This window comes from Oerskovia flava (assembly GCF_026163685.1).
GTDB classification, from domain to species: domain Bacteria; phylum Actinomycetota; class Actinomycetes; order Actinomycetales; family Cellulomonadaceae; genus Oerskovia_A; species Oerskovia_A flava.
Genome location: NZ_JAOXSR010000012.1, coordinates 1 through 56,525, shown reverse-complemented (window position 1 = coordinate 56,525; position 56,525 = coordinate 1). Strand labels below are relative to the sequence as shown.

General features: G+C 70.4%; 55 protein-coding genes and 1 pseudogene (1 of these 56 running past the window's edge). 29 read left to right on the top strand and 27 right to left on the bottom strand.

What is annotated here, in order from left to right; translation table 11 throughout:
* Both OHL10_RS17105 and OHL10_RS17100 read right to left on the bottom strand, forming a co-directional pair.
* Positions 1–579 carry the 5' portion of a hypothetical protein gene (locus OHL10_RS17105; RefSeq protein ID WP_265523454.1) on the bottom strand. The gene continues 87 nt to the left of window position 1, outside the view, so the window shows 579 of its 666 coding nt (coding positions 1–579); the start codon lies at positions 577–579; the stop codon falls past the left edge of the window.
* A 29-nt stretch (positions 580–608) separates the two neighbouring features.
* On the bottom strand, positions 609–899 hold the full coding sequence (locus OHL10_RS17100) for a DUF1905 domain-containing protein (RefSeq protein WP_265523453.1): 291 nt from the start codon (positions 897–899) through the stop codon (positions 609–611).
* Between the two features lie 57 nt (positions 900–956).
* Here OHL10_RS17100 and arfB point away from each other — a divergent pair, with 57 nt between their 5' ends.
* Positions 957–1,412, top strand: a complete 456-nt coding sequence (gene arfB, locus OHL10_RS17095; RefSeq protein ID WP_265523452.1) for an alternative ribosome rescue aminoacyl-tRNA hydrolase ArfB — start codon at positions 957–959, stop codon at positions 1,410–1,412.
* Positions 1,413–1,426: 14 nt separating this feature from the next.
* Here the strand turns inward: arfB and OHL10_RS17090 are convergent, their stop codons facing one another.
* Entirely contained in the window at positions 1,427–1,852 is a 426-nt protein-coding gene (locus OHL10_RS17090; RefSeq protein WP_265523451.1) for a PPOX class F420-dependent oxidoreductase, read from the bottom strand.
* A 108-nt stretch (positions 1,853–1,960) separates the two neighbouring features.
* On the opposite strand from OHL10_RS17090, the gene OHL10_RS17085 reads away from it, so the two are divergent.
* The 5 genes from OHL10_RS17085 to OHL10_RS17065 all read left to right on the top strand — a co-directional run bounded on the left by OHL10_RS17085 (position 1,961) and on the right by OHL10_RS17065 (position 6,895).
* Entirely contained in the window at positions 1,961–2,659 is a 699-nt protein-coding gene (locus tag OHL10_RS17085) for a TetR/AcrR family transcriptional regulator (RefSeq protein ID WP_265523450.1), read from the top strand.
* On the top strand, positions 2,652–5,267 hold the full coding sequence (locus OHL10_RS17080) for an MMPL family transporter (RefSeq protein ID WP_265523449.1): 2,616 nt from the start codon (positions 2,652–2,654) through the stop codon (positions 5,265–5,267). The genes OHL10_RS17085 and OHL10_RS17080 overlap by 8 nt, the downstream gene beginning before the upstream one ends.
* A gap of 226 nt (positions 5,268–5,493) precedes the next feature.
* Entirely contained in the window at positions 5,494–5,850 is a 357-nt protein-coding gene (locus OHL10_RS17075; RefSeq protein WP_322645583.1) for a DoxX family protein, read from the top strand.
* 25 nt (positions 5,851–5,875) lie between these two features.
* Positions 5,876–6,238: a hypothetical protein gene (locus OHL10_RS17070; protein ID WP_265523448.1), complete on the top strand. Its 363-nt coding sequence runs from the start codon at positions 5,876–5,878 to the stop codon at positions 6,236–6,238.
* 132 nt (positions 6,239–6,370) lie between these two features.
* Positions 6,371–6,895, top strand: a complete 525-nt coding sequence (locus tag OHL10_RS17065; protein WP_265523447.1) for a VOC family protein — start codon at positions 6,371–6,373, stop codon at positions 6,893–6,895.
* A gap of 12 nt (positions 6,896–6,907) precedes the next feature.
* On the opposite strand, the gene OHL10_RS17060 is transcribed toward OHL10_RS17065, so the two are convergent.
* The 3 genes from OHL10_RS17060 to OHL10_RS17050 form a co-directional block, all read right to left on the bottom strand.
* Complete coding sequence (locus tag OHL10_RS17060; protein ID WP_265523446.1) at positions 6,908–7,585, bottom strand: hypothetical protein; 678 nt, start codon at positions 7,583–7,585, stop codon at positions 6,908–6,910.
* A 78-nt stretch (positions 7,586–7,663) separates the two neighbouring features.
* Entirely contained in the window at positions 7,664–8,599 is a 936-nt protein-coding gene (locus OHL10_RS17055) for an aldo/keto reductase (RefSeq protein ID WP_265523445.1), read from the bottom strand.
* 55 nt (positions 8,600–8,654) lie between these two features.
* Positions 8,655–9,515, bottom strand: a complete 861-nt coding sequence (locus OHL10_RS17050) for an aldo/keto reductase (RefSeq protein ID WP_265523444.1) — start codon at positions 9,513–9,515, stop codon at positions 8,655–8,657.
* Positions 9,516–9,648: 133 nt separating this feature from the next.
* On the opposite strand from OHL10_RS17050, the gene OHL10_RS17045 reads away from it, so the two are divergent.
* The 4 genes from OHL10_RS17045 (at position 9,649) to OHL10_RS17030 (ending at position 12,360) form a co-directional block, all read left to right on the top strand.
* Complete coding sequence (locus tag OHL10_RS17045; protein ID WP_265523443.1) at positions 9,649–10,539, top strand: LysR family transcriptional regulator; 891 nt, start codon at positions 9,649–9,651, stop codon at positions 10,537–10,539.
* Between the two features lie 19 nt (positions 10,540–10,558).
* Complete coding sequence (locus tag OHL10_RS17040) at positions 10,559–11,656, top strand: CobW family GTP-binding protein (protein WP_265523442.1); 1,098 nt, start codon at positions 10,559–10,561, stop codon at positions 11,654–11,656.
* Positions 11,657–11,734: 78 nt separating this feature from the next.
* Positions 11,735–12,070: an ArsR/SmtB family transcription factor gene (locus tag OHL10_RS17035; protein ID WP_265523441.1), complete on the top strand. Its 336-nt coding sequence runs from the start codon at positions 11,735–11,737 to the stop codon at positions 12,068–12,070.
* Entirely contained in the window at positions 12,067–12,360 is a 294-nt protein-coding gene (locus tag OHL10_RS17030) for a hypothetical protein (protein ID WP_265523440.1), read from the top strand. Before OHL10_RS17035 ends, OHL10_RS17030 begins: the two co-directional genes overlap by 4 nt.
* A gap of 12 nt (positions 12,361–12,372) precedes the next feature.
* On the opposite strand, the gene OHL10_RS17025 is transcribed toward OHL10_RS17030, so the two are convergent.
* The 6 genes from OHL10_RS17025 to OHL10_RS17000 all read right to left on the bottom strand — a co-directional run bounded on the left by OHL10_RS17025 (position 12,373) and on the right by OHL10_RS17000 (position 21,199).
* Entirely contained in the window at positions 12,373–13,125 is a 753-nt protein-coding gene (locus tag OHL10_RS17025) for a YqeB family protein (RefSeq protein WP_265523439.1), read from the bottom strand.
* 125 nt (positions 13,126–13,250) lie between these two features.
* A complete protein-coding gene (locus OHL10_RS17020) occupies positions 13,251–14,192 on the bottom strand; it encodes an anchored repeat-type ABC transporter permease subunit (RefSeq protein ID WP_265523438.1) in 942 nt (313 codons plus the stop codon).
* The gene (locus OHL10_RS17015) at positions 14,189–15,031 is read right to left on the bottom strand and encodes an anchored repeat-type ABC transporter ATP-binding subunit (protein WP_265523437.1); all 843 of its coding nucleotides are present in this window, start codon (positions 15,029–15,031) and stop codon (positions 14,189–14,191) included. Before OHL10_RS17015 ends, OHL10_RS17020 begins: the two co-directional genes overlap by 4 nt.
* The gene (locus OHL10_RS17010; protein WP_265523436.1) at positions 15,028–16,047 is read right to left on the bottom strand and encodes a choice-of-anchor M domain-containing protein; all 1,020 of its coding nucleotides are present in this window, start codon (positions 16,045–16,047) and stop codon (positions 15,028–15,030) included. The genes OHL10_RS17015 and OHL10_RS17010 overlap by 4 nt, the downstream gene beginning before the upstream one ends.
* A 23-nt stretch (positions 16,048–16,070) precedes the next feature.
* Complete coding sequence (locus OHL10_RS17005) at positions 16,071–17,642, bottom strand: anchored repeat ABC transporter, substrate-binding protein (protein WP_265523435.1); 1,572 nt, start codon at positions 17,640–17,642, stop codon at positions 16,071–16,073.
* Between the two features lie 2 nt (positions 17,643–17,644).
* A complete protein-coding gene (locus OHL10_RS17000) occupies positions 17,645–21,199 on the bottom strand; it encodes a TIGR03773 family transporter-associated surface protein (RefSeq protein WP_265523434.1) in 3,555 nt (1,184 codons plus the stop codon).
* Between the two features lie 128 nt (positions 21,200–21,327).
* On the opposite strand from OHL10_RS17000, the gene OHL10_RS16995 reads away from it, so the two are divergent.
* Positions 21,328–22,149 carry a class I SAM-dependent methyltransferase gene (locus OHL10_RS16995; RefSeq protein ID WP_265523433.1) on the top strand — a complete coding sequence of 274 codons (822 nt, stop codon included), beginning with the start codon at positions 21,328–21,330 and terminating at the stop codon, positions 22,147–22,149.
* Positions 22,146–22,595 (top strand): hypothetical protein, encoded by a 450-nt coding sequence (locus tag OHL10_RS16990; protein WP_265523432.1) that lies wholly within the window; start codon positions 22,146–22,148, stop codon positions 22,593–22,595. Before OHL10_RS16995 ends, OHL10_RS16990 begins: the two co-directional genes overlap by 4 nt.
* An 8-nt stretch (positions 22,596–22,603) precedes the next feature.
* On the opposite strand, the gene OHL10_RS16985 is transcribed toward OHL10_RS16990, so the two are convergent.
* From OHL10_RS16985 to OHL10_RS16970, 4 genes are read right to left on the bottom strand one after another with little or no spacing between them, the layout of a single operon-like run.
* Positions 22,604–23,383, bottom strand: coding sequence for a MerR family transcriptional regulator (locus OHL10_RS16985; RefSeq protein ID WP_265523431.1), 780 nt, complete (start codon positions 23,381–23,383; stop codon positions 22,604–22,606).
* Positions 23,376–24,653 (bottom strand): MFS transporter, encoded by a 1,278-nt coding sequence (locus OHL10_RS16980; RefSeq protein ID WP_265523430.1) that lies wholly within the window; start codon positions 24,651–24,653, stop codon positions 23,376–23,378. The genes OHL10_RS16985 and OHL10_RS16980 overlap by 8 nt, the downstream gene beginning before the upstream one ends.
* A 33-nt stretch (positions 24,654–24,686) precedes the next feature.
* Positions 24,687–25,382: a cation diffusion facilitator family transporter gene (locus tag OHL10_RS16975; RefSeq protein WP_265523429.1), complete on the bottom strand. Its 696-nt coding sequence runs from the start codon at positions 25,380–25,382 to the stop codon at positions 24,687–24,689.
* Positions 25,379–25,711, bottom strand: coding sequence for an ArsR/SmtB family transcription factor (locus tag OHL10_RS16970; protein WP_265523428.1), 333 nt, complete (start codon positions 25,709–25,711; stop codon positions 25,379–25,381). Before OHL10_RS16970 ends, OHL10_RS16975 begins: the two co-directional genes overlap by 4 nt.
* A 192-nt stretch (positions 25,712–25,903) precedes the next feature.
* Here OHL10_RS16970 and OHL10_RS16965 point away from each other — a divergent pair, with 192 nt between their 5' ends.
* The 5 genes from OHL10_RS16965 (at position 25,904) to OHL10_RS16945 (ending at position 30,692) form a co-directional block, all read left to right on the top strand.
* The gene (locus tag OHL10_RS16965; protein ID WP_265523427.1) at positions 25,904–26,503 is read left to right on the top strand and encodes a helix-turn-helix domain-containing protein; all 600 of its coding nucleotides are present in this window, start codon (positions 25,904–25,906) and stop codon (positions 26,501–26,503) included.
* 133 nt (positions 26,504–26,636) lie between these two features.
* The gene (locus OHL10_RS16960) at positions 26,637–27,752 is read left to right on the top strand and encodes an ABC transporter substrate-binding protein (protein ID WP_265523426.1); all 1,116 of its coding nucleotides are present in this window, start codon (positions 26,637–26,639) and stop codon (positions 27,750–27,752) included.
* Positions 27,749–29,110, top strand: coding sequence for an amidohydrolase family protein (locus OHL10_RS16955; protein ID WP_265523425.1), 1,362 nt, complete (start codon positions 27,749–27,751; stop codon positions 29,108–29,110). The genes OHL10_RS16960 and OHL10_RS16955 overlap by 4 nt, the downstream gene beginning before the upstream one ends.
* Positions 29,107–29,874, top strand: a complete 768-nt coding sequence (locus OHL10_RS16950) for an ABC transporter ATP-binding protein (RefSeq protein WP_265523424.1) — start codon at positions 29,107–29,109, stop codon at positions 29,872–29,874. Before OHL10_RS16955 ends, OHL10_RS16950 begins: the two co-directional genes overlap by 4 nt.
* A complete protein-coding gene (locus tag OHL10_RS16945) occupies positions 29,871–30,692 on the top strand; it encodes an ABC transporter permease (RefSeq protein ID WP_265523423.1) in 822 nt (273 codons plus the stop codon). Before OHL10_RS16950 ends, OHL10_RS16945 begins: the two co-directional genes overlap by 4 nt.
* Positions 30,693–30,731: 39 nt before the next feature.
* Here the strand turns inward: OHL10_RS16945 and OHL10_RS16940 are convergent, their stop codons facing one another.
* Genes OHL10_RS16940 through OHL10_RS16930 form a run of 3 tightly spaced genes read right to left on the bottom strand, consistent with a single transcriptional unit; the run spans position 30,732 to position 33,669 of the window.
* A complete protein-coding gene (locus OHL10_RS16940) occupies positions 30,732–32,138 on the bottom strand; it encodes a zinc-binding metallopeptidase family protein (RefSeq protein ID WP_265523422.1) in 1,407 nt (468 codons plus the stop codon).
* A gap of 35 nt (positions 32,139–32,173) precedes the next feature.
* Entirely contained in the window at positions 32,174–32,770 is a 597-nt protein-coding gene (locus OHL10_RS16935; protein ID WP_265523421.1) for a dihydrofolate reductase family protein, read from the bottom strand.
* Positions 32,767–33,669, bottom strand: coding sequence for a metalloregulator ArsR/SmtB family transcription factor (locus OHL10_RS16930; protein ID WP_265523420.1), 903 nt, complete (start codon positions 33,667–33,669; stop codon positions 32,767–32,769). The genes OHL10_RS16935 and OHL10_RS16930 overlap by 4 nt, the downstream gene beginning before the upstream one ends.
* A gap of 109 nt (positions 33,670–33,778) precedes the next feature.
* Between OHL10_RS16930 and OHL10_RS16925 the strand changes: the two genes are divergently transcribed.
* The 4 genes from OHL10_RS16925 to OHL10_RS16910 all read left to right on the top strand — a co-directional run bounded on the left by OHL10_RS16925 (position 33,779) and on the right by OHL10_RS16910 (position 36,751).
* A complete protein-coding gene (locus OHL10_RS16925) occupies positions 33,779–34,288 on the top strand; it encodes a pyridoxamine 5'-phosphate oxidase family protein (RefSeq protein WP_265523419.1) in 510 nt (169 codons plus the stop codon).
* Positions 34,289–34,412: 124 nt separating this feature from the next.
* Positions 34,413–35,363: an ABC transporter ATP-binding protein gene (locus tag OHL10_RS16920; protein WP_265523418.1), complete on the top strand. Its 951-nt coding sequence runs from the start codon at positions 34,413–34,415 to the stop codon at positions 35,361–35,363.
* The gene (locus tag OHL10_RS16915; protein ID WP_265523417.1) at positions 35,360–36,157 is read left to right on the top strand and encodes a hypothetical protein; all 798 of its coding nucleotides are present in this window, start codon (positions 35,360–35,362) and stop codon (positions 36,155–36,157) included. The genes OHL10_RS16920 and OHL10_RS16915 overlap by 4 nt, the downstream gene beginning before the upstream one ends.
* A 9-nt stretch (positions 36,158–36,166) precedes the next feature.
* Positions 36,167–36,751: a TetR/AcrR family transcriptional regulator gene (locus tag OHL10_RS16910; protein ID WP_265523416.1), complete on the top strand. Its 585-nt coding sequence runs from the start codon at positions 36,167–36,169 to the stop codon at positions 36,749–36,751.
* A gap of 70 nt (positions 36,752–36,821) precedes the next feature.
* Here the strand turns inward: OHL10_RS16910 and OHL10_RS16905 are convergent, their stop codons facing one another.
* On the bottom strand, positions 36,822–37,487 hold the full coding sequence (locus OHL10_RS16905) for a TetR/AcrR family transcriptional regulator (protein WP_265523415.1): 666 nt from the start codon (positions 37,485–37,487) through the stop codon (positions 36,822–36,824).
* 99 nt (positions 37,488–37,586) lie between these two features.
* Here OHL10_RS16905 and OHL10_RS16900 point away from each other — a divergent pair, with 99 nt between their 5' ends.
* Positions 37,587–38,510 (top strand): SDR family NAD(P)-dependent oxidoreductase, encoded by a 924-nt coding sequence (locus OHL10_RS16900; protein ID WP_265523414.1) that lies wholly within the window; start codon positions 37,587–37,589, stop codon positions 38,508–38,510.
* Positions 38,511–38,676: 166 nt separating this feature from the next.
* Here the strand turns inward: OHL10_RS16900 and OHL10_RS16895 are convergent, their stop codons facing one another.
* Positions 38,677–39,096, bottom strand: a complete 420-nt coding sequence (locus OHL10_RS16895; protein ID WP_265523413.1) for a hypothetical protein — start codon at positions 39,094–39,096, stop codon at positions 38,677–38,679.
* Positions 39,097–39,360: 264 nt separating this feature from the next.
* On the opposite strand from OHL10_RS16895, the gene OHL10_RS16890 reads away from it, so the two are divergent.
* On the top strand, positions 39,361–40,368 hold the full coding sequence (locus OHL10_RS16890) for a zinc-dependent alcohol dehydrogenase family protein (RefSeq protein ID WP_265523412.1): 1,008 nt from the start codon (positions 39,361–39,363) through the stop codon (positions 40,366–40,368).
* Between the two features lie 82 nt (positions 40,369–40,450).
* Positions 40,451–40,750, top strand: a complete 300-nt coding sequence (locus OHL10_RS16885; RefSeq protein ID WP_265523411.1) for a DUF1330 domain-containing protein — start codon at positions 40,451–40,453, stop codon at positions 40,748–40,750.
* 55 nt (positions 40,751–40,805) lie between these two features.
* On the opposite strand, the gene OHL10_RS16880 is transcribed toward OHL10_RS16885, so the two are convergent.
* The 6 genes and pseudogenes from OHL10_RS16880 to OHL10_RS16855 all read right to left on the bottom strand — a co-directional run bounded on the left by OHL10_RS16880 (position 40,806) and on the right by OHL10_RS16855 (position 47,395).
* Entirely contained in the window at positions 40,806–41,756 is a 951-nt protein-coding gene (locus OHL10_RS16880) for a helix-turn-helix domain-containing protein (RefSeq protein ID WP_265523410.1), read from the bottom strand.
* A 287-nt stretch (positions 41,757–42,043) separates the two neighbouring features.
* Positions 42,044–42,250: pseudogene (locus OHL10_RS16875) on the bottom strand (DUF7677 family protein); the annotation flags it as partial.
* A gap of 80 nt (positions 42,251–42,330) precedes the next feature.
* Positions 42,331–44,067: a glycoside hydrolase family 13 protein gene (locus tag OHL10_RS16870; RefSeq protein ID WP_265523408.1), complete on the bottom strand. Its 1,737-nt coding sequence runs from the start codon at positions 44,065–44,067 to the stop codon at positions 42,331–42,333.
* 110 nt (positions 44,068–44,177) lie between these two features.
* On the bottom strand, positions 44,178–45,101 hold the full coding sequence (locus OHL10_RS16865) for a carbohydrate ABC transporter permease (protein ID WP_265523407.1): 924 nt from the start codon (positions 45,099–45,101) through the stop codon (positions 44,178–44,180).
* Positions 45,088–46,038 carry a carbohydrate ABC transporter permease gene (locus tag OHL10_RS16860; protein ID WP_265523406.1) on the bottom strand — a complete coding sequence of 317 codons (951 nt, stop codon included), beginning with the start codon at positions 46,036–46,038 and terminating at the stop codon, positions 45,088–45,090. The genes OHL10_RS16865 and OHL10_RS16860 overlap by 14 nt, the downstream gene beginning before the upstream one ends.
* 67 nt (positions 46,039–46,105) lie before the next feature.
* Entirely contained in the window at positions 46,106–47,395 is a 1,290-nt protein-coding gene (locus tag OHL10_RS16855; protein ID WP_265523405.1) for an ABC transporter substrate-binding protein, read from the bottom strand.
* A gap of 235 nt (positions 47,396–47,630) precedes the next feature.
* On the opposite strand from OHL10_RS16855, the gene OHL10_RS16850 reads away from it, so the two are divergent.
* The 5 genes from OHL10_RS16850 to OHL10_RS16830 all read left to right on the top strand — a co-directional run.
* Positions 47,631–48,782: an ROK family transcriptional regulator gene (locus OHL10_RS16850; RefSeq protein WP_265523404.1), complete on the top strand. Its 1,152-nt coding sequence runs from the start codon at positions 47,631–47,633 to the stop codon at positions 48,780–48,782.
* 247 nt (positions 48,783–49,029) lie between these two features.
* A complete protein-coding gene (locus OHL10_RS16845) occupies positions 49,030–52,254 on the top strand; it encodes a glucodextranase DOMON-like domain-containing protein (protein ID WP_265523403.1) in 3,225 nt (1,074 codons plus the stop codon).
* 247 nt (positions 52,255–52,501) lie between these two features.
* The gene (locus OHL10_RS16840; protein ID WP_265523402.1) at positions 52,502–54,847 is read left to right on the top strand and encodes a family 49 glycosyl hydrolase; all 2,346 of its coding nucleotides are present in this window, start codon (positions 52,502–52,504) and stop codon (positions 54,845–54,847) included.
* Between the two features lie 96 nt (positions 54,848–54,943).
* Positions 54,944–55,390 carry a DoxX family protein gene (locus OHL10_RS16835; RefSeq protein ID WP_265523401.1) on the top strand — a complete coding sequence of 149 codons (447 nt, stop codon included), beginning with the start codon at positions 54,944–54,946 and terminating at the stop codon, positions 55,388–55,390.
* Positions 55,391–55,469: 79 nt separating this feature from the next.
* Positions 55,470–56,525: lytic polysaccharide monooxygenase (locus tag OHL10_RS16830; RefSeq protein ID WP_265523400.1), on the top strand; the 1,056-nt coding region annotated here is incomplete at its 3' end.

Sequence of the window (56,525 nt, the reverse complement as noted above, 5' to 3'; positions counted from 1 at the left end):
GGCCTCGGTGTCCGTCACGAGCACCCACGCGTGGTCGTCAGGCCACAGGAGGCTCGGCGTCTCCGGGGAGTGCCGCCCGACCGCGTCCAGCCACGGGGCGTCGTCGACCCACCGCGGGTCGACGAAACGCTTCGCCCCGGCGCGGAAGAGGATGTAGTCGCCGCCGGGCGGCAGTCGGAACCGCGGTCCGGCGGCGACCTCCGGTGGCAGGATCCCGGGGTCCGGCGCCGGCTCGCCGCGGCGGCGCCACCGCTCGCTCAGCCCCCCGGCGATCCCCGCGAAGAAGCCCACCCGGCCGGGGTCGACCAGGGGCGCGCGGCCGGACGCCGAGACGAGGCCGCCCCAGCCCTCCCAGATCGCCGCCACACCGTCCTGCGGGGTGGACGTGTGCGCGGCGAGGTGCCGGGCCACGCCCGCGAGCAGCTCGACGTCGAGACGTCCGCGCTCGCGGGTTCCGTCCTCGTCCGCCGGGTGGAGCGCCGCGACCGCCGCGTCGAAGCCGCGCGGCACGGGCCACACGTCCTCGAACGGCCCCGCGAGCCAGGCCCCGCGCCCGACGTCGGGCTCCCAGGTCATCATCGGCCGCTCCACATCATCGGACCTCCGCATCATCGGACGCTCACCGTCAGGCGGACGGTCACCGTGTCGCCGTCGTCGATCTGCTCGGACCGACGCACCCGCGCCTTCAGCGGGACGACGTAGAGGTCGTCGCGCGGGAACAGCGAGGTCTCCCACTCGGTCGACCCGATGCGCGCGACGACGGGGATCATCCCCCACCCGTAGGTGACCGACGACGCGACGTCGTGCAGCCGGGCGCTCTCGTCCGGTGGCACCGTGACGAAGTAGAACGGGGCGGGACCTCGCCAGTACCAGATCTCTCCGCTGAGCTCGAGCTCCATCGGCCCAGCATCTCGCACGCGCCCCCGCGCCAGCCAGCCGTGGGGCACGATGGTCGTGTGCCTTCCCCGACCCGCTCCGGCCTGCCGGTGACGCCTGCGCTGACGATCCCGCAGGCCGAGCTGACCTGGCGCTTCTCCCGCTCGTCGGGCCCGGGCGGGCAGGGCGTCAACACGACCGACTCCCGGGTGGAGCTCTCGTGGGACGTGACCGGGTCCGCCGTCCTCACTGCGACCCAGCGCGCCCGGCTCACGGAGCGCCTCGGTCCCCGCCTGGTCGACGGCGTCCTCACGGTCGCCGCGTCGGAGCACCGCGAACAGCTCCGCAACCGGGCCGCGGCGTCCCGGCGGCTCGTCTCGCTCGTCGCCGAGGGCATCGCCCCGCCGGCGAAGGGCCGCCGCGCCACCCGCCCGACGCGCGGCTCCCAGGAGCGCCGTCTGGCCGCGAAGAAGCAGCGCGGTCAGACCAAGCAGCTGCGCGGCGGCCCTCGCTCCACGCGTCGCGACGACGGCTGAGAGCCGCCTGACGGTCAGGTCGAGGCCTGGTCGCTGTCCTTCGCCGCGCCCCACCCGTGCCACCGGTCGACGGTGATCCACGCGTTCACGCGTGGTCGCGAGCGCTCGGGGTACGACCGCCCGGTGTAGTGCTGCGAGAGGCGGTCGATGCCGACGAGGTCGTCGTCGCCGCGCAGCTCGGTGGCGCGGCCGATGACGGTGACGTGCGTGTACCAGTCGTCGCCCGCGAGCGCGGTGAGCGTCACCCGGGGGTCGCGGCGCAGGTGCCCCAGGCGCACGCGCTGCGCGTCGAGGTTGACGAGGACGCGACCGTCGTCCTCCCACAGGTACCAGGTGGCGGCGGAGACGGGGGTGCCGTCGGAGCGCAGGGTGGCCATGACGGCCGGGTTGGGGCGGCGGAGCAGCTCGATGGTGTCGGGCGGCAGCGGCGGTCGGGACATGAGGCCTCCTCGGTGGTCCGGTCTCGACCGTACGGCAGGAGGCGGAGCGGCACCTCGGCAACCGACCGGAGGTTGCACTCAGTGCATCCGTGCACCTAGTGTAAGTAAGTGCCCGAGCCCTCCCCCGATCGCCGTGCGGCCCTCCGGTCGCGCTACCGCAACGCCATCGTCACGGCGGCGGCGGCGCTCATGGACGAGCGGGACGGCGCCCACTTCACGGTCGACGAGCTCGCCGATCGGGCCGACGTCTCACGGCGCACCGTGTTCAACCACTTCGCGTCGGTCGACGACGTCGTGACCGCGGTGTGCAGCGACCGGCTCGGTGCGGTGGTCGACGCGCTGGAGAGTGCGACGAGCGCCTCGGTCGCCGCGAGCACGGCCGACGACGACGCGTCGTCCGCGATGTTCGAGGAGGTCGCCGACGCGCTCCGGTCCACCGACCTCGTCGCCCCGATGTCGTACCTCACGCGAGTGCTCGGTGCGGAGGGCTCCGCGCCGTCCGCGCACCAGGCCGTGCTGCTGCTGCACTCGTTCACCCTGCTGAGCGAGCGTCTGGCCGCGGCGATGCTGCGCCGCCACCCCGGCGCCGACGAGCTGACCGTCCACCTCCTCGTCGGAGGCCTGGTGAGCGGTCTGATCGTCATCCACCGCCACTGGTGGGCACTGACCGGCGGAGGCGACGACCCTGCGTCGCGCCGCACCTGGGACCAGCTCCTGGAGCAGCTCCTGGAGACCTCACGCCACGGCCACGGGTCAGCCCGCACCACTCCACCGACCCGCCCTCGTCCGAAGGACCCCCATGGCTGAGCTCCTCTACCGCGTCGGGCGCGCCGCCGCGCGCCGCGCCCGTACCGTCGTCGCCGCATGGTTCGCACTCCTCGTCGCCGTCGGCGTCGCGTTCGCGCTGGGCGGCGGCACGCTCGCCAACAGCTTCTCCATCCCGGACACCCCGACGGCGGAGATCACCGAGCAGCTCGCCACCGAGTTCCCCGCGGCATCGGGCGGTACCGGCACCGTCGTGCTGCAGACCGACGACGGCTCCGCGTTCACCGAGGAACAGCAGACCGCGCTGGGCGAGGTCATCGAGGCGGCCTCCGGCGTCGACGGCGTCGAGGCCGTGATCAACCCGTTCGCGACCGAGGCCGACCGTGCGGAGCAGCAGGCCCAGCTCGAGAGCGGGCGCGCGCAGATCGACGACGGCGCCGCCCAGATCGAGGCCGGCCGCACCGAGATCGACGACGCCCGGGCAGAGCTCGAGGCTGGGCAGGTGGCCCTCGACGAGGCCCGCGCCCAGGCGGAGGCGGCCGGGCTGCTCGCCCAGGCGGAGGCCGAACTGGACGCCCAGCAGACGCGGATCGACCAGGGCCTGGCCACGCTCGAGGAGCAGTCCACCGCGCTCGAGACGCAGACGGCCGAGCTCGAGCGGCGTGGCGCGCAGCTCGAGCAGGGCACGGCCCTGCTCGACATGGCGGCAGAGATCCGCACCGTGTCCGAGGACGGCGGCGCCGCGGTCGCCCCGGTCTCGTTCACCGACGCCCAGATGGACATCACCCAGGAGACCAAGGACGCCGTCGTCGCGGCCTTCGAGGAGCGTCCCGTCGAGGGTGTGCAGGTCGACTTCTCCTCGGACATCGCGGCCGGGGTGCCCGACCTGCTCGGCGTCGGCGAGATCGTCGGCGTCGCGGTCGCCGCGATCGTGCTCCTCGTGATGCTCGGCACGCTGATCGGTGCCGGCCTGCCGATCCTCACGGCGTTCATCGGCGTCGGCATCGGCGCGCTCGGGGCCATGTCGCTGTCCGGCGTGGTGGACATGGCGTCCGTGACGCCCATGCTCGGGCTGATGCTCGGCCTCGCCGTCGGGATCGACTACTCCCTGTTCATCGTCAACCGCCACCGGCGGCAGCTCAAGGAGGGCTACGGCGTCCAGGAGTCGATCGCGCTCGCGAACGGCACCTCGGGCAACGCCGTGGTGTTCGCCGGAGCGACCGTGCTCATCGCCCTGCTCGCCCTCAACGTCACCGGGATCCCGTTCCTCGGGCTCATGGGCACGGTCGGCGCGATGTGCGTCGCCATCGCCGTGCTCGTCGCGATCACCCTCACCCCGGCCCTCCTGAGCCTCGTGGGCGAGCGCATCCTCAGCCGCAAGGAACGGGCCGCGCTCGCCGCGACGCACCCTGCGCCGTCGGGCCGGACCGACGCCGCCCCGGACGCCGCACCTGCGGGGACCGCACCGGCCACCCCGGCGTTGCGACCCCTGTCGACCGGGCGGGCCGTGGGTCGCGTGCTCATCGGCGTCGTCGGGCTGCTCGTCATCGCGATCCCCGCCCTCGACCTGCGGCTCAACCTCCCGGACGGCTCCACCGAGTCGCACGACTCCACCCAGTACCGGGCGTACGACACGATCGCCACCGAGTTCGGGGAGGGTGTCAACGGCGCGCTCCTCGTGGTCGCGGAGGTCCCCGTGGCGTCCGGGGACGAGGACGTGCTCGCTACCCAGGTCGACGTCGCGCAGGCCCTGTTCGCGCAGGACGACGTGGTCGCCGTCGCACCGATCGGGAGCTCCGAGGACGGGTCGCTCGCCGCGTTCCAGGTGATCCCGGCCGAGGGACCCACGAGCGAGTCCACCGAGGAGCTCGTCCACTCGCTGCGCGGACTCTCACCCCTCGACGGCGACCAGGGCACCTACCCGATCGGTGTCGCCGGTGCCGCGAGCGGCAACATCGACATCTCGGAGAAGCTGGCCGGCGCGCTGCCGTTCTACCTCGCCGTGGTCGTCGGGCTGTCGCTCATCATCCTCATCCTGGTCTTCCGGTCGATCTTCGTGCCCGTCATCGCGACCCTCGGCTTCATCCTGTCCTACTTCGCGGCGCTCGGCGGCGTCGTCGCGATCTACCAGTGGGGCTGGCTCTCCGGCGTCTTCGGCGTCGAGAGCCCCGGCCCGGTCCTGAACTTCCTGCCCACGATCCTCGTCGGCATCCTGTTCGGGCTCGCCATGGACTACATGCTGTTCCTCGGCACCGGCATGCGGGAGGCGTACGCCCACGGCACCCCGGCGCGCCTCGCCGTCGTGCAGGGCCTGCGAGCCGGCCGGGCCGTCGTGACCGCCGCCGCGATCATCATGATCTCCGTCTTCGGCGGTTTCGTCTTCTCGCACAGCGCGATGATCCGCCCCATCGGGTTCGCGCTCGCGTTCGGCGTCCTCGTCGACGCGTTCGTCGTCCGGATGCTGCTCGTCCCCGCCCTCATGCACCTCGCGGGTGACAAGGCGTGGTGGCTGCCGCGGTGGCTCGACCGCATCCTGCCCGACGTCGACGTCGAAGGGTCCGCCCTCGAACGACGTCACCCGCACACCGACACGGCGGGCACGGCAGGCGAATCGTCCGACCGGGCGACGGTTGATCCCGCGAAGATCTGACGAGACAGGGCGAAAGGCCCGAAACGACCCTGTCTGATACCGTCGCAATCGTTGACTCTTCAACTATTGCCGTCCGACAGCGCCTCCCGGAGGATCATCCGATGCCCACGAGCTCTGCCACCTCGTCGACCACCCAGACCACTCGCGCGCACAGCGTGCTCGTCTCCACCACCCGTCGGCCACCGCCGCAGGGCTTCTCGTCCTGCGGGTCGTGCTCGCGATCGTGATGATCGCGCACGGCGCCCAGAAGGTCTTCACGTTCACGCTGAGCGGGACGGGCGCCGCGTTCGGCGACATGGGCATCCCGGCCGCCGGCGTGGCCGGTCCGGCGGTGGCACTCTTCGAGCTCGTCGGCGGCGTCGCCCTGCTGCTCGGCCTCGGCACGCGCGTCGTCGCGGCGCTCTACGCCGTCACCATGCTCGGCGCGCTGTTCCTCGTCCACCTCTCGGCCGGGTTCTTCGCGGGCGACGGCGGGTACGAGCTCGTCCTCGTCCTCGCAGCCGCCGCCGCGGCCCTGGCGCTCACCGGGCCCGGCGTGTGGTCGGTCGACGCGTGGGCCACCCGCCGGTCCACCCGGCGCTGAGCTCACGATCGGGCATGATCGGGTCATGAGACCCGGAGCCCTCGACCGACGGGAGCGAGCGCGCCGTGGCGCGCTCGCTCTCTCCATGCCGCTGGCCCTTCTCGTCACGCTCACCGCGTGCGGCGGCCCGATCCCGGGCGGGGAGCCCACCGTCGTCGGGGTGGTCGCGGACGGGCCCGCGCTCGCGGAGCCCTCGGACGAGTACTTCGAGGGCATGTCACTGCTGACCGAGGACACCGTCGTCGTCGGGCCTGACGACGAGAGCCTGCCCCGGGACGCCCTCGTCACCGGTGCGCGGGTCGAGGTCTGGACCGGCGAGGCGTGCGCCGAGTCCTACCCCGTGCAGTGTGACGTACTCGTCGTGCGCGTCCTCGAGACGACCGACTAGCGCCGTCGGCCGCGGGTCAGGGATCGCGGCTTCCTCGGAACCCGCACGCGGTGCAGAGTCTAGGACAGCATCTGACCTCTACCCTCTCTATCGTCGTCGATGACAGCGAGAAGCAGCCCGAGAGGAATCGTCATGACCGCACTGCAGAACAGTGCCCCTGCCGGCTACACCAGCATCGCCCCGTGGGCCGTCACCGACGACACAGGTGCCTTCCTCGACTTCGTGGCCGAGGTGTTCGACGGCGAGGAGGTGGCCCGCGTCATGACCGAGGACGGCTCCGTCGGGCACGGCGAGATCCGGGTCGGCGACACCGTCGTGCTGGCGTTCGACCGCCGCCCGGAGTGGCCCGTCATGCCCAGCCTGCTACGCGTGTTCGTGCCGGACGCGGACGAGACCTTCGCCAAGGCGTCGGCGGCCGGAGCCGACGTGGTGACCGAGCTGGGAGACAGCGCGTTCGGGCAGAGAGGTGGGCGCGTCAAGGACCCGTTCGGCAATATCTGGTGGGTCGTCAGCCACGTCGAGGACGTGCCCGAGGACCTCATGTGGCAGCGGATGCAGGACCCGGTCTACATCGAGCAGATGCGGGTCGCGCAGGCGACGCTCGACGCGGAGCTGAGCGGCCGGGCAGAGGGTCGCAGCAGCGTACCGGTGCGCTGAGCAGGACTCCGCTCAGTTGTGGGTGTCGTGGATCAGCTCGGTGTCGAGGAAGTAGTCGGAGAGCTGCCACAGCAGGACGGTGCCGTAGCCGACGCCCTCGGTGCTGGCCATCGGTTCCCACTCACAGCTCTCGTGGCTGACGAACGCCACTGCGTGCTCGCCGCCGGTGGTCGCGCGCAGGGGGTCGAAGAGGATCCAGTTCTGGCCCGAGCCGAACGCCTCCTGCAGGTCCGCAGGCGACAGACCCGCGGCACCGAGGCGGGCGAGGAACTCCTCGTTGTCGCCCTCCTCGAGCGCGTCGTGCTCCCAGACCCCGACGCTGTCGGGCAGTCCGTCCGCGCCCAGGCCGGGGTGGCCGAGCGGCCCCCCACCGTAGGACTCCCACGAGATCCCGTTGTGCGTGCGCGCGACGTCGACGTAGCTTGCCGGGACCCCCGGAGCGGGCCTGCCGACGAACGGCGGCCCGCAGCGGACGTCGTGCGGCTCGCCGACCCACCCCAGGACGGCGTGCGCCGAGCCGTCGTCCGCGACCTCGAAGCTCCGCACCGTCGCGGCCAGCCCGCGCAGGAGCCCGCGGTCGTCCTCCCCCGCGCACAGGAAGGCGAAGTGCTCGACGAACGCGGCTCCCGGTCCGCCGCCTGCCGGGGGTCCGGTCGTGGGATCGTCCGCAGGCGCGGGGGTGGTGGGCATCGTCGTCCTCCTCGATCGTGGGTCACGTACAGGTGACCGCACGCCGAGAGTACAGGTGGCCTCCGACATCCCCGCAGGTCAGGGAACCGTGTACCCGGCGGCGCGGCTCAGCTCGTACCACTCGGCCCGGGTCAGGAGGATCTCGGAGCCCTGCGCGGCACCGGCCACCCGCTCCGGGCTCGTCGTGCCGAGCACGACCTGCATCCGCGCCGGGTGCCGGGTGATCCACGCCGTCGCGATGGCGATCGCGGGGACGTCGTAGGCGGCCGCGAGCCGGTCGATCACCGCGTTGAGCTCCGGGAACCGCGGCGAGCCGAGGAAGACCCCGTCGAAGAACCCTGCCTGGAAAGGCGACCAGGCCTGGACGGTGATGTCGTTCAGGCGGCAGTAGTCGAGCAGGCCGCCGCCGTCGCGGACCACGGACTGGTCCAGCGCCTGCATGTTCGCGGCGACGCCCTGGGTCACGAGCGGCGCATGCGTCACGGACAGCTGGAGCTGGTTCACGACGATCGGCTGCTGCACGTGCTTGCGCAGCAGGTCGATCTGGCGCGGGGTGTGGTTCGAGACGCCGAACGCCCGGACCTTGCCCGCCGCGGCGAGCTCGTCGAACGCGCGGGCGACCTCCTCGGGCTCGACGAGGGCGTCGGGCCGGTGCAGCAGGAGGATGTCGATGTAGTCGGTCCGCAGCGCCTCGAGCGACCCGTGCACCGACTCGATGATGTGCTCGTACGAGAAGTCGAAGTACGGGCCCTCGCGCACGATCCCGCACTTGGTCTGGATGACGGTCGCCTCGCGCTCGGCGGGCGTGAGGTCCAGCGCCTCGGCGAACCGGCGCTCGCACCCGTGCAGGTCGCTGCCGTACACGTCGGCGTGGTCGACGAACGAGATGCCGGCGTCACGGGCGGTGCGCACGAGCGTACGGACCTCCTCGTCCGACTTCTCCTGGATGCGCATGAGGCCGAGGACGACGTTGGGGACGGTGATGTCCGTCCCGGGAAGGGTGAAGGTCTTCACGAGTGCTCCTGTGGACTGGTGGGATGGGTGCCGGCCGGACGGGTCGTCGGCAGGCTCACGCGGCGGAGAGGCGGGCGACCTCGTCCGCGCTCAGGTGGAGGTCGACGGCACGCGCCGAGTCCTGGATGCTCGCCGGGCGCGAGGCGCCGGGGATGGGGACGACGACGGGCGCGAGCGCGAGCTCCCACGCGAGCGTCACCTGGTAGACGCTCACCCCGTGGGCGTCGGCGACCTCCCGGAAGGCGGCGTGCCGCGCGCCGAGCTCCCCGGCGTTCGCGATGCCGCCGAGCGGGCTCCACGGGAGGAACGCGATCCCGAGCTGCGCACAGTGCTCGAGCTCGCCCTGGCTCGAGCGGAAGCGCGGCGAGAACTGGTTCTGCACGGAGACGAGCCGCCCGTCGAGGACCTCGTTCGCGAGGTCGATCTGCGCGACGTCGGCGTTCGAGATCCCGGCCATCCGGATCACGCCCTCGTCGAGGAGCTCGCCCAGCGCGCCGACGGAGTCGGCGTAGGGCACCTCGGGGTCCGGGCGGTGGAACTGGTAGAGGCCGATGGCGTCGACGCCGAGCCGCAGGGCCGACGCCTTGGCGGCCTGCTTGAGGTACGTCGGGTCGCCGTTGCGGGTCCAGGTGCCGTCGCCGGGCCGCAGGTGGCCGCCCTTCGTGGCGACGAGGACGTCGGAGGTGTCGCCGCCGAAGGACCCCAGCGCCCGGGCGATGAGCTCCTCGTTGTGCCCGACCTCGCCCCCGTCGCGGTGGTAGGCGTCCGCGGTGTCGATGAGGGTCACGCCGGCGTCGAGCGCGGCGTGGATCGTCGCGACGGAGCGCTCGGCGTCGGGGCGTCCCTCGATCGACAGGGGCATCCCGCCGAGGCCGATCGCGCCGACCTGCTGGTCGCCGAGAGTGCGGTGCTGCATAGGAGCTTCCTCGCTTCGTGATCGGGAGAGGTCGTGCCCGGCTCGGGCACGACCCGTCGTCCACGAGGGTAGGAACCCGTAACCTAGAAGTCCAACAACTAGTGGTTCTTCGATTCATGACCAGGAGCGATGAATGGACCTGCGCCAGATGGAGTACCTCGTCGCCCTGGCGGACGAGGAGCAGTTCACCCGCGCCGCCGCAGTGACGGGCGTGTCCCAGTCCGGCCTCTCGGCGGCGGTCCGCAGCCTCGAGAACGAGCTCGGCACCGTGCTCTTCACCCGCACGACGCGCCGGGTCCGGCCGACGGACGCCGGCCTGGCGCTGCTGCCGCACGCCCGGTCCATGCTCGCGCAGGCCGCGGCAGCGCGCGACGCCGTCGTCCAGGCGACCCGCGAGCTCTCCGGCGCCCTGCGGGTCGGGTCGGAGCAGTGCCTCGGGGTGCTCGACGTCTCGGCCCTCCTCGAGCGCTTCCACCGGCGCTACCCGCAGGTGGAGATCCACTTCGTCCAGGCCGGCTCGCACGAGCTGCTCACCCAGGTGCGCGACGGCGACCTCGACGTCGCCTTCGTCGCCACCACCGACCACCTGGGTTCGCTCTCCCAGCGGACGCTGGGCAGCGAGCCGCTGGTCCTGCTGTGCCCGCCGGAGCACCCGCTCGCGAGCCGGTCGCGCCTGGAGTGGCAGGACCTGGCCGGGGAGGACTTCATCGACTTCCACGACTCGTGGGGCGTGCGGCCGCTCAACGACGCCGCGTGCGACGTCCACGGTGTGCGCCGGCGCGTCCGGTTCACCGTGAACGACGTCCACACGCTGCTCGACCTCGTGGACCGCAGGCTCGGGATCGCCCTCGTCCCGCGGCACGTCGCCGCGAAGCCGCAGGCCGCGCGCCTCGTCCAGGTCGCGGTCCCCGAGGACCGGGCGCCGCACTGGGTGGTGTCGGTCGTGACCGGCCCGTGGGACCGGTCCGCCTCCCCCGCGCCGCAGCTGCTCGAGCTCCTCGAGGACGCCGCCGCCTGCAGATGAGAAGCACTATCATCGACCGATGGCTCGCCCCACCACGCCGCGCACCGTCCCGGTGGTGGTCGTCGCCGGCTTTCTCGGCGCGGGGAAGACGACACTGGTCAACCATCTCCTCGCGAGCGCCGGGGACTCGCGGATCGCGGTCATCGTCAACGACTTCGGTCGGACGGGCATCGACCCGCTGCTGATCACCGGCGGCGCCGAGTCGATCGAGAGCTCCACGGGCGGCTGCCTGTGCTGCGCGGCCGAGGACGACGAGCTCCCCGCGATGCTCGACCGGCTCACGGGACCGACCGCCCACGTGGACGTCGTCGTGCTCGAGGCCAGCGGCCTGGCGGACCCGGCCACCCTCGCCCGGCGCGTCGCGATCCACCCCGGCGCGCACGTGGCGGCGCTCGTCCAGGTCGTCGACGCGTCCGAGGCCCTCACCACCTTCGACCGGCATCCCGAGGTGGCCAGGCGGCTCGCGACGGCGGACGTCGTGGTGCTGAACAAGGCGGACGCGGCGGCGGGGACGATCGACCAGGTCGAGGGCCGCTGCCGCGCGCTCCACCCCGACGCACCGCTGGTGCGCACGATCGAGGGGCGCGTGGACCCGCTCCTCCTGCTCGACGCGCCACCCCGCCGGCGCGGACCCTGGCAGCCGACGCTCGGCGTCGCGGCCGCGTGGACCGACGACCGTGGTGACGACGAGGCTCACGGTGGCGACGAGGCTCATGGGCGGGACGACGAGGGCGTGGACCACGGCCCGCACGTGCACGGGCAGTACGACTCGCTCGAGCTCGTGAGCGACGTCCCGCTGCACCCGGGGCGAGTCGCGGCCCTCTTCGACGACCGGCCGGCCGGGATGTTCCGCGCCAAGGGCGTCCTGCGGCTCGCCACGCCCGAGGGTGACGACCTCGTCGTCGCGCACGTGGTCGGCCGGCAGGTCCGCTTCAGCCGTACCCGACGGGCACCCGAGGGCCGGACGAGCCGGCTCGTGTGCATCGGAGCAGGCATGGACCTGCCTCGCCTGCGGGCACGGCTCGACGACTGCGCCGTCAGGCCCGGGGAGCCGGTCGCCGCGGCGGACGTCGCCGCGGTCCACCGTCACCTCGTCGGCGATGCCGCGCACGCGTAGCGACGGAGAGGCATCTGAGAACCATCATCAAGACATAGTAATATTGCAATATGTTTATATGTGTGGTGGACTGCTGCTGTGCGTACAGAGCAAGGCCTCGCGGATGCCGCGCAGCTCTTCAGGATCCTCGGCAACGAGTCACGACTGAGGCTGCTGCACCTCGTGGGTGACGAGCCCCGGACCGTGGGGGCGCTGACGGAGAGCACCGGGCTGTCCCAGCCGCTGGTCTCCCAGCACCTCCGGACCCTTCGACAGGGCGGCCTGGTGACCGCGACCCGCACCGGCCGGGAGGTGGTCTACAGCGTCGCGGACACGCACGTGTCCCACGTCGTCGCCGATGCTCTCGCGCACGTCCAGGAGGTTCCCGCGGTGCGCGCCGCGCAAGACCACGACACGGAGGAGACCGGACGATGACCACCGACACCCACGCAGAGCACAGCGTCGCGGAGCACACCCACGGCGACGGCTGCGGGCACGAGTCCGTGCAGCACGGCGACCACGTCGACTTCCTGCACGGCACCCACCGCCACGCCGTGCACGGCGACCACTACGACGAGCACGAGGCGAAGGCCGAGCACTCGTCCGACGAGCACACCCACGGCCCGGAATGCGGGCACGAGTCCGTCGACCACGGCGACCACGTCGACTACGTGCACGACGGGCACAAGCACGCGGCCCACGAGGACCACTACGACGAGCACTGAGCCGCGGTTCCGTCACGCGGTACCGGCGCCCCGCACCCCTCCCGGGCGCGCAGGGCGCCAGTACTGCTTCTTGTCGACGTCACGCACCACGACGCCGAGCCGTGAGAGCTCACGGCGCAGGTCGGCGACGTCGTCGGACGTGCCCGCCTCGAGCATCACCGCACGAGCCCGCAGCACCGCGTCGGCGCTCGCCGGGAGGCTCTCGTCGCCGGGGACCCAGCGGCGCAGCGCGCCCGCGTACGGGTCCTCGTCGCACCACGGCCAGCCCTGGGCACGGAACGCGTCGGCGAGGCGAGGTGTCCCCAGCTCCGTGACCGCGTGCGCGAGCTCACCGGCACCGTCCGGACCTCCGAGGACGACGAGCGCCTTGCGGTCCACGTAGACGGAGGTCACCTCCGCCCGGTCGAGCTCCGTCGCCGTGCCGTGCAGGACGACGCTCGCCCGCTCGGGTGCGACCGTCACCACCGCGATGTCTCGCCGCGCGAAGCCCGCGAACACCGCGCCCGCGAGCGCCCCGAGCCCGAGGGCGATCGCGACCCCGAGGGCTCCGCGCTCCCCGAGCAGCTCGTCGACGAGACGCGCGGGTCCTTGGAAGGGTGCCCACGGCAGACCGGTGTACCAGCCCGCGAGGCGCAGCACCCCGTACGCGAGCCCGGCGCCGAGCGCCGGGATACCAGCCCAGAGGACGAGGAGGTCGACCGTCGAGGGACCCACGGTCCTGGCGGCGGAGGGCGCGGACGAGGAGGGCGGGACGGCGTCGGTCACGGCGACCATCCTGCCCGACGGCGGGGACGCCCGAGTCGTCCGCGAGGACGACCTGGGACGCACGGTGGTGGGCCGCACGAGGTACGGGCGCACCGGAGGTCCGGTCGTGACAGGATGCCTGCGGCTCAGCCCGTCGGGACCCCGCCGAGCGTGGCCCGCTCCCCGGCCGCCACGCCCTGGTTCTCCGCCTCCTGCTCGGGGGTGCGGGCCGAGCCGTGCCGGCGCCGTCGTGCGAGCAGTCCGTGGCGCGGGGCGAAGAACCAGGCCACGAGGAAGACGGCGGTCGCCACGAGCACGATCGTGCCGCCCGCGGGCAGGTCGAGGCTCCACGACAGGTAGAGACCGACGAGCGCGGACGCTCCCCCGATCACCGGCGCGAGGAACATCATCAGTCCGAGCCGGTCGGTGAGCAGGCGCGCGGCCGCGGCCGGCGTGATGAGGAGCGCGAGGACCAGGATGTTCCCGATCGTCTGCACGGACAGGACGATCGCGATCGTCACCAGGACGTAGAGCGCGAGGTCGAGCCAGAAGACCGGCAGCCCCGCCGAGCGGGCCATCTCCCGGTCGAGGCTGACCGCGACGAACTCCTTGTGCAGGAGGAAGGCGACCAGCAGCAGGATCGCCCCGGCGATCGCGACGACGTAGACGTCCTCGTCGGGGATGCCGGTGATCGACCCGAACAGGAACTGCTGCAGCGAGCCCGCGTAGCCGGGTGCTGTGGAGATGATGACGATGCCGAGCGCGAAGGCAGCGACGAAGAAGACGCCGATGATGGAGTCCTCCTTGAGGCGGCGGTTCTGGGAGAACACCGCGACGAGGACCGCCGTGACGACGCCCGCCACCGCTCCCCCGATCACGAGCGAGCCCTGGAGCACGAACGCGATGGCGAGCCCGGGGAACACGGCGTGCGCGACGGCGTCACCGATGAAGGCCATGCCGCGCAGGACGACGTGGCACCCGATGACGCCGCAGACCACGCTCGACATGACGGCGACGAGCAGCGCCTTGGGCAGGAACGCGAGGTCGGGGTTGAGCAAGTCCTGGATGAACTCGCCGAGGGAGATCACGCGTCCGCCTTCCGGTCGGTCGTGGAGAGGCCGAGCGCCGAGAGCAGCGGCGAGGTCTGCGAGATGCCGAAGGCCCGCATCCACAGGGCCGGGTCGTCGAGCTCGGCAGGGGTGCCCGTCGCGACGACGGTGCGGTTGAGCAGGCAGATGCGCGTGCAGGCGTGCATCGCCGCCACGAGGTCGTGCGTGGTCATGAGGACGGCCTTGCCGTCCTCGCGCGCCAGCTCGGCGAAGAGGTCGGTGAGGAGCTCCTGCGTGGGTACGTCGAGGCCGGTGAACGGCTCGTCGAGCAACAGCACCCCCGGACCGAGCGCGAGGGCGCGGGCCACGAGGACCCGCTGGCGCTGACCACCGGACAGCTCGCCGACAGGACGCTTGCGCAGATGGGTCATGCGGACGCGGTCGAGCGCCTCGCGCGTGGCGCGGTAGTCGGCGACACCGGCCCGGCGCAGCCACCCGATCCGCCGGACGCGGCCGGACATCACCGCGTCCTCGACCGAGATCGGGAAGTCCCACGCGAACTCGTGCCGCTGGGGCACGTAGCCCATCGAGGTCGAGGCGCCGCGCGCAGCGGCACCGTCCACCAGCACCTCGCCCGACCGGCGGCGCACGAGACCGAGGATCGAGCGCAGCAGCGTCGTCTTCCCCGCCCCGTTGGGCCCGATGAGCCCGACGAGCTCACCGGCCCGCACGTCGAGGTTCGCGTCGTGCAGGACCAGTCGGCCGCCGAGCTCGACCGCGACGTCCCGCACGCGCAGGACCGCGGCCTCCGGCGAGGGCGCCTCGGCCGGGGAAGCCACCGCCCGGTCGGGCGTGGCGGTGGTCGCGGACGTCGTCACGACCCGCCCCCGGCCTGGTCGGCCTCGAGCTCGGCGAGCGCTCGCGCGCGGCGGCCGCGCACGACCGTCGCGACGACGGCCGCGAGCAGGACGAGGAGCGCGATGCCACCCCAGAGCACGACGGTCGAGACGGCGGAGTCCTGCGAGCCGTCGGCGTCGGCCGGATCGGTGGCGGGTTCGGTGGCGACGGCCTGCGGCGCCTGGCTCTCGGCCGTGTCGTCGGCTCCCGCGTCCTGTGTCTCCGGCGACTCGTCGGCCGGTTCCTCCTCCGTCGCGGCTGCGGCGAACGCGGTCTGCGGGTCCGTCTCGGTGCCGACCGCGAACCGCAGGACGCCGGAGTCCTCCACCTGCGAGCCGTCGGTGAGGTCCGCGAGGACCGTGACGTCGAACGTGTACACACCGGGCTCGGTGAAGACCCAGTTCGCGTGGACGTGCGTGTTGACCTCCATCCACAGGTCCTGTGGATAGGCCTCGCCGGAGTTCCACAGCACGTTCGGCGGACCGGTGACACCCTCCTGGAGGAAGAGGAAGAACGCGCCCGGTCCGTCCACGCCGTCGAGCCGTAGCGTCGCACCGCGGTCGATCCGTTCGGTGACCTCCGGGTCCTGGGTGTTCCACCCGAGCCAGGTCACCTCCTGGTTCTGCACCTGCGGTACGACCCACAGCGGCGTCTCGGGCTCGACGCCGAGGAACGCGAAGTCAGGGCTCTCCGGGGCGGGCAGGACGGACTCGTCGACGACGTGCACGACCGTCTCCTCGGTGGAGCGCCACACCGGCGGGACCTGGCGGTCGTCGCGCGCCTGGAGCGTCCACGTCCCGTCGAGGAAGCGTGGTCCGATGTCGACGTGGCCCTGGGCCACGACCTCGCGGCCGTCGACCGTCTCCTCGTCGGCACCGACTCTCTGGTCGAGGCCGGGGTCGGTGTCGGTGTGGACGGCGGTCGCGGTGGCAGGGGCTGCGGCGAGCGTCCCGGCCAGCACGAGCGGTGCGAGGAGCCGCAGGGTGCGGGGTGTCATGTCTGTCCTTCGGTGGTGGAGGTTCAGGAGAGGCAGCGGCGCAACGAGTCGGCGTTCGCGCGCATCATCTCGACGTAGGTGGTGACCTCGGCGTCGAAGGCGTCGGAGTAGATCGGGCACACCTGCACACCGTTCTCCTTCGCGACCTCCGTGAGCACCGAGGACCGCGCGGCGAGGTTGGGCTCGAGGAAGACGGCCGGGACCTCGAGGGTGCGGACGGTCTGCGTGAGCTTGGCGCGCTCGGCCACGCTGGGCTCGGTCGCCGGGTTCGGGGTCACGAACCCCGCGATGTCGAGGTCGTACGCGGCGCCGAGGTACGCGAACGCGTCGTGCGTCGTGACGAGGTACCGCCGCTCGCGGGGGATCTCGGCGATCGTCGCCTGGACGTAGGCGTCGGTCTCCTCGAGCGTCCGCAGGTAGGCGTCGGCGTTGGCCCGGTACTCGTCGGCGCCCTCGGGGTCGGCCGCGACGAGCGTGTCGCGGATGATCTCGACGTACGCCTGGGCGTTGCGCACGTCCTGCCACAGGTGCGGGTCGATCTCCCCGTGCACGTGCTTGCCCAGCACCGCCTGGGGCAGCTGGTAGATCTGCTCGCCCGCCCGGCCGAGGAAGCGGAAGTCCTGCCCGGCCGGGACAGGCGCCAGCGCCTTGTTGGGGATCGAGATCACGGTCTCGTCCGGGTCGTGCAGGTGGTGGTGACCGCCGACGTCGTCCGACGAGTCCGAGGCGACGACGATCTCGCCCGCGTCGAGCTGCACCGACAGGTCGGCGTGGCCGCCGTCGAGCACCTCGGCGCCCTGGGCGCCCGAGACCGAGTACGGGTCGATGCCGACGGCGAAGGTCACCGTCGACGAGCCCATCGCGACGGGGTCCGCCTCGGGTGTCGGCAGGAGCTCGGCCGCCAGCGTGAGGCGGTAGACACCGGGTTCCGAGAAGGTCCAGCTCATGTGCGTGTGGGCGTCGGTGGGCAGCGTCACGACGTCCGACCCGTCGAACCCGTCCGCAGAGTCGAAGTAGATGCGGGGCTGCCCGAACGTCTCGGTGAGATAGCCCGTGAGCTGACCGGGACCGTCGAGGTCGGTGGCGCGCAGCAGGACGTCCGAGGATCGCGTCGCGCCGTGCTGCTCCCCGGTGCCGCTGACGGCCAGGCCGAGCCAGATCGTGTCGAGGTTGACGTTCTCGACGAGCGGGATGATCTCGGCGGCGTACTTCACCGCGGACTCCGCGAGCGAGACGTTCGGGACGCCGTCGGGCAGGTTGGCGTCGAGCATCTTGATGATGTTGTGCTCCTCCAGCAGCATGTAGTTGCTGAAGGCGACGTCGGCGTAGACGACGTCGCGCACGTCGCGCAGGGACGGCTCGTACGAGTGCGGGTCGCCGCCGTCGGGGACGAGCGAGGTCACCGTGGCACGGTCGCCGACGACGTTGCGCGCCAGGTCGGCGAGGACCCCGGTCGTCGCGACGACGCTGATGCCGTCGGAGTCGCCGGAGTCACCGGGCGTGGCGAGCGCGCAGCCCGCGAGGGTCAGGGCCGCCAGGCCGGCGGCGGCACCGCACAGGTGCCGCCGCCGGTCGGCGGGAGGGGGGACCGCCACGATCAGACGGCCGACCCGGTCCGACGCCGTCGCGAGACCCCGTACATCGCGCTGCCCGTGACGAGCAGCAGCGCGCCGAGCGCGAGCGCCGACAGGGGGTCGGCGCCGGTCGTCGCGAGCGCCGCCCGCTGCTCCGCGCTCAGCTCACAGCTCTCACCGGACGCCGTCTTGCCGACGTACGTCGTCTTCGTGGTGGTGCCGGAGCTGTCCCCCACCGAGAACGTCAGGGTCGCCGTGTCCGAGAGGGTCCTGCCGCCCGCGACCGGGACGGACAGGGTGAAGGTCACCTTGTAGACGCCCTGCTCGGTGAACGCCCAGTTGCCGTGGACGTGCTGGTTGAGCGGGACGGAGGTGCTCCGCGGGAAGCCGTCCATGGTCCCGAAGTACTTCGCGCCGACGCCGCCGAAGTTGCCGGTCGCGTAGACGCCCAGCTTTCCGGGACCGTCGACGGCGTCGAGCGTGTAGGTGACCGGTCCGGTCGCGGCCTCGACGAGCGTCGGGTGCTGGGTGTTCCACCCGAGCCACGGCACACCGGACTCCTGGACCTGGCCGATCGACCAGATCGGCGTACCGGCAGCGCCGAGGAACGAGAAGTCCCCGCCTGCGGGCACCTCGTCCTTCGACGCGTCGCCGAGACGGAACGTCAGCGAGCTCGGTGCGACCCAGCTCGCGGGCTGCTTGCGGTCGTCCTTCACGGAGGCGACGAGCTCGCCGTCCTCGACGCGCGAGCCGAAGTCGAAGTGACCGTCGGAGATCCCGCCCGGGGCCGCCGACTTCACCTGGCTCGTGACCGGGGTGGGCACGCACGGGTCGGGCGCTGCCGACCCGGCGGCACCGGGGAGCTGCGAGCCGACGCCGCCCGCTCCCCCGCCCGCTCCGGCACCGCCACCGATGCCACCGCCGGTACCGCCGCCCGTGCCACCGCCGGAGCCCGGCCCACCGGCCGCGGTCGCCGTGAACGGCGCCCACCCGACGAGCTCGCCGCTCGCGGAGTCGTACACGGCGAGCTTGTGGGCCCCCGTCCCGACGGAGGTCGGGATCGTCACGAGCACGGCACCTGCCTGCGCGGAGGCCGTCCCGGCGCTCGTGGGCTCGGAGTAGACGTACGCGACCAGCTCCTGGCCGTCGGTGAACGACGGAGACGACGCCTCGGCGAGGTCACCGAGCTCGTACGAGGAGGCGTCGAGCGTCAGGTCGCCCCGGTTGCCCTCCGTCAGCTCCTCGTCCGTGAGCGGCTCCCACGGCGGCGTGTAGGCGCCGACCCGGACGTGGTAGTCCGCAGGCTCGCCCGAGATCGTCCGGCCTGCGGTCGTCTTGAGGCTCGGAGTCACCGTGAGGTGGTAGTCCCCAGCGGCGGTGAAGACCCAGTTCGTGTGGACGTGGGCGTTCGCCGTGATGGGGATGCTGCCGTTCGCGGACCTGGTGGTGTCGAGGTAGCGGTTGATCGGGTTGCCGAAGGAGTCGTTCTGGAAGGTGAAGACCTCGCCCGGGCCCTCGACGGTGACGTTCAGCGTCACCGGCGAGCCCGACGCGGGGGTGAGCCCGGAGCCCGCGAGCGACGGGAGCAGACGCTCGGTGCTCCAGCCGACCCACGGCAGGTACTCCTGGTCGGCGCCGGTCTGCGACCCGATCCACGCGTCCTTGCCCCCGTGCGCACCGAGGAACGACCACACGCCGTCGGCGGTCGGGAGCCGCTGCACGCCTCGCTCGTCCTCGTACGCGATGGTCACGTCCTCGGGCGAGCGGTAGGTCGAGCCCGGTGCGTAGATCCGGGTGTCGTCCTTGATCGACAGCGTGAGGTCGTCCGAGTCGTCGTCGTACGTGACCTCGAAGCCGTCGACGTGGCCCCGCGAGAGCACGAACTCGCGGTTCGGCTCGGACTCGCCGGGCGTCGGCTGCGGCGCGGGCTTCGCGGAGACTGCGAGCGTGACCGGAGCGGAGGTGCCCGCGGCACGCTCGCCGTCCAGCAGGACCGCGCGCACCCGAGCACCGTCGTCGGCCAGGGTCAGCTTCCGGTCGTACGTCGCCGCCGTCGCCCCCTTGACCGGGGTGAACGTGTTGCCCGAGCGGGCGATCTCCCAGCGGTACGTCGACAGCTCCGTCCGCGGCTGCTGCGACGCGGTGAAGGTCGCGGTCTCGCCCTCGACGTGCTCGGCCGCGTCGGCCGACACCGTGACCCTGGTGGTCACCGGCTCGGGGTCGGGGCCCGGCTCGTCGCCGACGTCGCCGACCTCGACCGGCCCCGACGTCGCGAGCTCGGCGCCCTCGGTGTCCAGCGCGACGACGCGGAACGCCGTCCCCTCCAGGTCGGCGGTCACCGTCGTCGAGAACGTCGGGCCGTCGACGGCCGGGTCGACGGGGGTGAAGTCCGTGTCCTGTGCGTCGCGGCGCTCCCACCGGTACGTCACGCCGTCCGCCGCGGGCTCGAGGACCGCGTCGAGACGGAGGTCGTCACCCGAGATGTACCCGTCCTCCAGGCCCTCGATCGTCAGGACGTACGCCGGCGCCGCCTGGGCCACGCTGAGCGTGACCGGATCGGACGTGCCCGCGGCGCGCTCGCCGTCGAGCAGGACCGCCCGCACACGGGCGCCGTCGTCGGCCAGGGTCATCCCACGCTCGTAGGTGTCCGACGTCGCACCCTCGACCGGGGCGAACTCGTCGCTGCCCGCGGGCGCGATCTCCCAGCGGTACGTCGACAGCTCCGTCTGGGGTTCCTGCGCCGCGGTGAACGTCGCCGTGTCACCCTCGACGTGCTCGGGCGCGTCGGCCGTCACCGACACCGAGGTGGTCACCGGCTCGGGCGCGCGCTCCCCGATGCGGACGTGGTACGTCGCGGGGTCACCGGCGATGGTGCCGTGCTCGGTCGTCGCGAGCGACGGCGTGACGACGAGCGTGTAGTCGCCCTCGGCCGTGAAGATCCAGTTCGTGTGGACGTGCGCGTTCGAGGTGACCGGGATGGTCCCACCGGCCGACGTCGTGGTGTCGACGTACCGGTTGATCGGCTCGCCGAACGACCCGTTCTGGAACGCGAACACGTCGCCCGGGCCGTCGATGCGGACGTCGAGCGAGACCGGTGAGCCCGAGGCCGGGGTGATCCCCGTGCCGTCGAGGCTCCCGCGGAGCCGCTCGGTGCTCCAGCCGACCCAGGGGGCGTACCCCTGGTCGCCGCCGGTCTGGCTCCCGAGCCACGCCCGGGTCTCACCGTGCACACCGAGGAAGGCCCACGGACCCGCGGCGGGCGGCAGCGTCATGGTCGAGCGCTCGTCCTCGTACGCGAAGGTCGTGACCTCCGGGGCCCAGTAGACCGAGCCGGGCTCGTAGATGCGGGTGTCGTCCTTGACGCTCAGGACGACCTTGCCGCTCCCGGCGTCGTACGTGACCTCGAAGCCGTCGACGTGCCCGTGCGTGAGCACACGTTCGCGGTCGGGCACGGCGGCCGTCGTGGTGACGGCAGCCGCTGAGGGTGGGGACAGGCTGGCGGGGACCGCTAGGCCGGCGAGCAGGGCGAACGCGCCCAGGATCGCCAGGAGCGGCCTCGTTCGAGCGAGGGAGTGCACAGGGAGTTCCTCTCTAGGCCGCCATACCCGGGCGGCGACGTCATGCGCTGCGCGTCGGAGACAGACGCACTCGACGGTGACTGTACATACTGATTTTCATTCTCAGCAAGTACCCGTAGGGTGGAGTCATGCCCGGCACCGAGGACTTCACCGCCGCGTTCGACGCCGCAGCGACCGACTTCTCCCGGCTGCGCCCCGACCTGTGGGAACCCGTCGCGCACGGCACGCTCGCCGTCAGCCGTCCCGCGTCCGGGGAACGCGTCCTCGACGCGTGCTGCGGGGACGGTGCGAGCGCCATGCCCACCGCGCGCGCCGTCGGGCCCGACGGGCACGTCGACGCCGTCGACCTCTCCACCGGCCTGCTGAGCATCCTGCGCGAGCGCGCCCGCGGCCTGCCGCACCTGCACACCGTCCAGGCCGACGCCACCACCTGGGGCCGGCCCGCCACCTACGACCTGGTCCAGTGCGTGCTCGGCGTCTTCTTCTTCCCCGACATGGAGGCCGGCACACGGCACCTGCTCTCGCTCGCCCGGCCCGGCGGGCGGGCCGCGCTCACCATCTGGCGGCGCGGCGCCATCGAGCCGGTGGGCTCGGCGCTCGCCGAGGTCGTGGGCGTTCCCGATCCCTTCAAGGCCGACAGCGACGGCGAGACCCCCCTGATCTCGCGCGTGAACACCGTCGACGCGTGGGGCGAGTGGCTCACCGGACTCGGGCTCGGCGACGTCACCGTGCACGAGGCGCCGCACACGCTGCGGCTCGACGACGACCTCGCGTGGCGCCTCGTCGTCGGCTCGGGCTACCGGGGCTTCGTCGCCGACCTGGACGACGCCCAGCGCGAGGACGTCCGCGTCCGCTACCTCGCCGAGCTCCAGCACCGCGGACTGGCGACCGTCGACGCGACCACCCTCGTCGGCACCGGCACGGTCGCCGCGGGCGAGGCCGCAGCGTGAGCCAGGCGGTGAGGCGCGCGGCGTGCGCCGTGCTGCCGCTCGCGGTCGTCGCAGCTCTGGGTGCGTGCTCGGGAGCCGGCGACGATGCTGCGACCGTGACCGCCGACGTCTACTCCGGTCGCGAGAACCCCTCGTGGGGCCTCGCGGACGACGAAGCGGAGGCTGTGGTCGCCGCCATCGACGCGCTCGGTCGTGCGGCCGAGCCGCCGGCGAGCCCGCCGACGAGCCTCGGGTTCCGGGGATTCACGGTCGACGGCCTTGACCCAGGTTCGGACGACGCGTTCCTCGTCACGACGGACGCCGTACTGCGCCTGGACCCCACGGGCACGGTCGTGGAGGCTCGCACGGACGGCGCGGGAACCGCATACTCCGTCCTCCTGGAGAGCGCGCGGGACAGCCTGCCGGGCGATGTCGTCGACGCGGTGGAGACCGGCGCGGCGGGCTGACCCGCGCGTCAGGCGTCGGGCGGGTCGAACCGGGCCACGAGCAGGGCCATCGCCTGCCGCTGCTGCGGGTTGAGCGCCTCGGCCGCGTAGTCCTCGACGAGGACGGCGGAGCTGCTGAGATCGAGCGGCGGGTCCAGCTCGCCGAGCTCGGCGATGACGCCCTGGAACGTCTGGGCGAAGTCCTCGACCAGGCTCGCCATCTCCTGCTCGCTCGTACCCGGCCCGAGGCGCGCGAACCGTGCGGTGACGGCAGCCACCTCCCCGACGAGGTCCGGGGCGGAGAGCCGCTCGTAGAAGTGGGTCAGCTGCGCCATCCCCTCCGCGCCCGCGAAGTGCGCCAGGAGGACGGACTGGTCGCGGTCGATCGTCAGCAGCTCGCGCGTCAGGCCGGTGGCGGCGAACACCGCGAAGAACGGCGCGAGCTCGGGCGGCACGTCCGGGGAGACCCGGTGACCGCGCAGCTGCGCGATGACCGCCCGCTGGCCGGAGAGCCGGTCGATCTGCTCGGCCAGCTCCCGGTCCAGCTCCTCCAGGAGCGCGTCGGCACCCCCCGCGGGGTCGACGTCGGTGCTGTCCGCCGAGTCGTCGAGCAGCGCGGGCATCCGGTCGAGCGGGATGCCGAGCGACGCCAGACGCTTGATCCGCAGGAGCCGGACGAGGTCGCGGACGTCGTAGTCGCGGTATCCGTTGAGACCTCGTTCCGGCTCCTCGAGCACACCGACCTGGTGGTAGTGCCGCAGCGTGCGCACGGTGACACCGGCCAGGCGGGCGAGCTCGCTGCTACGCACTGCTGGCACCCACCGTCTCGACCTCCGCCGTCTGCTCCGACTCGCGTTCCAGGGTACGCAGCGAGCGCGCCGCGAGCCCGACGACGAGCGCGACCAGCCACACGGCCGAGATGACGATCGCGGCCGTCTGCACGCTCGTGGACTCGATGACGACGGCGGCGACGATGATGCCCACCGGTGTCGCGGCGGTCATGATCGAGTTCTGGGTGCCCATGATCCGCCCGCGCATGTCCTCCGGGATGCGCTCGATCATCAGCACACCCATGAGGCTGCTGAACAGCCCGCCGAAGAGACCCACCACGAACGCCCCGGCCAGGACGACCCACATCGAGGACAGGGGGGCGATCATCGCGAACCCGACGGTCGACCCCGCGAGCCCCGTGAGGTACCAGGCGCGGCGTCGGCCGCGAGAGCCCGCGACGGCGTAGACCCCGCCGCCGAGCAGCATCCCGGCGGCCAGCGCCGTGAGCACGAACCCGAGCATCCCGGGCCGGTCGATCATCGTGAAGTACACGGGCAGGACCAGCCCCTGGAGCGCCGCGAGGACGATCGCCACGATGACGCTGATCGTCGTCGTCGCGACGAGGAACCGGCTGCGCAGCAGCACGCGCCAGCCGTCCCGGAGCTGTGACCAGCCGCTGGTCGCCTGCGGGACGCCCGCTGCGACGTCCTGCGCCGCGAGGTCGGAGGTCGTGGTGATCTCGCCGACCCGGCGAGGGATGAACATCGTGATGAGAGCAGCCGCGAGCGAGGTGCCGGCGGTGATCCACAGGACGGTCGACCCGTCGAAGAGCACCATGAGCGTGCCGGCCGCCGCAGGGCCGAGCAGCATCGCGACCGCCCCGAGGCTCTCCTTCAGACCGATGAGGCGCTCAGCGGTGATGCCGCCGTGCCGCACGATCGCCGGGACCAGCGCGTCACGGGCGGTCAGGCCCGGCACGTCGCCGATCGACCCGATGACTCCGAAGAGGATGAACCAGCCCAGGCTCAGGCCGGAGATCATGTCGATCACCGGCAGCGCCGCGATCGCGAGCCCGGAGACGATGTCCGTGACCACCGACGACGTGCGCCGGTTGATCCGGTCGATCACCACCCCCATGAGGAGGCCTGCGAGGAAGGCCGGGATCGCAGTCGCCGCTGCGACCGCACCCGCCCCGAGGACGCTGCCCGTGACCTGCAGGACGATCAGCGGGAGGGCGACGGCTGCGATCGCGTTGCCGAGCATGGAGAGCAGGTAGGACGACAGATATGCAACGGATAGTGGTCTCATGCCTCCATCTACAACTATGACGTAAGGGCGGAGTCAAGGGCCGCAGCAGCCGTCGGCGCAGGCGTCGACTTCGGTGCCGGTGAGCAGCGCTCCCGCGGGGGTGCAGCACGCGTCGCCACGCCACGCGTCGCGGCCCTCCTTGACGGCGACGGCCGCGATCACGAGGGCAGCGAGAGGGTCGGCCCAGGTCCACCCGAGGGTGGAGTTGAGCACGAGGCCGACGAGCAGGACGGCAGACAGGTACGTGCACAGCAGGGTCTGGTGGGAGTCCGCGACGGCGGACGCCGAGCCGAGCTCACGGCCCGTTCGGCGCTCGAACCACGACAGGAACGGCATGATCACCAGGCTCACGGCGGCGAGGACGATGCCGACGGTCGAGTGGTCCGGCTCGGCGGCTCCCAGCAGCGTCCGCACCGCGTCGACCGTGACGAGGAGCGCGAGCGCGAAGAACGCGACCGCGATGATGCGCACCGCGGTGCGCTCGCGCCGACGCGGGTCGGGGGCGGAGAACTGCCAGGCGACCGCAGCGGCGGACAGGACCTCGACGAGCGAGTCGAGCCCGAACCCGACGAGCGCCGCCGACGACGCGATGCGGCCGGCGGTGATCGCGACGACCGCCTCGACGACGTTGTAGCCGATCGTCGCCGCGACGATCCACCGGACGCGGCGCTCGAGGGTGGCACGCCGGGCGGCGGACAGGGGACGAGGACCGAGGGAGACCGGTGTCATGCGCACGTGCACCCGTCGGACGAGCAGCAGGTCGGGTCGACCGTCACGACGAGCTGGAGGAGATCGCTCAGCGCGGGCGCCAGGTGGGGGTCGGCGAGGCGGTACCAGGTGCGACGCCCGTCCGGGATCGCCTCGACCAGCCCGCACCCGCGCAGGCAGGCGAGCTGGTTCGACATCACCTGGCGCGAGACGCCGAGCGCGTCCGCCAGGTCCGACGGGTACGCCGGCGCCTCCCGCAGCGTGAGCAGGATCCGCGCCCGGGTGTCGTCCGACAGCGCGTACCCGAGCCGGACCAGCGCCGCCGTGTGGGTGAGGGTGACCGTCTCCATGGGGCATGACGATACACGGTGTGCTGTATTCAGCACACCGTGAACCCCGGCCGCCGAGCTGACGCAGCACCGTGACTGAACGCCCTGTTAACTGGTTTGCAACAGAGTGTTTACAGCAAGTGCTTGTTCCGTCATGGCCCCCGGCATACGTTGAGTTCACAAGGAGTAAACACGATGCTTAGTGAGGCCAGGATGCCAACACCGGACAACGCCGCGATGGGCCAGCGAGTTCGAGACCTGCGTGGACGGACCGGTATGTCCATGCGGGAGCTCGCCACCCGGGCCGGCGTCAGCGCCGGGTACATCAGCCAGATCGAGAACGGGAACGCCAACCCGAGCCTGGCCGCCATCCGGTCCATCGCCGAGGCGTTCGGCGTCACCTGGCTGGAGCTCTTCCAGCCGACCCCCACCACGGGTCGTGTGCTGCGCAAGAAGGACCGCCCCCGCATCCTCTCGGACGGCGCCGTGGTCCACCACGAGATCACCCAACCCCCGATCGGCAACGTCGAGGTCCTCGTCACGGAGTACGCCCCCGGCCAGGGCACCGGCGACGACAGCTACACCCACGGCGACTCGCAGGAGATCTGCCTCGTGATCCGGGGCCGTCTCCAGATCACCGTGGACGGCGAGGTGACCACCCTCGAGGTCGGCGACAGCATCGAGTTCCGGACCGACGTCCCCCATGCCGTCCTGAACACCGGCACAGAACCGGCCGAAGCCGTATGGGTGGTCTCGCCCCCCTCGGTTCCTCTGCACAAGGGACGACTCTCCCCGGACCCGTCCGCGAACTGACCGCCCGCCCCACCCCCCGCCGGCGCCCCGCCGCTCCCCCACTGCCACTCCTCCTCTGCCGCGCCTCTCGTCGCCGCGCCCTTCTCCGCCGTGCCCGGATTCGCCATGCCCTGACCGCCTGAAGGAGACACCCATGACCACGCACCACGGACGCGCACGCACCGCCGCCGTCACCGCCGCCCTCGCCGTCGTCACGACGGCCGCGCTCACCGCCTGCTCCACCGCCGACGAATCCACGGGCGGCTCCTCGAGCTCTCCCGTGACCGTCCGGTTCGGCATCCCGACCCAGATGGGAGCGAACAACTCCCCCATGGCTGTCGCGGAGCACCTCGGCTACTTCGACGACGAGGGCATCGAGCTCGAGATCGTCCACACCACCGACTCGACCTCGATCGTCCAAGGAGTCAGCACAGGCTCCCTCGAGATCGGCTCGACACCACCAGAACCGCTCTGGCAGGCCATCGAGGCCGGCACCGACGTCCAGCTCGTCTACAACTACATCCGCCAGCAGACGGGCTCCATCGTCTCGCTCGCCGACGGTCCCGTGCAGTCCCTGGAGGACCTCGCCGGCACCTCGATCGGCCAGTCCAGCCTCGGGAGCAGCAACCTGCTGCTCTCCAACGGGATCCTCGCGTCCGTGGGCCTCACCGAAGGCGAGGACTTCGGCAACATCGCCGTCGGGACCGGTGCCGCCGCACTCCAGGCGCTGGAGTCCGACCAGGTGCAGGCGCTCTCCCTCTGGGACACCGAGTACGCCGCGTTCGAGGCCACGGGTGCCGAGCTCACCTACTTCACCACCCCCGAGGTCGAGTCGCTGTTCTCCACCACCTACTTCACGTCGCCCGACTACCTCGAGTCGGACCCCGACGTCGTCGCGGGGTTCGGCCGCGCCGTGGCCAAGGCGACGCTGTTCACCGCCACGAACCCCGAGGCCGCCTTGCGCATCATGTACACCGACCACCCCGAGACCCGCCTCGCCGGCGTGAGCGAGGACGAACAGCTCGAGATCGACCTCACCTCGCTGGAGCGGCGGATCGAGCTGCTCGTGGCCGGCGATCCCGAGGGCAACGGCACCTGGGGCGCCTACACCCCCGAAGCCGTGGACGCCTGGGCGGACTTCGCCGCCGACTCCGGGATCCTCTCGGCACCGATCGACGCCCAGGCTCACGTACAGAACCAGTTCGTCGAGACGTACAACGACTTCGACGGCGCAGCCGTCGTGACGGCCGCGCAGGAGTGGGACGCATGAGCGCCCCCCGCTACACCGAGGGAATCCCGGCGATCGACCACCACTCCCACGCCGGCTACGTCCGCCCCGGGCAGCCGGTCAGCGGAGTGGGCCACTACGAGCTCGAGAACGCGCACGGGCACGTCGAGGGGCACGTGCCCCACGCGGACTACCAGCGCTACATGGCCGCCGTCGAGTCCGGGGACCAGGAGCGTGCCGAGTCTCTGGGCACCAGCCTCGACATCCCCGACCTCGTCGCCCAGAGCCTGGTGTACCAGCAGACGACCGTCCATGCCGTGGCGCTGCGCGACGGGTGCGAGGCGCTGTACGGGCCGTCGTCCGCGGAGCAGGCGGACGCCATGAGCCGCGAGGCGCGGCTGAGCGACCCGGTCGGCCTCTACGACCGCGCGCTGCTGCTGTCCGGCACGGAGTCCGTCCTCACCGACATCCCCGAGATCGACGCAGACCTGTGGCCGCACGCGCGCTACAAGCCGATCGCCCGGATCGACCCCTACCTCTTCCCCTTCGGCCACCCGCGGTGGATCGGGCGAGGCACCGACACCCCGCGCTTCCGCCGCATCTTCGGTCGGGTCCTGCAGCGGCAGCTCGAGCTCGAGGGGACCGCGTTGCCCACCTCCTTGGAGACCTACAAGGAGTTCGTCCTCGCCTCCCTGGAACGACGCCGCGCCGCCGGGTTCGTCGGGCTCAAGATCGCCTCCGCGTACGTCCGCTCTCTCGAGTTCGTCCGCACCGACGAGCAGACGGCCAAGGACGCCTGGGCGACGCTCCAGACCGGCGCCGCCAGACCGTTCGACGGCCGCGAGGGCGAGGCGGAGCTCGACCCCGCCGCCCACAAGGCGCTGGCCGACCACCTGGCGTACTTCATCGCCGAGTGGGCCGTCTCCGCCGCGATGCCGATGCAGATCCACACCGGGTTCGGGCACACCGAGCCCGGGCTGCGGATCTCCACGGCGAACCCGCTCCTGCTGGAGGAGTTCCTGGGCGACCCTGCGCTCAACACCCTGCAGGTGATCCTCATCCACGGCGGCTTCCCCTACTCCTCGTACCTCACCGCCCTGGCCCAGATGCACGGCAACGTGCACCTGGACTTCTCCTGGATGCCGTACCTGCACCACCACGCCACCGTGCGGGTGCTGGAGGAGTGGCTCGAGCTGCTCCCGGCCGACCGCGTCATGTTCGGCACGGACACCGGGTCGCCCGAGCTGCACGTGTCGGCGACCGCCCGCTCCCGGGCTGCCCTGGACACCGTGCTGCACGCCGGGGTGACGGACCGGTTGTGGACCGTCCGGCAGGCCACGTGGCTCGCGGACCGCGTCCTGCACCGCAACCTCCGCGCCGTCTACGGGATCCCGACGTGAGGCCGCTCGTCGAGCTGGACCACCTGGGCAAGGTCTACAGCACCCGCACCGGCGACGTCGTCGCGCTCCAGGACGTCAGCCTCACCATCGACGAGGGCGAGTTCGTCGCCGTCGTCGGGCCCTCCGGCTGCGGCAAGACGACGCTGCTCAAGATCCTGGCGAACCTCGAGGAGCACACGCACGGCGTCGGGATCCTCGGGGCCAAGGAGCTCGGCGGGGGCCGCTCGTCCGACGTCGGCATGGTCTTCCAGAAGGCGACCCTGCTGCCCTGGCTCGACATCCTCGCGAACGTCCTGCTGCCGGTCACGCTCGAACGGCGCGCGACCCCCGCGGACAAGGAGACGGCCCTCGGGCTCCTCCGGATGGTGGGCCTGGAGGACTTCGCGCGCAAGCGCCCGAACGAGCTGTCCGGCGGTATGCAGCAGCGCGCCGCCATCTGCCGGGCGCTCGTCCACGAGCCCTCGCTCCTGCTGATGGACGAGCCGTTCGGCGCACTCGACGCCATGACCCGCGACGCGCTCAACGTCGAGGTCAACCGCATCTGGCGCGAGACCCACAAGACCGCCGTCCTCATCACGCACTCGATCCCCGAGGCCGTCTTTCTCGCCGAGCGGGTGATCGTCATGAGCCCCCGCCCCGGACGGATCGTCGAGGAGATCAGCATCCCGTTCGGCAAGGAACGCACCCTCGAGCTGATGGGGACGGCGGAGTTCGCCGCCCTCTGCGCGAGGATCCGTCGACACTTCGAGGTGAGCGCCGCATGACCGCCACACAGAGTCCCACCCGCGCTGCGCAGACCGGGACCGCCCCACGCTCCCGCGGTCGCAGCGGCCGTCGTCAGCAGGTCGTCGGCTCGCTCTCCGTCCTCGCCACGCTGCTCCTGGCCTGGCAGTTCCTCCCGACGGCGCTCGGCACGCCCTCGTACGTCGTGCCGGTCTTCAGCGACGTCATGCGGGCCCTGCTGGACCCCGCTGCCTTCCCCCGGTACCTCGACGCGGCGGCCGCCACGATGACCGAGGTCTTCCTCGGCCTGGCCATCGGCGTCACGCTCGGCCTCGCGCTCGCGATCACCCTGGCGCAGCTCCCCACGGTGTACGGCATCGTCTTCCCGTACATCGTCGCGATCGAGTCCATCCCGAAGGTCGCGGTCGCGCCGCTGTTCGTCATCTGGTTCGGGTTCGGCCTGCCGTCGAAGGTCGTGGTGGTGGTGCTCCTCGCCTTCTTCCCCGTGCTCGTCAACACCATCCACGGGCTGCGCAGCGTCGACCGCGACCAGATCGACCTCTTCCGGGTCAACGGGGCCAGCCCGATGCAGATGCGGGTCCGGCTCCTGGTGCCCGCCTCGCTGCCGCAGATCTTCAGCGGCCTCGAGCTCGCCGTGGCCAACGCCATGATCGGCGCGATCGTCGCCGAGTTCGTCGGGGCGCAGAAGGGCCTCGGCGTCCTCATCCTGCAGGCCCAGGGGCGGATGGAGACCCCCGCGGTCTTCGCGCTGCTGATCATCCTGTCGGCCCTCGGCATCACGCTCAACGTCCTCGTCAGGCTGCTGCGACGCATCGTCGTGACCTGGGAGCCGCACTGAGCGAGCCCGTGGGCGACGGCGGTCGTGCGGGTCCGCGCGTCAGCGCGAGCGCACCCAGCGCAGCAGCCGCAGCGCGTCGCGCACCCGGGCCACGGGTCCGTGCCGGTGCACGTGACCGAGCCGGTCGGCCGGTGTCGCGTCGATCGCCCGGAGCACGCGGGCGTAGGCCGCCACCTGGTCCTCGACCAGCGCGGGGTCCACGCGCGCTTCCCACTGCTCGTCCCCCGGCGCGGCGCGTTGCAGCAACCGGCTCGGCACCGCGAGGGACGCGACGGCGGGCACGCCGCGCTGGTGCAGCGGCTCACCCTCGCCGAAGTGCACGAGGCTGCGCGGGGCGGCGAGCACCGCACGGTGCGGCACCGACCGGGCGGCGAACGCGGTCGCGGTCAGCGCCTGGAGCTCCGGCGTCGTGGTGTGCACGAGCTCGATCTCGGGCGTCCCGTCGTCGTCGCGGGCACCGACGTGCTCGACCACGACGCCGGCGACCGCCGTGCGGTGGCCGGCCGAGCCGTCCCACCACGCGCGGTTCTGCTCGAGCCAGGTGGCCGTGCACTGCCCGTGGTGCGGCAGCTGCGGCATCGCGAGGTGTCCCGACGCCGCGACGAGGACGTGCGTGCGGCGCGGACGGTTCGCCACCAGGTCCCGGGCGAGCGCGACGAGCGCTACGGGACCGTTCTCCTCGACCGGGTTCGGGCCGTCGGTGTGCGTCGTGACCAGCACCGTCTCGTCGGCGCTGGCCGTCCCCTCGACCACGCACCACACGGACTCCCCGCGCGGCGGCCCGGCCGGGGCCGTCGTCACCGTCAGCGTCGCCCGCCCGTCACCGAGGAGGTCGGCGTGCTCGCCGGCCACCCACACCGCCGGCAGCCCGATCTCCGGCAGCGTGAACGGCAGCCACTGGTCGACCACGACGTCCTCCGGCAGCCCCCGCCACACCAGCACCACGGCGACGGCGCCGGCTCGCGCGAGCCGGCGCAACCTCCGCCCCAGCAGCTCGGCCGACACGACCGGGGCGAGCAACGACGTCGGCGCCCGCCAGTCCGTCGGCGACGTGGCGAGCGGCTCCACGGCCAGGTCGACCGGGAACGGGCGGACCTCGACGTCGAGGACCGCGACCCGCCCCCGCACCGCCCGCCGTCGTCCACGGCCCGCGTCCCCGAGCGGCCCGGACACGCCCCGTGGCCCGGTGTCCGGGCTGTGCGGGACGACCGAGGCGACCGGAACCTCCCGGACCGTCCCGTCCGGACCCTCCACCTGCAGCGACGCGCTCGAAGCACCCCACGGTGCCAACGGCACCGCGTCGCGGTGCACGCCCAGACCCACCGCCTCCCACGCGGCCGCCACCGCGTCGGTGAACGCATCGAGCTCGGGTGTCCCCGGCAGTCGCGCGCCCTGGCGCATCAGCGCCGCGAGCATCTCGGTCGTGGACGCCTCGGGACGGAACATGGCTCCGAGGATAGGTCGGCGGCGTCAGCCTCAGGTCACCGGACGCGGTCGTAGACCATGGCGAGCTCGCCGAGCGAACCGGTCTCCTGGGAGGCCAGCGTCCAGGTGGACGCCGGCAGACCGTCGTCGAACAGGCGCTGCCCACCACCCGCGATCTCGGGGAAGACCATGAGGTACAGCCGGTCGATCAGCCCGGCGGACAGCAGCGGCTTGATGATGCTCGCGCTGTTGTTCACCAGGATCTCGCCCTCACCGGAGCTCTTGAGCGCGGCGACGGTCTCCGCGACGGGGGCGTTCACGACGCGGGTGCGATCCCACGGCGCTCGGGTCAAGGTGCTCGAGAAGACGACCTTCTCCGTGTCGACCAACCACCGCGCGTACCCGCGGTCCCGCGGGTCGGCGTCCTCGTCGTGCGCGACCGGCGGCCAGTACCCCATGAACCCCTCGGCGTTGACCCGCCCGATCACCGCCGTCGTCGCGTTCTCCCAGATGCGCGTCAGCTGGTCACGCGCGGTCTCGGTGGTCACGTAGGGCGCGAAGGGCCCGAAGTCGCCAGGCCCGCCGGGCCCGTTGTAGCGCCCGTCGAGCGTGAGGCTGATGTTCGCCGTCACCGTGCGGTCGGTCGTGGTCATGGTGTGCTCCTCGTGTCGATGTCGATGTCGATGTCGATGCCGATGCCGGTGTCCGTGTCCGCTTTCGTGTCCGTGTCCGTGTCGTGCGGCGACGCGGCGAGCGTCGCCACGAGCGTGTCGAGGCTCTGTCCGAACCCGATCTCGATGCCCGCGATGAAGTCGGCCGAGTCGACCGTGCTGTCGGAGACCCGGTAGTGGACGTCGAGGGCCGTGCCGGTGTCGCTGACGCCCAGGTCGAGGGCGACGTGCGCGGTGAAGGCGATCTCGCCGTCGGGCAGGAGCGGGGAGAGCCGGTATGCCAGGCGCTTCTCCGGCTGCGCCTCGACGACCTCTCCCCGCGCGCGCCCGACGACGACGTCCGACCCGTCGACGTCCTCGACGTCGCGGTACTCGTGGAGGATCTCCCCACCCGGCCGCGCGTCGAAGACGAGCGCGGACACGCGCAGGTCGTCCGGCGTCCACCACCGGGCGAGCAACGGGGCCACGGTCAGGTGGCGCCAGACCACGTCGGGACGCGCGGCCAGCGAGCGGGAGAAGGTGAACGAGCGCCCGTCGGCCCACCCCTGCTGCGTGGCGGCGGACCGCTCGGAGGACAGGCTGAGCCCGTAGCGCTCGTACGTCTCGCGCGCCCCGACCTGGTCCGCGGTGTCGGCGAGCCCGCTCAGCGTCGACGCGACCTCCCGCAAGGCTTCCGACCGCAGCGCGTAGACCCGGCGCTGGCCCGAGCGCTGGGACGTCACCACGCCGGCGCGCTCGAGGGTCTGCAGGTGCTTCGTCGTCTGGGGCTGGCGCGCCCCGGCGAGCTGGGCGAGCACACCGACCGGTCGAGGACGTTCGGCCAGCAGCGTGACGAGCCGCCAGCGCGCCGGGTCGGCCAGTGCGGCGAGGAAGGTCTCCATACGCTGAGCATTCCTCATCACGCATATTCGTGTCAAGGAATACGCAGTCGCTTCGCACCCACCCTGGGGTGGCCGCTCTTCGTCAGAGGCGGCGCCTACTGTCGTGACCATGCACGAGACACCGACGGAGCTGGCCGCGCTCGACGCGCTGATCGAGGCGTCGCACGGGCGCAGCACGCGCCACCTGCAGGCGATCGTGAGCGACGACCGCCGCATGGACGCGGCCCAGGTGGTCGCCGCGCTCACCGGCATGAAGGTCCTGAGCCTCGCGACGGTGACAGCCCGGGGCGAGCCGCGCGTGAGCGCCGTGGACGGGCACTTCCTCCACGGGCGGTGGACCTTCGGCACCGACGGCGGCGCGGCGAAGGCCCGACACCTCGAGGCGAGGCCCGCGGTCAGCGCGGCGCACGTCGACGGCGAACGGATCGGCGTCTTCTGCCACGGCACCGCGGTCCTGCTCACGCCGGAAGACCCGACGTGGGACGAGGTGATCTCCCACTGGACCGGGCACTACGGCACCGACCCGACGACGTGGGGCGAGGACATCCGCATGTACGCCATCGACCCGACCTGGCTCGTCGGGTACCAGGGCGAGCCGGAGGAGAGACCGGCCCCGTAGGCGCGGCGACGAGCCGGCCGAGGTCTGGTGCCGGTGCCGGTCGCCAGCCCAAGCCCCCGGGCAACGGCCCGGGCATCTGCACTGCTGCTAAAGTAAGTGGGTACTCACTTACTTTGGAGGTGTCATGAGTGCCGTCGAAGCCAGTACGTTGACGCGCCGCTTCGGCGACGTCGTCGCCGTTGATCGCGTCAGTCTCCAGATCCCGCTGGGTGGAGTGGTGGGCCTGGTCGGCCCCAACGGCTCCGGCAAGTCAACGCTGATCCGGATGCTCCTGGGACTGATTCGACCGACTTCCGGTTCGCTTCGTGTGCTGGGCGAGCCGGTCGGGGGGAAGGGCGACTACCTGAGCCGGGTGGGAGCCCTCGTCGAGAACCCGGCATTCGTGGCAGGGCTGTCGGCGCGGACCAACCTGATGTCGCTGGCGCAGGTGCGTGGGCTGCCTGCGTCGCGGGTCGACGAGGTCCTCGAGACCGTAGGGCTCACCGGACGCGACCGCGAACCGGTCAAGCGCTTCTCCCTGGGGATGAAGCAACGCCTGGGGATCGCCGCGGCGCTGCTCCCCGACCCCGAGCTGCTCATCCTCGACGAACCGACGAACGGTCTCGACCCGTCGGGGATCGTGGAGATTCGTGGACTGTTGGGCCGTCTCGCTCGCGAGGGCCGCACGGTGGTGGTCTCCTCGCACCTGCTCGCCGAGATCGAGACCGTGTGCGACCACCTGGTGATCATCCGTTTCGGTGAGCTGCTCTTCGCCGGGCCGATCACCGACCTGCTGGCTCAGGTCGCTGGGCACGTCGAGATCGAACCCGAGCACGCGCGGGACCTGGACAGCCTGTCGGCCGCCCTGCGCCGTGCCGGACGGACCGTCGAGGCGACCGAGACGGGTGTGCGGGTGCGTGCCGCGGTCGGCGAAGCGGCAGCGATCAACCGCGAGGCCGCGCAGGCCGGTATCACCTTGTCAGAGCTGCGGACGGTCCGAGAGTCGCTGGAGCAGGTGTTCCTCGGGCTGACGGGGACCGACGACGGTGAGATCGCAGCAGACCGCGCCCGTCAGGCCGGAGGGGAGAACCGATGATCGACGCACTGCGCAGCGAACTGACCCGGTCGAGGCGCCCAGGCGTGCTCGGGGCATGGCTCGGACTGACCGCGCTGTTCACCGTGATGATCGTCGTGGTGATCTTCCAGCTCTCCACCGATCCCGCGGGCGTGCCGGCGGCCGGCCCCGGGGTTGCGTTCCCCACGCTGGAGATGCTCCAGTCGGCGCAGGGTCTTGTCGCGCCGCTCGCGTCGGCCTCGAGCATGTTCGGTGTCGTCACCCTGGCGTTCTGGGCGGTCCTGACAGCTAGCGACCACAGCACGGGCCTCGTACGGCTCCTCGTGTCGGCGCAGCCGCGCCGCTGGAAGCTCGTGGCAGGGAAGGTCGGCGCCCTGGTCGTGTGGACAGCAGTCGCGACAGCCGTCGCCGTCGTCGTCGACCTGCTCGTCGCACCGATGATCGGCGGGACGTCGGACCTTGACCTCACCGCGTGGGGCACGGACGTGGCGTCGGTCCTGGCCGGCGCCTGGGTCAACCTCTTTCTCGCGTTGCTCGTGTGGGGCATGATCGGCCTCGTCCTCGCCGTCGTGACCCGCTCCGCGGCGATCGCCGTCTCTGCTGGTGCAGGATGGGTGCTCGTGGTGGAGTCCGTGCTCAGCGCAGCCTTCGACGGCCTGCGCAACTGGCTGCCCGGGTCGACGATCAGCGCGTTGGCATCGGGCGGGAACGACGTGATTCCCTACGGGTCCGCACTCGCTCTCGCTGCGGCCTACGTGCTCGTCTGCCTGGGCGTCACCCTCGCCGTCTTCACACGACGGGACATCACCGACTGAAGGACGACCATGCCTCGGGGACCCCACACCCGCACCAACCTGCTCGACGCGACACTCACGGTCGCCACGCGAGACGGATACGCGCGTGCCACCACGCGAGCGATCGCCGACGAGGCAGGGGTCTCCGAGGCCACCATCTACCGCCACTTCCCCGACAAGCTCTCACTGTTCGCAGCAGCGGTGATGCATCAGAACGCCCACGTCGACCAGTGGCTCGCCGATCTACCCGACAGAGCCGGCCTCGACACCGTCGAAGACAACATCCGCGCCTGCCTGCACCAGCTCGCCACTCTCAAGCAGTCCGTCCTGCCGCTCGAGCTCGCCATGCTGATCGATCCCGAGCTCGCACACGCCAGGGCTGAACGGCTCACCGCCCATCCGGAGCTCTCCGGCGCACCCCGCCACCTCGCCGACTACCTCGCGGCAGAACAAGCGCACGGCCGCATCCGCACCGATCTCGAACCTGCCCGCGCGGCTCTCGTCCTGCTCGGCACCCTGTTCACCGCTGCTGTCGGTGCCGGCCCGACCCTCGACGACTGCATCGACCTGCTCGTGAACGGGATCTACACCAACCCGGGAACCGAGACGTCGTAGGGGGACGACCCGTGCGCCTCGAGATCCGCCCATCGCACGTGCGCTGCGACCGACGTGGTCATGCCGTTGTTCAGTCGCGCGGCAGCACACCCAGGAGCGCCGAGGTGAAGGCGACCCGCAGCGCCTCGTGCAGCTCCACGTGGAGCACGCCGAGGGCGGGCTCGTCCGCGTAGGCGGCGAGGAGGCTGGGCGGCGGTGGCACGTAGGACGACAGGGCGCCTGCCGAGACGAGGCTCATCAGGCAGAACAGCTGCGCGCCGTCGCCCAGCTCGGGCACGTGACCGAGCACGAGGTCGGACATCGCCGTGAGCCGGGCGAGCGAGGCCCGCTTGTGCCGCTTGACCACCTCGACCGAGACGTTGTGCTCCAGGACGCCGCCCTGCGCGCCGAACAGGTCGCACAGCACCACCCGGTCTGCCAGCGACCGGCTGAGGACGTCGGCCAGCTGGCTCGCGCGCACCTGCGGAGCCGCGTGCTCCTCGACGCCGTCGGCGAGCTCGTCCGCCAGCTCGGCGAGCCAGCGCCCCAGGAACTCGTCCAGCAGCTCGAGCAGCACCGCCTCGCGCGACTCGAAGTACCGCAGGACGTTCGACTTGGCCAGACCCACCCGCCGGCTCAGCTCGTTGAGGCTGACCTCGGCAACGGGCATCTCGTCGAGCATCGCCGCCGCCGTGTCCAGGATCGCCCGGCGGCGGATCTCCCGCTGCTCCGCGCTGCGCGCCCGTTGGAAGGTCACGCCCCCAGGCTAGCGGAGAGACCACCGGTCTCTTGACAGCAGACCGGCGGTCCTTTACGTTCGGTCGTAACAGACCAGTGGTTCTTTGAGGAGCGCACCGTGAGCGACACATGGACCGAGCAGCACATCCCCGACCAGCACGGCCGCGTCGCGATCGTCACCGGCGCCAACACCGGACTGGGCTTCGAGACCGCCCGGATGCTCGCCGAGCGCGGGGCCGCGGTGGTCCTGGCCGTCCGAGACGTCGAGAAGGGCGAGCAGGCAACCGCCCGCATCACCGGCGACGTCACCGTGCAGGCCCTCGACCTGACGTCGCTCGACTCGATCCGGTCCGCGGCGGCCGACCTGCGCGCGACCCACCACCGGATCGACCTCCTCATCAACAACGCCGGCGTGATGTACACCCCGCGGCAGACCACGGCGGACGGGTTCGAGCTGCAGCTCGGCACCAACCACCTCGGACACTTCGCCCTCACCGGCCTGCTGCTGGACCGGCTCCTGCCCGTACCCGGGTCGCGCGTCGTGACGGTCAGCAGCACCGGTCACCGCATCCGGGCCGCCATCCACTTCGACGACCTGCAGTGGGAGCGCTCGTACAGCCGCGTCGGCGCCTACGGCCAGTCGAAGCTCGCCAACCTGATGTTCACGTACGAGCTGCAGCGCCGCCTCGCACCCCTCGGCACCACGATCGCCACCGCTGCGCACCCCGGCCTGTCCCGCACCGACCTCCTCCGCAACACCCCCGCCGTCCTGCGGACGCCCGTCACCTGGATCGCTCCGCTGCTCGGCCAGACCGCCGAGATGGGCGCGCTACCCACCCTGCGCGCCGCGACCGACCCCGCCGTCGTCGGCGGCCAGTACTACGGACCCGGCGACCGGCGCGAGGTCAAGGGGCACCCCAAGCCGGTCAGCTCCAGCCCCGACTCCCACGACCAGGTCGCCCAGCAGCGGCTGTGGACCGTCTCCGAGGAGCTCACCGGGGTGACGTACCCCGCGCTGACCCCGCAGCCGGAACCGTCCTGAGAGCGACGGCGTCCTCGGCCGCCGAGGTTCGGGTACCGATCAGTACTCCACGCTCACGGGGACGACGCGATCAGGCTCGCCGAGCTCGCGAATGTGTCTCCACCGCTGGCCCCTGGAGCGCAAGCGCTTGGGCGCGTCCCTGTGGTCGTACCGCTCAGACGGCGGTTCACCCGTCGAGGAGACGACGTACCGGTGTGCATAGACAACGCCCCGGCGAACCCACTCCTGGCGCGCGTAGTCGTGGCTGACCAGCGACAGGAGCCGCTCGCTGGTCAGCCCGGCAAGGAGGTTGTGGTGATCCCGACGCCTGGAAGCGGATCGATGTCGGGCGCTCCGGAAGCAGGAAGAGCTGACTGTGCAGCTCGTCGCCAACGGCCGTGCCGTCGGCGACGTGCACGCCGATCGTCAGGATGGCGGAGCCGTCTGCCAGCACGTCCATCCACGCGACGAACGGAGAGCTCGCGATGGGTGGATCGACCATCAGATGGTCAGGCGGCCGGGCCCACGCCGCGACCTCTCGCCTGAGCGCTGCCGCGAACGCTCGGTCGTCCGGGTCCTCCAACCCGACGTCCTCGTCGTCGAGCATCCGTGCCTCCGAACCCGAGAGTCCTCACGACCGAGACCGGCTACGTACAGCTTCGTCGCAGCCCACGCCAGGACCTCGCATGGACAGGGCCCGTCAGGAACTCATCGTCTCAGAGGTGTGACCCGGTGCTGATGCGTAGGCTTGTCACTATCCTCGCGGATACTGGCATTCACGCCACTGGTGCGCGTGGAACGTGCACACGAGACTGGGAAGCCACCATTCCCGGCGCGTCGTGCGCACAGAACCACGCTGAGGAGCACCGAAGTGACTGACTCGATGAAGGCCGTTGTGCTCGCCCGTTTCGGAGGGGCGGATGCTCTCGAACTGCGTGACGTCTCCGTACCGCAGGTCGGACCCCGGCAGGTACGGGTGCGCGTCCACGCGACCGCCGTCAACCCGCTCGACTTCCAGATCCGTCGCGGAGACTACGCGGACCAGGTGCCGCTCCCGGCGATCATCGGGCACGACATCTCCGGCGTGATCGAGGAGGTCGGGTCTCACGTGACCGAGTTCAGCGTCGGTGACGGGGTGTACTACACGCCCCGCATCTTCGGCGGCCCGGGCTCGTACGCCGAGCAGCACGTCGCCGACGTCGAGCTCGTCGGCCGGAAGCCGGCGAACATCAGTCACCTGGAGGCGGCGAGCCTGACTCTCGTCGGCGGAACGGTCTGGGAAGCCCTGGTGACACGAGCGCAGCTCACCGTGGCGGAGACGATCCTCGTCCACGGGGGCACGGGCGGTGTCGGCTCGATCGCGATCCAGGTCGCGAAGGCGATGGGCGCACGAGTGATCACCACCGCGAGAGCCGGTGACCATGAGTTCGTGCGCTCCCTCGGAGCGGATGCGGCGTTCGACTACACCTCGACGGACTACGTCGATGCCGTGGCCGAGATGACGCGAGGCGAGGGGGTCGACGTCGTCCTCGACACGATCGGCGGCGACACGCTCACCCGGAGCCCGCTGACGCTCGCCGACTCCGGACGCGTCGTGAGCATCGTCGACCTCGCGCAGCCGCAGAACCTCATCGAAGCGTGGGGCCGGAACGCCGCCTACCACTTCGTCTTCACGCGTCAGAACCGAGGAAAGCTGGACGCGCTCACGAGGCTGGTCGAGCGCGGGCTCGTGAAGCCGGTCATCGGCGCGACCCTCCCGCTCGCTCGCATGGGCGAGGCTCACGAGCTCCTGGAGAACAGGCGGTCGTACGCGCTCCGCGGCAAGGTCGCGATCGACGTGGCCGGCGAGACCGTTGCGCTTCCCCCTCGCATCTCGTAGAGGGACCGAGCGGAGCGACGTCTCCGTACCGCATGGGATGACCCAACCAACAACCTGCTGAGTACGACGGAGGACCGACGACATGACCGCATACATCGTGTTCCAGCGAGACACCACCACCGATCAGCAAGCCCTCGACCGCTACGCGGAACGCGCCGACAGCACGTTCGACGGCCACGACGTGCAGGTCCTCGTCGACTACGGCCCGCACGAAGTGCTCGAGGGGCCGCCGATCGAAGGCGTCGTCGTCGTGCAGTTCCCCGACGCGGCGGCGGCGAAGGACTGGTACCTCGGCAAGGAGTACCAGGAGGTGGCACAGAACCGCTTCCAGGGCGCGACCTACCGGGCCGTGCTCGTCGACGGTGCGGACGCCGGAGCGTGAGCTGTCGCGTCTCGTCGCGGAACGCTCCAGGCACTCGAGCCATGATCGCGGTGGTTCATCCCCGCCCGGAGAAGGTGGCCCGGTACTCCGAGGGTGTCACGTCCAGGAGGCGGCGGAAGTGCAGCCGGAGGTTCGACCCGGTGCCCAGGCCGACCTCTTCCGCGATGCGGTCCACCGACAGCCTCGTGCTCTCCAGGAGTTCGCGGGCCGTGTCGACCCGCGCCCGGAGGATCCACTGCAGCGGGGTGCGGCCGGTCTCCTCGGCGAAGCGGCGCAAGAACGTGCGGGGCGACATCCGTGCGTGTGCGGCGAGCTCGGCGATCGTCAGCTGCTCTCCGAGCCGCGCCATCGCCCATTCACGCGTCGCGGCGAGGGTCTCGCCACGGGATGCCGCGCTGGCCTTCGGCAGGTACTGGGCCTGGCCCCCGGTCCGGTAGGGCGCGGTGACGAGCCCGCGCGCGATGTCGTTCGCCGCGCTCACGCCGAGGTCGCGCCGGACGAGGTGCAGGCACAGGTCGAGACCGGCGGCGGCCCCCGCCGAGGTGAGGATGGACCCCTCGTCGACGAAGAGCACGTTCGGCTCGACCGTGATCTGCGGGTGCCGATCCGCGAGCTTCGCCGCCGCGTCCCAGTGCGTCGTCGCCCTCAGGCCGTCGAGCAGCCCGGCATCGGCGAGGGCGAACGCGCCGTAGCAGATCGACACGACGCGTGCTCCGCGGGACGCGGCGCTCCGGAGCGCTTCGGTCACCGCCACTGGTATCGGCCGACCCGCCGGTGCGTACCCCGGGACGACGATCGTGTCGGCGTCGGCGAGCGCGTCCAGGCCCCGCGGGACCGCGAAGCCGAAGTTCCCGTCGGCCGGCACAGTACCGGCGGTGACCCCGCATGCCGACACCTCGTAGGGGAACCCCGTCTCCGGATGGAACACCTCCGTCGGGATCCCGACGTCCAGCGGGCGCGCCCCGTCGAGCACCAGGACCATCACCCGATGCGGTCGCTGCTGCATCACCCGACTCCGATCCGGTCGACGCGTGTCGGCTGTGTCAGTATCCTCGCATGTGTGCGCATTACCGCCATGCGCGCACCGCTCTGGGCGTGGGGTAGGTCATTTGCGTGACTTCCGCGCCTGCGGCGTCCGGGCCGTGGCCCCAGCGCGCGATGACCAGAAGCCGACCGCCAGCGCGACGAATCAGCCGGTGGCCGGCCACCCGCTACGACGCGCACGCCACCATGTACCACGGCGCCGTCGCCGTGGCCGCGATCATCGCCTGGTGCACGGCTGACTCTTGGATGTCAGTAGAGCGCGACTTCCCAACTCTCGAGCTCTGCCTCGCCCTCGGGCATGCGGCCCGTGCAGTACCGGTAGAGCCACGTCGCAGCTCGTCGCCCGGCGTACTTCTCGTTCACCGGCTCGCCCTGCCCGTCGAGTTCCAGGACGTTGGCGAAGACCGCGAACAGAGTCTCCATCGAGCTGGCCTCATCGCGAAGGACGTCCCAGTAGTCAACTTCGTGGTCACAGCGATGACAGTACGGCCGTCACTGCTGCACGCGGCACGGCCATGACGTGCGGCCGCCCACCGTCACCGGGGGGATGTCGTGATGTAGACCCTGGCCTCCCAGGGCTGGAGCGTGAGCTGCTCGTCGATGGGCGCCGTGTAGTCGTCGGCGTTGCTCAGGAGCAGGTGGTACGCCACGACGTCCAGCTCGATGTCGATTGCCTCGCCGGCGAGGTTCGCCACGACGAGCAGTGTGGTGTCCTCGTGGTGGCGCTGATAGGCGTACACGCTCGGGTGGTCTGCGAGGAGCATGATGAAGTCACCGTGAGCGACGACAGGCTGGGTGTGGCGTAGTTCAATGAGGCGTCGGTAGTGGTTGTAGACAGAGTCGGGGTCGTCGTACTGGGCTGCGGCGTTGAGCCAGGCATGGTTGGGGTTGACCGCGATCCAGGGGGTGGCCGTGGTGAATCCGGCCTGGGGCGTACCGTCCCATTGGACGGGTGTGCGGGCGTTGTCACGACCCATGGTGCGCAGCGCGGCCATGACTGCGTCGGGGTCTGCGCCGGCGGCGATGGCACGGTGGTAGTGGTTGAGTGATTCGACGTCACGCAGCGCGGAGACGCCGCTGAACGGGGCGTTGGTCATGCCGATCTCTTCGCCCTGGTAGACGTACGGGGTGCCGCGGTGCAGGTGCAGGACGGTCGCCAGGGCGGTCGCAGAGCTTCGCCAGTGCTCGCCGTCGTCACCGAACCGGGAGACGCTGCGTGGCTGGTCGTGATTGCCGAGGTAGAGGCTGTTCCAGCCGGTCGTTCCGAGCTCGTGCTGCCAGCGTCCGAGGGACGCCTTGAGGTCGCGCAGCGCCAGGGGCTGGGGGTCGAACTTCCCGGCGGGTCCGTGGTCGAGGTTGACGTGCTCGAACTGGAACACCATGTCGAGCTCGCGCCGCGCCGGGTCGGTGAACAGGACCGCGTCCTGCCAGGTGACGCCGGGCATCTCCCCGACGGTGAGGTACTGCCCGTCTCGTCCGTCGAAGACCTCGCGGTGCATCTCCTGCATGAACTCGTGGATGCGAGGCCCGTTGGCGTAGTGGGGGAAGCCGTTGCCGAGTCCGGTTGCGCCGGGTGCACCGTCGGGCAGAGCGGTGTCCTTGGAGACGAGGTTGATGACGTCCATGCGGAAACCGTCGACACCGCGGTCGAGCCACCAGCGCATCATGTCGTAGACGGCGTGGCGGACCTCGGGGTTCTCCCAGTTGAGGTCGGGCTGCTTGGGGTCGAACAGGTGCAGGTAGTACTCGCCGGTCGACTCGTCGAGGGTCCAGGTGGGGCCGGAGAAGAAGGACTCCCAGTTGGTCGGCTCGGCACCGGGGTCGCCGGGTGCGAAGCCGTCACGGGCTGGTCGCCACCAATACCAGTCGCGCTTGGGGTTGTCGATGCTCGAGCGTGACTCCACGAACCAGGGGTGCTCGTCGCTGGTGTGGTTGACGACGAGGTCCATGACGAGCTTCATGCCGCGCGCGTGCACGTCGGCGAGGAGTGCGTCGAAGTCGGCGAGGGTGCCGAAGGTGGGGTCGATGCCCTGGTAGTCGCTGATGTCGTAGCCGTTGTCGGCGTGCGGTGAGCGGTAGATCGGTGAGAGCCAGATGACGTCGATACCTAGCCGCTGCAGGTGGTCGAGGCGGGAGCGGATGCCGCGCAGGTCGCCGACGCCGTCCGCGTTCGAGTCGGCGAAGGAACGGGGATAGATCTGGTAGACCACGGCGCTCTTCCACCACTGGGGGTCGGTGGTGGTGGCGGCGTGGTCGGGCTGGGTGAGCGTCATGGCGGTCCTTGTGAGGTGTGTCGGGCGGGCCGGTGTTCTGCTGGGCCCGAGCGATCTCCTGGCCCGGTGACCGGGGCGGTGGGCACCAGGCCAGGAGGGTAGGTGGTGTGCTACTTGATAGCGCCGAGGTTGACGCCGCGCATAAGGGTGCGCTGGAAAATGAGGAAGAACACCAGGGCGGGCAGGATGCCGGCCAGCGAAGCCGCGGCGAGCGCAGTGGGGTCCGAGGTGTACTGCCCAGACAGTGCGCCGAGAGAGACCGAGACGGTCTGGTTCTTCGCCGAGGGAAGCAGGATGAGGGGCAGGAAGAAGTCGTTCCAGGTCCAGATGAAGAAGAAGGTGACGAGCACCGACAGTGTGGGGCGGGTCAGCGGCAGGACGACCCGCCCGAGGATCTGCCGCCGACTCGCGCCGTCCAGGCGTGCAGCCTCGAGCACTTCTTTGGGGAAGGCACCCAGGACCGAGGAGAGCATGTAGGTTCCGAATGCGCTCTGCAGTACGGCGAGGATGATGATGATGCCGGTCAGGGTGTCGTACAGCCCCAGGTCGCGCGTGAGCACGAACAACGGGTAGACCAGGGCCTCCTGCGGAATGGTGAAAGCAACCATGAAGACCGCGAGGATCCACACCCGGCCCCTGAGCTTGCCGATGCCGATCGCGAACGCGCTCAGAAGGGACAGCGCTGCCGCAATGAGTGCGACGCTGCCGGAGATGACCACGCTGTTGAGCAGCTTCCGGTTGAAATCGACTCCTCGCCAGAAGTCGACCAGCGCGGAGAAGTCGAGTTCTGTGGGTATCGAGATCGGGCCGGACTGGATGTACTCGCCGGCGGGCTTGAAGCCGTTGATCAGCGCAATCCAGAACGGGAAGATCATCAGCAGCGCCACCACGCTGAGCGTGATGAGCACGACCCAGCCGCTGACCCGACGGCGCGTACGTGCTCCACCGCGCTGCCGCAGTGGCGCTGAGGGTGCAGGAGGCACTGAGCCGTCTGGCGAGGCGACAGCGTTGCGGGTGAGCTTATCGACCGTCATCGTCGAACCCTTCCGTGGTGCGGGTCTGGTAGCGCAACAGGGCGACCGCGATGATCGTCACCAGCAAAGCCAGGACGGTGGCGACCGCAGCGCCATACCCCACACGGGTCGTGGTGAAGAAGTTGGAGAAGGAGAAGTACGCAGGCACGATCGTGCTTGTTCCGGGCCCACCACGGGTCAGGACGAAGATCGGCGCGAACACCTTGAGCGCCGCCACCGACGTGGTGATGAGGACGACCGCGATTTCGGGCCGCAGCTGGACAAGGGTGATCATGCGGAACCGCTGCCACCACCCTGCTCCGTCGAGTTCGGCGGCCTCGTGCAGAGCCGGGTCCACACGAGACAAGCCGGCCATGAACAGCACGACCGTGTATCCGATCTGTAGCCAGATGAGTACGTTCATCACCGAGTAGATGGCCAGATCGGAGTCTCCGAGCCAGTTCTGTCGTAGCCCGTCGAGGCCGACCGAGCTGAACAAGGTGTTGATGATTCCGTACTCGGGTTGGTACATCCACTTCCACAGCACGCCGGCGACAGCGATCGGCAAGATCTGCGGGAGGTAGAACAGTGCGCGCAGCAGACTCGAGGTCCGAGCACCGAACCTCGGGGCGATGAAGTCGAAGAGGACCGCGGCTACGAGCACGCCGATCGCGGTGGGAAAGATCGCCATCGCGACGACGAAGAAGGCGCTGTTGCGGAAGGAGGTCCAGAACGTGGCGTCGCCCATCAGCTGGGCGTAGTTGTCCAGACCGACGAACTGCGGATCGCCGACGCCGCTCCATGCCGTCAGGCTGTAGAAGATGTTCATCCCGAACGGGACGAGCACCACGGCGAGGAAGCCGAGGGCTCCCGGGACGATGTACCACCAGTACCCGGAAGGACGCTCAGTGGTGAGGCTACGACGCGCGCGGGCGGACATGCTGGGCAACGAGGTCATTGTCGTTTCCTTCGTGACCCGGTGGCGCGAGCTCTGGCTCGCGCCACCGGATCTGGTGCAGACGAGTTCAGCCCTGCGGCTTTCCGGCGTCGTAGGCGGCCTGGATGTTCGACGCCACTTGCGCCGGCTCGACGTTGCCCTGGACCAGGTCCGAGGTCTGGGCGATCAGGACGTCGTTGAGTCCGGCGACCGGCCAGTCGGGGTACCAGGCGAGCTTGCCGCCTTCTCCCGAGAGCAGTTCGCTGAACCGGGCGGTGACGAGCTGGCCGACCGGCTCGCTCACTCCGCTGTCCCCAGCGGCCACCGGAACACCTCCCAGGTCACCGAGCTGGTTCTGCACCTCCGGTCGCTGGGTGATCTCGATGAAGTCGTAGGCGAGTTCCTTGTTCTTCGCCTTGGCCGGCACGACCCACAGGTTGCCGCCCGAGCCCGGGTGCAGGTCGTTCCCTGGGAAGAGGACCTGGTTCCACGCGAAGTCGGTGATGTCTGCGGTGAAGCTACCCGCCCACCAGGTGCCGGAGTAGAACAGCGGGTACTGGCCCGCGACGAACGCGTTGCCCGAGTCCTGCGCGGGGATACCAGTGGAATCGGTGCTGATGTATCCCTTGTCGACCCACTCGGTGAAGGTTGTCGCGGCGCGCTCCCAGGCCGTCCAATCAGGCTCGCCCGTGAACTGCTGGAACGCGGCGAGCGAGTCGTCGTCCATGTGGGACAGGGCCAGTGCGTACAGCAGATGCGGGCCCGGGTAGTCCGCCGAGCCGAGCGCGAGCGGAGTGATGCCGTCGTCCACGAACGTCTGCATGATCGTCTCGAGGTCGGCGAGCGTCTCCGGCGTGTCCAGGTCGTACTCGGTGAGCATGTCGGTGTTGTAGAACAGACCGACGTACTCGCCGTAGTTCGTCACCCCGTATCGCTGGCCGGATCCCATGATCCCGTCCTCGTACAGGCCGACATCCTGCGCGGTGTTCTCCACGTCCCAGCCGCGCTCGACGGCGACGTCGGTCAGGTCGGTCAGCAAGCCTGCTTTGGAGACAACTCCCGCCGTGGCGTTGCCCTTGAGGTACTCCAGCACGTCCGGAGCGTCGTTCGAGTCGAGGATGAGCTGCCCCGACTGCTGCATCTGCTCGTAGGTCTTGAGCTCGAACTGCACCTCGACGCCTGGGTGCTCCTCTTCGAAGATGTCGATCGCCGTGTCCCAGGCCTGCGACAGGGCGGAGTCATCGTTCTCCCACCACCAGATCTTGAGCGTCTTGCCGTCCTCGGCGCCCCCAGCATCGTCCCCGCTGGTCGAGCAGGCACCAAGGCCTAGCGCGAGAACGAGCGAACCAGCAGCCAGCACCGCCGTGTACTTACGCATTCCGTACCTCCTGAGTCGACGACGTCGTCGTCCTGCTCTCGGCCCAGCCGCGTCGTCGACGCCGCCAGGGTTCCCCTTCGATCCGAGACGAAGGTTTTCTTCGTGGCAACATTAACCAGGAGACCGGGAGCCCACGTCAAGCCTGGCAAAGTCACGGTTCAGTCACGAGACCGGGTTGCACCCGAGTTTCGTGTCGGTATTATCTGAGTGTTGACCAACTCAGTGAGGAGCGCAGGTGCTGGACACCGCATCACCCTGGACGCCGTTGTCGCCCACCTCCCGCCGCGTGGCGTTGGAGGTGCTGCTCCACGGCCCGCTCGCGCGCACCGAGCTGGCCCGGCGCCTCGATCTGTCGACCCCGAGCCTGACGCGCATCACCAAGCCGCTGCTGGACACAGGTGTCCTCCACGAGGTGCGCGAGGTACACGTACAGGGGGGTGGAAGACCTCTGCAGCCCCTGGACGTGGACGCGGATCTACAGCAGTTCGTGGGCATCAAGCTCACGGGTTCTCGCGCCTACGGTGTGCTGACGAACTTGCGGGCGGATGTCTTGGCGACCAGCGCGCAAGAGATCACGACTCAGGACCCGGCGTCGGTCGTCGATGCCCTTGCTGCGCTCGTGTCCGACCTCACCGTCGGCCACGCTCCGGCGGCCGTCGGCGTCGGGCTCGGTGGCTCCGTGCGCGACTTCACGCTCGTCCAGCGTGCGCCGTTCCTTCACTGGCACGATGTCGACCTCGGGCTGCTCCTGGCAGAACGCACGGGCCACCCGACGGTGATCGCCAACGACCTGGACGCACTCATGGAAGCCGAGCACTGGTTCGGCGACGGACGGGACGTGCATAGCTTTGCCGCGCTGACCATCGGTGCCGGCGTCGGCGGCGGGCTAGTCATCCACGACCGGCTGGTCACGGGCCCAGACTCCGGCATTGGTCTCCTCGGCCACTTCCCGCTCGACCCGCTCGGCCCCTCCTGCCCCGAAGGGCACCGCGGATGCGCCGACGCGATGCTGTCCACCGAGGCGATCCACACCCAAGCCGCGATGGTCCTTGGACACGCCGTCACCTACGACGAAGTCCTCGATCTCGCTGCAGCCGGCAACCCGCTGGCTGACCAGATCATCGGGCGCTCGGCTCACGCCTTCGGCACGTTGATCGCCGCCGTCGCGAACATCGCCCAGCCTGAGCGCATCCTGCTCACCGGTGAGGGCATCCGCCTCGCTCGCGTGGGAGAGCAGAGGCTGCGCGCCGGCATCGACCAGGCACGGCAGCCCGAGGCCTCACCCCTCGACCTGCGCATTCTCGACGACGACCCGACCCTGTGGGGTCGCGGCGCTGCTGCCGTGGCCATCCAGCGAACAGTCCTGTCCGACCTGCCCCGACACTGACCCGAAGAGCTCGATCCGCGCACCCCTGCTGGGGACGCGCGGCGATGAGTCGCACCCACATCACTGTCGATGACCCGCTCAAGGAGGAGCGCATGCCATCCGGCTTCATCCCGACGTACACCTGACCAGCACCGGTGGTGCGGGCATTGCCGTGCCCGCACCACCGGCGGCCCGCATCGCGGGCGCACGGCTCCCTCCCGGGAGCATGACCGATCACACCGCCCTACCCCCTAGGAGTGGAACCACTATGCATACTGCCCGAACCCCACGAGCCACGGGGACGGCGTCCGTCAGCATCGCCGTCCTGCTCGCCGGTCTCCTGCTCGCCACGCCCTCCTCGGCGGCACCCTCTACGGCCACGATCGATCCCGCTCCAGCAGCAACGGCCGAGGCCAGTACGGCGGACACCGATCAGTTGCACACCTGGTGGCACGACAATGCTGCCCCCACCACGAACCCGGTCAGCGACCACCAGGTCCGCCAGTCAGAGTTCTACGACACGAAGGTCACCACGGCTTCAGACCCGGACACGACCTACGACTCGTTCGTGTACACGAGCGTCCCCCGGAGCGGCAACGGCAAGCTCGGCTACACCGAGGAGGACGGCGCCGAATTCTCCTCCTCGGCAGACCTGACGATGAGCTGGTCGAGCTTCGAGTACGCCACCGATGTGTGGGTCGACGTCACGCTCAAGACAGGCCAGGCGATCACGTCCGCCGAACAGGTCACCATCCGCCCCACCGATCTCGCGCTCGACAAGCAGCTGGTCGACGAGTCCACGATTCGTGTCAAGGTGCCCTTCAGCGAGGACGGGTACCGGTTCTCGGTCGAGTTCGAGCCGCAGCTGATCACCGCATACAACGACATGTCCGGGAGCAGCGGCACGCTCACTACCGACGCGGCAGGCAACCGTGCGATCAGCACCGAGCCGCAGAACGCGATGCTGATCTTTGCCAACGCCAAGCCGTCCGCCGCCGAAGCCGAGCGCACCATCCCCACCGAGGAGTCCGGGTCCATCTACCGACCTCAGCCGGGCTCCGTGACGAACCTCGATGACATCACCGAAGAGATCATCTACTTCGGTCCCGGGACCTACTCGATGGGTTCCGCCTACCACGCCGTGCTCCCCGAGAACGTCAGGTGGGTGTACCTGGCGCCCGGTGCATACGTGAAGGGTGCGTTCCGGTTCCTGCACGACAACCAGTCGCAGTACAAGGTCACCGGTCTCGGGGTCCTCTCCGGCGAGCAGTACGTGTACGAGGCGGACACCACCAACGGCTACGAGCACAACGTCAATGACAACTGCCACGTGACCTGCGTGAAGATGCTGCAGTTCGAGTCCTCCGACGCACAGCAGACCCTCGACATCCAGGGCGTCACGATCAACGAACCTCCGTACCACTCGTTCGTCGTGTACGCCCACGACGGTGACACCGAGGTAGGTGTCGAGCGGTTCCAGATGAACGTGGAGAACTACAAGCAGGTCGGGTCCTGGTACTGGCAGACCGACGGGATCGAGCTCTACGACGGCGGGCGGATGAGGAACACGTTCTTCCACGCCAACGACGACGTCCTGAAGATGTACCACTCCGACGTGCACATCGAGAACACCGTCATCTGGAAGAACGAGAACGGCCCCGTCATCCAGTGGGGGTGGACCCCCCGCGACATCGAAGACGTGACCGTCATCAACACCGACATCATCCACAACCGGATGTACTGGAAGGACACCAAGTACAACACCTGCATCTTCAACTCTTCCTCCCACTGGGAGGACATGGGCGCTACCGACCGCGCCGACACGGCCACGACGGTGAAGAACATGCGGTTCACCGACACCCGCGTCGAGGGCGCCACGAACTGCGCACTGCGCGTCTTCGCCCTGTCGAACACGCAGAACGTCGAGATCAACGGGCTGCACATCGACGGGTGGAACGAGCTCGACGCGTCCGGGCAGGTCAACCTGCTCAAGCGGTACACCGACCCGACCGGGACCAAGGTGACCATCGGCAACGAGGTCACGGATGGCGACGGCCTCCTGCTGCACAACTACACCGTGGGAGGCATCCCGATCCTCAAGGCCGGTGACAACTGGGCCTCCGACGAGCTCGGCCGGCTCGACTTCGACGCCGACACCTGGGACAGCTGGAACGCCACCAGCGACGACCAGCCCACCGGCGACGCCCCGACCCTGACCCTCGACGGGCTGCAGGACGGCCAGACCACCTCGACGAGGACACTGCGCGTCACCGGCACCACGGACGCCGCCGAGCTCACCCTCTCCGTCAACGGCACCGACACCCCCGCGACCCTGACCGGCGGACAGTTCTCCGCAGACATCGATCTCGACCAGATCACCAACCGCGTGCGTGTCACGGCCGTGGGAGACAACGGCGTGATGAACGTGCAGCGGTTCACGATCTACGCTTTCGGGACCAAGGTGGGCACCATCCCGGACCCGGCCGGCGACGACCACGGACCTGGCAGCTACCTCTACCCCTCCGACGGGGCTTTCAACCCGGGCAGCTTCGACCTGACCGGACTCGACGTGTACGAGGACGGTGACACCGTCCGGTTCGTGGTCTCCACCGCCGGAGAGATCCGCAACCCCTGGGGCGGCAACGGCATGAGCACCCAGCGGGTGAACATCTACCTCAGCGACGGGTTCTCGAGAGCACGCACGCCCCTGCTCCCGGGGACGAACACCTCCGCCGCCGGTCCGTGGCAGTACGCCGTCGTCGCGGACGGACGCAACGACTCCTCACGCCTCGGCGGCGGAACCTACGACGCCGACCTCACCCGGGTCGCCGACGCCCAGCTGACTGTCATCCCCAGCGGCAAGATCATCAGCTCGGTTCCCGCCGACGCGCTCGACGAAGTCGACCTGCGCACCGCCGGCTACCAGGTCTCCATGTTCAGCGCCGCCGAAGACGGCGAAGGCATCGGCAACGTGCGCCCGATCTACAGCGCCCAGTGCTGGCAGGGCACCGGCTGCCCCGCCTTCGTCGGGCCCTACCGCGGCGGCGGAGGCGCCGGTGACTGGACCGACACGAACCAGGCCCGAGACACCGACACCTCCGACAGCAACGCGTTCGACGTCATCTCCGCCTCGACCAACCAGGCCACCGCCATGGACTGGACCCGCGGCCCGGTCGTCCTGCCCTACGTGGGACTCGACACGGACGAGGGTGCTGTCGTGGACGTCACGACCAGCACCCGGTGCCTGGCCGGCAAGACGTACGTCGTCGTACGCGCGGAGAACACCAGTGACAGCCCGCTCTCGATCACGCTGAGCACCGCCTACGGAACCAAGACGTTCCCCCACGTGAAGCCCGGCGCGAACGCCTTCCAGTCGTTCGCCGCACGCACCACGTCGATCGACGCCGGGATCGCCACCGTCACCACCACCGCCCGACCGAACCTGGCCGGCGGCACGACGTCGCACGTCCCCCACGACGGACACGACTGCTGACCCCTGCGGCCGACCAGCGCGGCCCTGTGCCGTCCGGCGGCACCGGGCCGCGCAAGTACGAGACCTCCTGAGCGCCACGCCGGGCGCGCCGACGTCGTCGTCGACGGAGGAGGGCTCGATCACCGACCACCGGCGGCACGGGCATAGCCGTGCCCGTGCCGCCGGCCGCCCGCAACCGCGGGCGCACGGCTCCCCCAGGAGCTGAAACGGGAGCAACACCCCGACCCTCGAAGGAGAGGAACCCATCATGCACCGACACCCGCGTCATCGACGACGCCTCGTCGCACTCGCCGCAGCGGTCCTGATCACCGGCACAGCCCTGGTCGCACCCGCATCCGCACAACCCGCCCCGCCGGTAGCCGCCGCGGTGCCGCTCGCCGGTCTCGCCGCACCGGCCGCCGCAGACCCGGCATCGACGGCCGACAACGCCCAGCTGCAGACCTGGTGGCACGACAACTACGAGTTCAACACCACCAGCCCTACGGCCAGCGACAAGGTGCGCCGCTCGTCGTTCTACGACGTCCAGGTCGCCACCGCCGGCGCGCCGGGCACCCGGTACGACTCGTTCACGTACATGTCCATCCCGCGCAGCGGCAAGGGCAAGATCGGGTACTCGAAGGAGGACGGCGCCGAGTTCTCCTCCAGCGCCAACCTGACCATGAGCTGGTCGAGCTTCGAGTACGCCACCGACGTGTGGGTCGACGTCACTCTGCGCACCGGGCAGAGCCTCACCTCCGCTGACCAGGTCACCATCCGGCCGCGTCACCTGAACTTCGACAAGCAGCTGGTCAACGGCTCGACCGTCCGTATCAAGGTGCCCTACACCTCGACCGGCCATCGCTTCTCCGTCGAGTTCGACCCGCAGCTGTACACCGCGTACAACGACATGGCCGGTGCCAGCGGCAACCTCACCACCAACTCCTCGGGCAACCGCGCAATCCACACCGAGCCACGCAACTCCGTGCTCGTCTTCGCCGAACCCCTGCTCACCGGTTCTGAGAAGGAACGCCTTGTCCCCACCGAGGCGTCCGGCAGCATCCACTACCCGAGCCCCGGGCAGGTCACCAACCTCAACGACGTCACCCAGGACATCATCTACTTCCGGCCCGGCACCTACTCCATGGGGTCGAACTACCACGCTGTCCTGCCTGCCAACGTCAAGTGGGTCTACCTCGCACCTGGCGCCTACGTGAAGGGCGGCTTCCGGTTCTTCCACGCCACCCAGGGCCTGTACAAGGTCACCGGATACGGCGTGCTGTCCGGTGAGCAGTACGTCTACGAGGCCGACACCCGCAACAACTACAACCACCTCAGCGGCGACTCCAACTGCCACGCCACCTGCGTGAAGATGCTGCAGTTCGAGTCCTCTGACGCCCAGCAGCACCTCGACCTGCAGGGCGTCACGATCAACGAGCCGCCCTACCACTCGTTCGTCGTCTACGGCAACGAGGACAAGTTCTCCATGCGCGTGAACAACTACAAGCAGGTCGGGTCCTGGTACTGGCAGACCGACGGGATCGAGCTCTACCGCGGCAGCACCATGAAGAACACGTTCTTCCACGCCAACGACGACGTGCTGAAGATGTACCACTCCGACGTGAACATCGACGACACCGTCATCTGGAAGAACGAGAACGGGCCCGTCATCCAGTGGGGCTGGACCCCCCGCAACATCGACAACGTCGTCGTCACCAACACCCACGTCATCCACAACCGCATGTTCTGGAAGGACGTGAAGTACAACACCTGCATCCTCAACTCCTCCTCCCACTGGGAAGACATGGGCTCGACGAAGACGGCGAACCCCGGGACCACGGTGCGCAACATGCGGTTCGAGAACATCACCGTCGAGGGCACCACCAACTGCGCACTGCGCATCTACGCCCTGTCGAACACCGAGAACATCCACATCAAGAACCTCAAGATCGACGGCTGGAACGGCCTGGACCCCTCCTCCCAGGTCAGCCACCTCAAGCGGTACACCAACGCCGACGGGCAGAAGGTCACCATCGGCAACGAGACCACCAACTCCCGCGGCATCAAGGTCGAGAACTACACCGTCGGCGGGGTCACGATCGACAAGGCCGGCACGAACTGGTCCGCCGACAAGCTCGGCCGGATCGGCTTCGACGCGGACACCTGGGACAGCTGGAACGCCTGGGGCACGGGCACAACCAACCCCAACCCCGACCCCGGGCCAGGCATCGGCACCCACCAGGTCATCAACGCCAAGTCCGGCAAGTGCATCGACCGTACCGGCGGCGGCACCACCAACGGCACCGCGATCCAGCAGTGGACCTGTAACACCACCGCCGACGCCATGAACTGGACCCTCGACGGCACCGCGCTCAAGTCCGGCGGCAAGTGCCTCGACCTCGTCGCCGGCGGCACCACCAACGGCACCAAGGCCCACCTGTGGGACTGCGGGGGCTACCCCTCCCAGCAATGGGTCCACCAGAACAACGGAACCCTGAAGAACCCCGCCTCCGGGCGCTGCCTCGACATCGAAGCCGGCGCCACCGCCAACGGCGCACGCCTGCACCTGTGGGACTGCGGCACCTGGGACAGCCAGAAGTGGACCATCACCACCTGACCTGACTCAGCGAGGTGGCCGTCGGCGCTCGCCTGTCCCGGCGGCCACCTCCACACTCCGTCCCGCACCTACCCGTTCCTGAAAGGAGCGCTCACTGTGCAGGAGCGTTCATCACCGCAAGGTTCCGTCCTCGCCCTCTTCCGGATCGTCGTCGGGCTGCTCTTCGCATGCCACGGCGCCGCAACCCTGTTCGGCGTACTCGGCGGAGGACACGGCCCGAGCCCCGCCATCGGCCAGTGGCCAGGCTGGTGGGCCGCGCTGATCCAGCTGGTCGGCGGCACGCTCGTGATGCTCGGCGTGGCGACACGCCTGGCCGCGGTCGTCTGCTCCGGCTCGATGGCCTACGCCTACTTCGTCCACCACCAGCCCGACGGGCTGCTTCCCCTGCAGAACGGTGGCGAACAAGCCGCGCTGTTCTGTTGGGCCTTCCTGCTCGTCGCAGCCCTCGGCCCCGGCCGGTGGGCCCTCGCCGGGCCGATCACCCTCACGGCACGGCCCAAGTCCGCTGCACGGATCACCACAAGTGACAGCAGCAATGCCTGATCCCATCCGCAGGCTCGTCATCCCCAGGCACGACCTGTCAGCTCAACCGCTGACAGCCGAGAACCGAAGGAACGACCTCATGAACCACTTGTTCGCACCCGCGTCCCGCGCCATCGCGATGGGCGTCGCCGCACTCCTGACCATCTTGATGGGCATGGCCCTCGTCGTCGTCGCACAGGCTCCACAGGCGTCTGCGCACGGCTCGGTCATCGCCCCCGAGACCCGCAACTACGGCTGCCTGCAGCGCTGGGGCAGCAACGAGCCGGACCAGGCTCAGGACCCTATGTGCTACCGGACATACCACGAGAACCCCAACGCCATCACAGCGTGGAAGGCCGTCTACGCCAACAACACCGGGGACGACTACAAGCAGGTCATCCCCGACGGCCGCATCTGCAGCGCCGGCGGATACGGCGAGACCGACTACGCAGCGCTCGACCGCCCCGGCCCATGGGTAGCCAAGAGCATCGGCTCCAACTTCACCGTCGACCTCTACGACGAAGCTCAGCACGGCGCCGACTGGCTCGAGGTCTACGTCACGAAGCAGGGCTTCGACCCCCTGTACGAGCAGATCGGCTGGGACGACCTGGAGCTGGTCAAGAAGACCGGCAGCTACGGCTATCAGGCGCACTACGTCACCGACGTGACCACGTCGGGATACAGCGGGCGCCACGTCGTAGTGACCGTCTGGAAGGCGTCGCACATGGACCAGAAGTACTTCCTGTGCAGCGACGTAACCTTCGACGGCGGCACCGGGAACCCTCACCCCGACCCTGACCCCGAGCCGACCGACCCCACTGAGCCGACCGACCCGACCGACCCCTCGACGGACGCTCAGATCGAGAACGCCAAGTCCGGCAAGTGCATCGACCGCGCCGGCGGTGGCACCACCAACGGCACCGCGATCCAGCAGTGGACCTGTAACACCACCGCCGACGCCATGAACTGGACCCTCGACGGCACCGCGCTCAAGTCCGGCGGCAAGTGCCTCGACCTCGTCGCCGGCGGCACCACCAACGGCACCAAGGCCCACCTGTGGGACTGCGGGGGCTACCCCTCCCAGCAATGGGTCCACCAGAACAACGGAACCCTGAAGAACCCCGCCTCCGGGCGCTGCCTCGACATCGAAGCCGGC

Bases quoted from the DNA above. Each gene is read 5' to 3' on its own strand.
- OHL10_RS17100 (WP_265523453.1), bottom strand. From the start codon at position 899: ATGGAGCTCGAGCTCAGCGGAGAGATCTGGTACTGGCGAGGTCCCGCC.
- OHL10_RS17090 (WP_265523451.1), bottom strand. From the start codon at position 1,852: ATGTCCCGACCGCCGCTGCCGCCCGACACCATCGAGCTGCTCCGCCGC.
- OHL10_RS17080 (WP_265523449.1), top strand. From the start codon at position 2,652: ATGGCTGAGCTCCTCTACCGCGTCGGGCGCGCCGCCGCGCGCCGCGCC.
- OHL10_RS17075 (WP_322645583.1), top strand. From the start codon at position 5,494: ATGATCGCGCACGGCGCCCAGAAGGTCTTCACGTTCACGCTGAGCGGG.
- OHL10_RS17070 (WP_265523448.1), top strand. From the start codon at position 5,876: ATGAGACCCGGAGCCCTCGACCGACGGGAGCGAGCGCGCCGTGGCGCG.
- OHL10_RS17065 (WP_265523447.1), top strand. From the start codon at position 6,371: ATGACCGCACTGCAGAACAGTGCCCCTGCCGGCTACACCAGCATCGCC.
- OHL10_RS17060 (WP_265523446.1), bottom strand. From the start codon at position 7,585: ATGCCCACCACCCCCGCGCCTGCGGACGATCCCACGACCGGACCCCCG.
- OHL10_RS17050 (WP_265523444.1), bottom strand. From the start codon at position 9,515: ATGCAGCACCGCACTCTCGGCGACCAGCAGGTCGGCGCGATCGGCCTC.
- OHL10_RS17045 (WP_265523443.1), top strand. From the start codon at position 9,649: ATGGACCTGCGCCAGATGGAGTACCTCGTCGCCCTGGCGGACGAGGAG.
- OHL10_RS17040 (WP_265523442.1), top strand. From the start codon at position 10,559: ATGGCTCGCCCCACCACGCCGCGCACCGTCCCGGTGGTGGTCGTCGCC.
- OHL10_RS17030 (WP_265523440.1), top strand. From the start codon at position 12,067: ATGACCACCGACACCCACGCAGAGCACAGCGTCGCGGAGCACACCCAC.
- OHL10_RS17010 (WP_265523436.1), bottom strand. From the start codon at position 16,047: ATGACACCCCGCACCCTGCGGCTCCTCGCACCGCTCGTGCTGGCCGGG.
- OHL10_RS16995 (WP_265523433.1), top strand. From the start codon at position 21,328: ATGCCCGGCACCGAGGACTTCACCGCCGCGTTCGACGCCGCAGCGACC.
- OHL10_RS16980 (WP_265523430.1), bottom strand. From the start codon at position 24,653: ATGAGACCACTATCCGTTGCATATCTGTCGTCCTACCTGCTCTCCATG.
- OHL10_RS16975 (WP_265523429.1), bottom strand. From the start codon at position 25,382: ATGACACCGGTCTCCCTCGGTCCTCGTCCCCTGTCCGCCGCCCGGCGT.
- OHL10_RS16970 (WP_265523428.1), bottom strand. From the start codon at position 25,711: ATGGAGACGGTCACCCTCACCCACACGGCGGCGCTGGTCCGGCTCGGG.
- OHL10_RS16965 (WP_265523427.1), top strand. From the start codon at position 25,904: ATGCCAACACCGGACAACGCCGCGATGGGCCAGCGAGTTCGAGACCTG.
- OHL10_RS16960 (WP_265523426.1), top strand. From the start codon at position 26,637: ATGACCACGCACCACGGACGCGCACGCACCGCCGCCGTCACCGCCGCC.
- OHL10_RS16955 (WP_265523425.1), top strand. From the start codon at position 27,749: ATGAGCGCCCCCCGCTACACCGAGGGAATCCCGGCGATCGACCACCAC.
- OHL10_RS16945 (WP_265523423.1), top strand. From the start codon at position 29,871: ATGACCGCCACACAGAGTCCCACCCGCGCTGCGCAGACCGGGACCGCC.
- OHL10_RS16940 (WP_265523422.1), bottom strand. From the start codon at position 32,138: ATGTTCCGTCCCGAGGCGTCCACGACCGAGATGCTCGCGGCGCTGATG.
- OHL10_RS16935 (WP_265523421.1), bottom strand. From the start codon at position 32,770: ATGACCACGACCGACCGCACGGTGACGGCGAACATCAGCCTCACGCTC.
- OHL10_RS16930 (WP_265523420.1), bottom strand. From the start codon at position 33,669: ATGGAGACCTTCCTCGCCGCACTGGCCGACCCGGCGCGCTGGCGGCTC.
- OHL10_RS16925 (WP_265523419.1), top strand. From the start codon at position 33,779: ATGCACGAGACACCGACGGAGCTGGCCGCGCTCGACGCGCTGATCGAG.
- OHL10_RS16920 (WP_265523418.1), top strand. From the start codon at position 34,413: ATGAGTGCCGTCGAAGCCAGTACGTTGACGCGCCGCTTCGGCGACGTC.
- OHL10_RS16915 (WP_265523417.1), top strand. From the start codon at position 35,360: ATGATCGACGCACTGCGCAGCGAACTGACCCGGTCGAGGCGCCCAGGC.
- OHL10_RS16910 (WP_265523416.1), top strand. From the start codon at position 36,167: ATGCCTCGGGGACCCCACACCCGCACCAACCTGCTCGACGCGACACTC.
- OHL10_RS16895 (WP_265523413.1), bottom strand. From the start codon at position 39,096: ATGCTCGACGACGAGGACGTCGGGTTGGAGGACCCGGACGACCGAGCG.
- OHL10_RS16885 (WP_265523411.1), top strand. From the start codon at position 40,451: ATGACCGCATACATCGTGTTCCAGCGAGACACCACCACCGATCAGCAA.
- OHL10_RS16880 (WP_265523410.1), bottom strand. From the start codon at position 41,756: ATGCAGCAGCGACCGCATCGGGTGATGGTCCTGGTGCTCGACGGGGCG.
- OHL10_RS16870 (WP_265523408.1), bottom strand. From the start codon at position 44,067: ATGACGCTCACCCAGCCCGACCACGCCGCCACCACCACCGACCCCCAG.
- OHL10_RS16865 (WP_265523407.1), bottom strand. From the start codon at position 45,101: ATGACGGTCGATAAGCTCACCCGCAACGCTGTCGCCTCGCCAGACGGC.
- OHL10_RS16860 (WP_265523406.1), bottom strand. From the start codon at position 46,038: ATGACCTCGTTGCCCAGCATGTCCGCCCGCGCGCGTCGTAGCCTCACC.
- OHL10_RS16855 (WP_265523405.1), bottom strand. From the start codon at position 47,395: ATGCGTAAGTACACGGCGGTGCTGGCTGCTGGTTCGCTCGTTCTCGCG.
- OHL10_RS16845 (WP_265523403.1), top strand. From the start codon at position 49,030: ATGCATACTGCCCGAACCCCACGAGCCACGGGGACGGCGTCCGTCAGC.
- OHL10_RS16840 (WP_265523402.1), top strand. From the start codon at position 52,502: ATGCACCGACACCCGCGTCATCGACGACGCCTCGTCGCACTCGCCGCA.